The organism is Amphritea atlantica, from assembly GCF_018860855.1.
In the GTDB taxonomy this organism is placed as follows: domain Bacteria; phylum Pseudomonadota; class Gammaproteobacteria; order Pseudomonadales; family Balneatricaceae; genus Amphritea; species Amphritea atlantica_A.
On the sequence record NZ_JAHKQE010000031.1, the window covers coordinates 1 to 51,893 of the forward strand.

45 protein-coding genes and 4 pseudogenes are annotated in these 51,893 nt (G+C 44.6%); 20 read left to right on the top strand and 29 right to left on the bottom strand.

The window, feature by feature from the left end; translation table 11 throughout:
- Nucleotides 1-134 precede the first annotated feature (134 nt).
- A complete protein-coding gene (locus tag KO512_RS14865; protein ID WP_215953144.1) occupies nt 135-380 on the bottom strand; it encodes a helix-turn-helix domain-containing protein in 246 nt (81 codons plus the stop codon).
- Between the two features lie 75 nt (nt 381-455).
- Between KO512_RS14865 and KO512_RS14870 the strand changes: the two genes are divergently transcribed.
- Together KO512_RS14870 and KO512_RS14875 are read left to right on the top strand one after the other, a co-directional pair.
- Nucleotides 456-890, top strand: a complete 435-nt coding sequence (locus KO512_RS14870; protein WP_215953145.1) for a DUF6957 family protein — start codon at nt 456-458, stop codon at nt 888-890.
- Nucleotides 891-1,033: 143 nt separating this feature from the next.
- On the top strand, nt 1,034-1,984 hold the full coding sequence (locus tag KO512_RS14875) for a hypothetical protein (RefSeq protein WP_215953146.1): 951 nt from the start codon (nt 1,034-1,036) through the stop codon (nt 1,982-1,984).
- Nucleotides 1,985-2,121: 137 nt separating this feature from the next.
- On the opposite strand, the gene KO512_RS14880 is transcribed toward KO512_RS14875, so the two are convergent.
- A complete protein-coding gene (locus KO512_RS14880; RefSeq protein ID WP_215953147.1) occupies nt 2,122-2,400 on the bottom strand; it encodes a hypothetical protein in 279 nt (92 codons plus the stop codon).
- A gap of 102 nt (nt 2,401-2,502) precedes the next feature.
- On the opposite strand from KO512_RS14880, the gene KO512_RS14885 reads away from it, so the two are divergent.
- Nucleotides 2,503-3,423: a LysR family transcriptional regulator gene (locus KO512_RS14885; RefSeq protein WP_215953148.1), complete on the top strand. Its 921-nt coding sequence runs from the start codon at nt 2,503-2,505 to the stop codon at nt 3,421-3,423.
- A 1,306-nt stretch (nt 3,424-4,729) separates the two neighbouring features.
- Here KO512_RS14885 and KO512_RS14890 read toward each other — a convergent pair.
- Both KO512_RS14890 and KO512_RS14895 read right to left on the bottom strand, forming a co-directional pair.
- Nucleotides 4,730-6,124 carry an aldehyde dehydrogenase family protein gene (locus KO512_RS14890; protein WP_215953149.1) on the bottom strand — a complete coding sequence of 465 codons (1,395 nt, stop codon included), beginning with the start codon at nt 6,122-6,124 and terminating at the stop codon, nt 4,730-4,732.
- 33 nt (nt 6,125-6,157) lie between these two features.
- Nucleotides 6,158-7,246, bottom strand: a complete 1,089-nt coding sequence (locus KO512_RS14895; RefSeq protein ID WP_215953150.1) for a TauD/TfdA family dioxygenase — start codon at nt 7,244-7,246, stop codon at nt 6,158-6,160.
- A 334-nt stretch (nt 7,247-7,580) separates the two neighbouring features.
- Here KO512_RS14895 and KO512_RS20525 point away from each other — a divergent pair, with 334 nt between their 5' ends.
- Nucleotides 7,581-8,087 (top strand): aldehyde dehydrogenase family protein, encoded by a 507-nt coding sequence (locus tag KO512_RS20525; protein WP_354667750.1) that lies wholly within the window; start codon nt 7,581-7,583, stop codon nt 8,085-8,087.
- Between the two features lie 37 nt (nt 8,088-8,124).
- Nucleotides 8,125-8,922 (top strand): annotated as a pseudogene (locus KO512_RS20530) (aldehyde dehydrogenase family protein).
- Nucleotides 8,923-9,342: 420 nt separating this feature from the next.
- Here KO512_RS20530 and KO512_RS20535 read toward each other — a convergent pair.
- Both KO512_RS20535 and KO512_RS14905 read right to left on the bottom strand, forming a co-directional pair.
- Nucleotides 9,343-9,576 (bottom strand): transposase, encoded by a 234-nt coding sequence (locus KO512_RS20535; protein ID WP_303492909.1) that lies wholly within the window; start codon nt 9,574-9,576, stop codon nt 9,343-9,345.
- Nucleotides 9,546-10,331 (bottom strand): IS5 family transposase, encoded by a 786-nt coding sequence (locus tag KO512_RS14905; RefSeq protein ID WP_252735056.1) that lies wholly within the window; start codon nt 10,329-10,331, stop codon nt 9,546-9,548. The genes KO512_RS20535 and KO512_RS14905 overlap by 31 nt, the downstream gene beginning before the upstream one ends.
- Nucleotides 10,332-10,708: 377 nt before the next feature.
- Between KO512_RS14905 and KO512_RS14910 the strand changes: the two genes are divergently transcribed.
- The 4 genes from KO512_RS14910 (at nt 10,709) to KO512_RS14925 (ending at nt 16,339) form a co-directional block, all read left to right on the top strand.
- Nucleotides 10,709-11,185 (top strand): universal stress protein, encoded by a 477-nt coding sequence (locus KO512_RS14910; RefSeq protein ID WP_215953151.1) that lies wholly within the window; start codon nt 10,709-10,711, stop codon nt 11,183-11,185.
- 64 nt (nt 11,186-11,249) lie between these two features.
- The gene (locus tag KO512_RS14915; protein WP_215953152.1) at nt 11,250-12,224 is read left to right on the top strand and encodes a TAXI family TRAP transporter solute-binding subunit; all 975 of its coding nucleotides are present in this window, start codon (nt 11,250-11,252) and stop codon (nt 12,222-12,224) included.
- A 78-nt stretch (nt 12,225-12,302) separates the two neighbouring features.
- The gene (locus KO512_RS14920; protein WP_215953153.1) at nt 12,303-14,948 is read left to right on the top strand and encodes a TRAP transporter permease; all 2,646 of its coding nucleotides are present in this window, start codon (nt 12,303-12,305) and stop codon (nt 14,946-14,948) included.
- A gap of 188 nt (nt 14,949-15,136) precedes the next feature.
- A complete protein-coding gene (locus tag KO512_RS14925) occupies nt 15,137-16,339 on the top strand; it encodes a pyridoxal phosphate-dependent aminotransferase (protein ID WP_215953154.1) in 1,203 nt (400 codons plus the stop codon).
- Nucleotides 16,340-16,580: 241 nt separating this feature from the next.
- Here KO512_RS14925 and KO512_RS14930 read toward each other — a convergent pair.
- From KO512_RS14930 to KO512_RS15005, 17 genes and pseudogenes are all read right to left on the bottom strand, one after another.
- Nucleotides 16,581-17,072, bottom strand: a pseudogene (locus tag KO512_RS14930) (transposase); the annotation flags it as partial.
- Nucleotides 17,073-17,191: 119 nt separating this feature from the next.
- A complete protein-coding gene (locus KO512_RS14935) occupies nt 17,192-17,905 on the bottom strand; it encodes an alpha/beta hydrolase (protein WP_215953155.1) in 714 nt (237 codons plus the stop codon).
- A 472-nt stretch (nt 17,906-18,377) separates the two neighbouring features.
- Nucleotides 18,378-18,476, bottom strand: a pseudogene (locus tag KO512_RS20630) (IS5/IS1182 family transposase); the annotation flags it as partial.
- An 80-nt stretch (nt 18,477-18,556) separates the two neighbouring features.
- Nucleotides 18,557-19,597 (bottom strand): YeiH family protein, encoded by a 1,041-nt coding sequence (locus KO512_RS14940; protein ID WP_215953156.1) that lies wholly within the window; start codon nt 19,595-19,597, stop codon nt 18,557-18,559.
- A 94-nt stretch (nt 19,598-19,691) separates the two neighbouring features.
- Nucleotides 19,692-20,018, bottom strand: a complete 327-nt coding sequence (locus KO512_RS14945; protein ID WP_215953157.1) for an NIPSNAP family protein — start codon at nt 20,016-20,018, stop codon at nt 19,692-19,694.
- Nucleotides 20,019-20,262: 244 nt separating this feature from the next.
- Complete coding sequence (locus KO512_RS14950; RefSeq protein WP_215953158.1) at nt 20,263-21,753, bottom strand: CoA-acylating methylmalonate-semialdehyde dehydrogenase; 1,491 nt, start codon at nt 21,751-21,753, stop codon at nt 20,263-20,265.
- Complete coding sequence (locus KO512_RS14955; RefSeq protein ID WP_215953159.1) at nt 21,753-22,484, bottom strand: fumarate hydratase C-terminal domain-containing protein; 732 nt, start codon at nt 22,482-22,484, stop codon at nt 21,753-21,755. The genes KO512_RS14950 and KO512_RS14955 overlap by 1 nt, the downstream gene beginning before the upstream one ends.
- A complete protein-coding gene (locus tag KO512_RS14960; protein WP_215953160.1) occupies nt 22,481-23,422 on the bottom strand; it encodes a fumarate hydratase in 942 nt (313 codons plus the stop codon). The genes KO512_RS14955 and KO512_RS14960 overlap by 4 nt, the downstream gene beginning before the upstream one ends.
- Nucleotides 23,419-25,167 (bottom strand): L-aspartate oxidase, encoded by a 1,749-nt coding sequence (locus KO512_RS14965; protein ID WP_215953161.1) that lies wholly within the window; start codon nt 25,165-25,167, stop codon nt 23,419-23,421. The genes KO512_RS14960 and KO512_RS14965 overlap by 4 nt, the downstream gene beginning before the upstream one ends.
- Before the next feature lie 46 nt (nt 25,168-25,213).
- Nucleotides 25,214-25,552: a hypothetical protein gene (locus KO512_RS14970; RefSeq protein ID WP_215953162.1), complete on the bottom strand. Its 339-nt coding sequence runs from the start codon at nt 25,550-25,552 to the stop codon at nt 25,214-25,216.
- On the bottom strand, nt 25,549-25,887 hold the full coding sequence (locus tag KO512_RS14975; RefSeq protein ID WP_215953163.1) for a hypothetical protein: 339 nt from the start codon (nt 25,885-25,887) through the stop codon (nt 25,549-25,551). The genes KO512_RS14970 and KO512_RS14975 overlap by 4 nt, the downstream gene beginning before the upstream one ends.
- Nucleotides 25,884-26,609 (bottom strand): succinate dehydrogenase/fumarate reductase iron-sulfur subunit, encoded by a 726-nt coding sequence (locus KO512_RS14980; RefSeq protein WP_215953164.1) that lies wholly within the window; start codon nt 26,607-26,609, stop codon nt 25,884-25,886. Before KO512_RS14980 ends, KO512_RS14975 begins: the two co-directional genes overlap by 4 nt.
- Before the next feature lie 434 nt (nt 26,610-27,043).
- Nucleotides 27,044-27,520: a Crp/Fnr family transcriptional regulator gene (locus KO512_RS14985; RefSeq protein ID WP_215953165.1), complete on the bottom strand. Its 477-nt coding sequence runs from the start codon at nt 27,518-27,520 to the stop codon at nt 27,044-27,046.
- Between the two features lie 252 nt (nt 27,521-27,772).
- The gene (locus tag KO512_RS14990) at nt 27,773-28,549 is read right to left on the bottom strand and encodes a sulfite exporter TauE/SafE family protein (protein ID WP_215953166.1); all 777 of its coding nucleotides are present in this window, start codon (nt 28,547-28,549) and stop codon (nt 27,773-27,775) included.
- Nucleotides 28,550-28,793: 244 nt separating this feature from the next.
- A complete protein-coding gene (locus tag KO512_RS14995; protein WP_215953167.1) occupies nt 28,794-30,320 on the bottom strand; it encodes a tripartite tricarboxylate transporter permease in 1,527 nt (508 codons plus the stop codon).
- Entirely contained in the window at nt 30,317-30,799 is a 483-nt protein-coding gene (locus KO512_RS15000; protein ID WP_215953168.1) for a tripartite tricarboxylate transporter TctB family protein, read from the bottom strand. The genes KO512_RS14995 and KO512_RS15000 overlap by 4 nt, the downstream gene beginning before the upstream one ends.
- Nucleotides 30,800-30,865: 66 nt before the next feature.
- Nucleotides 30,866-31,876, bottom strand: coding sequence for a Bug family tripartite tricarboxylate transporter substrate binding protein (locus KO512_RS15005; RefSeq protein WP_215953169.1), 1,011 nt, complete (start codon nt 31,874-31,876; stop codon nt 30,866-30,868).
- A gap of 600 nt (nt 31,877-32,476) precedes the next feature.
- Between KO512_RS15005 and KO512_RS15010 the strand changes: the two genes are divergently transcribed.
- Both KO512_RS15010 and KO512_RS15015 read left to right on the top strand, forming a co-directional pair.
- The gene (locus KO512_RS15010; RefSeq protein ID WP_215953170.1) at nt 32,477-33,358 is read left to right on the top strand and encodes a LysR family transcriptional regulator; all 882 of its coding nucleotides are present in this window, start codon (nt 32,477-32,479) and stop codon (nt 33,356-33,358) included.
- 205 nt (nt 33,359-33,563) lie between these two features.
- Nucleotides 33,564-34,414: pseudogene (locus tag KO512_RS15015) on the top strand (IS5 family transposase).
- A 69-nt stretch (nt 34,415-34,483) separates the two neighbouring features.
- Here the strand turns inward: KO512_RS15015 and KO512_RS15020 are convergent.
- A complete protein-coding gene (locus tag KO512_RS15020; protein WP_215953171.1) occupies nt 34,484-35,389 on the bottom strand; it encodes a LysR family transcriptional regulator in 906 nt (301 codons plus the stop codon).
- 367 nt (nt 35,390-35,756) lie between these two features.
- Here KO512_RS15020 and KO512_RS15025 point away from each other — a divergent pair, with 367 nt between their 5' ends.
- The 5 genes from KO512_RS15025 (at nt 35,757) to KO512_RS15045 (ending at nt 41,809) form a co-directional block, all read left to right on the top strand.
- On the top strand, nt 35,757-37,052 hold the full coding sequence (locus tag KO512_RS15025; RefSeq protein WP_215953172.1) for an aminotransferase class V-fold PLP-dependent enzyme: 1,296 nt from the start codon (nt 35,757-35,759) through the stop codon (nt 37,050-37,052).
- 38 nt (nt 37,053-37,090) lie between these two features.
- The gene (locus KO512_RS15030; protein WP_215953173.1) at nt 37,091-38,080 is read left to right on the top strand and encodes a TAXI family TRAP transporter solute-binding subunit; all 990 of its coding nucleotides are present in this window, start codon (nt 37,091-37,093) and stop codon (nt 38,078-38,080) included.
- Between the two features lie 72 nt (nt 38,081-38,152).
- Nucleotides 38,153-40,789, top strand: coding sequence for a TRAP transporter permease (locus KO512_RS15035; RefSeq protein ID WP_215953174.1), 2,637 nt, complete (start codon nt 38,153-38,155; stop codon nt 40,787-40,789).
- A gap of 80 nt (nt 40,790-40,869) precedes the next feature.
- Nucleotides 40,870-41,301, top strand: a complete 432-nt coding sequence (locus KO512_RS15040; RefSeq protein ID WP_215953175.1) for a universal stress protein — start codon at nt 40,870-40,872, stop codon at nt 41,299-41,301.
- A 151-nt stretch (nt 41,302-41,452) separates the two neighbouring features.
- Nucleotides 41,453-41,809: a cupin domain-containing protein gene (locus KO512_RS15045; RefSeq protein WP_215953176.1), complete on the top strand. Its 357-nt coding sequence runs from the start codon at nt 41,453-41,455 to the stop codon at nt 41,807-41,809.
- Nucleotides 41,810-41,832: 23 nt separating this feature from the next.
- On the opposite strand, the gene KO512_RS15050 is transcribed toward KO512_RS15045, so the two are convergent.
- The 5 genes from KO512_RS15050 to KO512_RS15070 form a co-directional block, all read right to left on the bottom strand.
- A complete protein-coding gene (locus KO512_RS15050; RefSeq protein WP_215953184.1) occupies nt 41,833-42,993 on the bottom strand; it encodes an IS256 family transposase in 1,161 nt (386 codons plus the stop codon).
- 268 nt (nt 42,994-43,261) lie between these two features.
- Nucleotides 43,262-44,278 (bottom strand): AbrB family transcriptional regulator, encoded by a 1,017-nt coding sequence (locus KO512_RS15055; protein WP_215953177.1) that lies wholly within the window; start codon nt 44,276-44,278, stop codon nt 43,262-43,264.
- Between the two features lie 91 nt (nt 44,279-44,369).
- Nucleotides 44,370-45,893: a tripartite tricarboxylate transporter permease gene (locus KO512_RS15060; protein WP_215953178.1), complete on the bottom strand. Its 1,524-nt coding sequence runs from the start codon at nt 45,891-45,893 to the stop codon at nt 44,370-44,372.
- A gap of 11 nt (nt 45,894-45,904) precedes the next feature.
- Entirely contained in the window at nt 45,905-46,357 is a 453-nt protein-coding gene (locus KO512_RS15065; RefSeq protein ID WP_303492897.1) for a tripartite tricarboxylate transporter TctB family protein, read from the bottom strand.
- Entirely contained in the window at nt 46,354-47,331 is a 978-nt protein-coding gene (locus KO512_RS15070) for a Bug family tripartite tricarboxylate transporter substrate binding protein (protein ID WP_215953179.1), read from the bottom strand. Before KO512_RS15070 ends, KO512_RS15065 begins: the two co-directional genes overlap by 4 nt.
- Before the next feature lie 159 nt (nt 47,332-47,490).
- Between KO512_RS15070 and KO512_RS15075 the strand changes: the two genes are divergently transcribed.
- The 4 genes from KO512_RS15075 (at nt 47,491) to KO512_RS15090 (ending at nt 51,731) form a co-directional block, all read left to right on the top strand.
- Complete coding sequence (locus tag KO512_RS15075) at nt 47,491-48,159, top strand: response regulator transcription factor (protein WP_215953180.1); 669 nt, start codon at nt 47,491-47,493, stop codon at nt 48,157-48,159.
- Nucleotides 48,152-49,534 carry a sensor histidine kinase gene (locus KO512_RS15080; RefSeq protein ID WP_215953181.1) on the top strand — a complete coding sequence of 461 codons (1,383 nt, stop codon included), beginning with the start codon at nt 48,152-48,154 and terminating at the stop codon, nt 49,532-49,534. The genes KO512_RS15075 and KO512_RS15080 overlap by 8 nt, the downstream gene beginning before the upstream one ends.
- Nucleotides 49,531-50,595 carry an ABC transporter substrate-binding protein gene (locus tag KO512_RS15085; RefSeq protein ID WP_215953182.1) on the top strand — a complete coding sequence of 355 codons (1,065 nt, stop codon included), beginning with the start codon at nt 49,531-49,533 and terminating at the stop codon, nt 50,593-50,595. Before KO512_RS15080 ends, KO512_RS15085 begins: the two co-directional genes overlap by 4 nt.
- A gap of 464 nt (nt 50,596-51,059) precedes the next feature.
- Nucleotides 51,060-51,731: a TorF family putative porin gene (locus tag KO512_RS15090; RefSeq protein ID WP_215953183.1), complete on the top strand. Its 672-nt coding sequence runs from the start codon at nt 51,060-51,062 to the stop codon at nt 51,729-51,731.
- Nucleotides 51,732-51,893 lie beyond the last annotated feature (162 nt).

Here is a 51,893-nt window from a genome sequence, read left to right on the forward strand (position 1 = left end):
AGCACCCCGATCCCGCAGCCGAAGCAGCACACATTATGACTATTAAAATCTCCCTCTCTTCGCACCTTCAATGCAGCTGAAGCAAGCCCATCAACAATGGTCATTCAAAAATTAAACATAAGGCTAAAAACCTATCAGGTCTGACTTTTTTGTAAGTATTTCTTGATACCTTCGCTTGGATCGATCTTCAGTACATCGCAATACTGAACATATTCATAGACATCTAGCTTTCGTTCAAGCGTCTCTACCTTCTGTATAAAGCTGTGTGGCTCGCCTAATAACTGCGCCATAGCGCGCATACTCAGCCCTTGGTGCTGACGAGCAGATTTTAACCAAGTGACTAATTCGAAATAACGCTTACTTGAAATTGTTTTGTTCATTGTACCGATTATGGGTACAATCCTTCTTGTACCCAATTTAGGTACAGCCTAAACCTCAAATATTTTGGAGATAAGATGAAGACAACCAAAGAAGCGCTTAAAGACATGAAACAAATCATAGATATACTTGAAGACAAAGGAGAACCCTTTGATTCTGGCTGCTCAGAAGACGAGTCCGTCACTATGATTGAAAGGGCGCGACGTAAGAGCCCACAAAAGCCTATACGTATCGTTAGCGACTGGATCTGGTGGCAGATTGAATACCCGTTAGCGGACTTAAGTCGTTTAGCTGAACGTCACCTGCAACCAGTAAAAATCAGAGCAGATCAAATACTACTAGATGAAACCAATACATATGGAGGTGAACAAACACTTATCTCAACCCATTTAGTCGACATTCGTTATGACTGCGTATTTGAAAGTGAAGACATTACTTATATTTTATGTGGCCTAGGGACACGTAAGAACGTCACCCCAGAACAACTAGCATTCTTTATCGGTCTATCCTAGGCAACGAATGGCCTCAGCTAAGCCGTAAAACTTCATTTAATTAATTTTCATCAAAAAAAACACAAGGCATTGAAAAATAAGCACTATACTCTTTTGTAGCGACAAGGATTGTCGTCAAAAACACAATGATATGGAGTGTCATCATGAATGAAAACACAAAGGAAGAATACAGAAGACTAGCAAAGCATTTCTATACTAAACACGGAATAGTGAAGCCTACAGCCAAAACCGTTTGCGATGCGCTTAAGGACTGTGCAACCGACTACCGTCCGGATTACTGGAGACGCTTACGCACGGCTCTAGCTTTAATGGCTGAAGAAAGCGGTTTTTACAAAGCTGCAAATAAGATTAAAGCAACAATTAACCCTATCACTGCCGACCGCAACAAACGCAGCCAAATAAAGCCTAAGCAAAAAAGACAGAAAACCGTTAATACCGCCGATCAAAAGCAACTTCTAGATTATTTAGTAGATAAAAAAGAAAGAACGGTTTTTGCCGGAGTGGAGCTCGTTAGTCACCTTGGTTGTCGCCCAGCTGAGCTCAGAAACCTCCAGTTCGTAGGGAGCTGCTATATAGCAATCTCTTCCGCTAAAAAAACCGAGGATGGTACAAGAGGGCTTGATCGCATCCTTGAGATAAAAGACAACTCAATTTTTAACAGTCTCAAAGAATGTCATGAGATGCTAATAAACGCGCCCTACTCAGACCCCATTCGCTATGTGCAAAAACGACTAGACACGTTGACCCAACGATTATGGCCTAAACGCAAAGTACGCCCGTCACTATATTCATGGCGACATCAAATGGGCGCTGATTTGAAAGCCAGTGACCTCCCCTCAGAAGAAATTGCTGCGATTATGGGACATCAATCTATAAACAGCGTACAAGTCTATGGAAACCCTCGTAGCGCTCAGCACTCAAGAAATTATTTGAAGCCCGATAAAGGTATTGTTAGGCAAGTTCAAAAACGTAACCAACATCGTCTGACGAAGCATAAAGATGAACCCATCACGCTCAACAATATAAGTCGATGGATCAAGCAAAACCATCATGCAGCAAGAGGCCGGCCAAGGCCTGACATAGAACCGCATTGATAAATGATTCAGTACAGAAGATCTAAATTTAAGTCGTTAGACCGGCTCTCAGAGCTTCTCTTCGATAAATAAAATGATTCGTTCGTGCAGAACAGCTTTGTGGATAGATTACGAGGTAACCCTACTTCTGAGCGCCGTTATTTTTCGGGGGGATTACCCCCTCCTCTGGGCGAAAAAACTATCTCTTTGAAAGCAGCATTACCATTTGCAACCTTTAGAATAAGATTGAGATCATTAGTCCGTTTCGGATATAACACACATTGAGGAAAAACTTGATAAACACTATTGTCAGTTGAATATGTAACACGATCAGCGTATTGATCTCCCAAATCCCCAGAAAAACCAGCTCTTTTAAGGGCTTTAAGGTAGCTATTTATCACCTTAGTTGAAACCAGTGACTGCTGAAAAGTCGGCATATACTCTCCCGAACACAATGAATTTTCTTATATTAATTTCTTTCTATTACATCACCGTATATAATTTATGTAAATTTAATTATATGAATGAATTATTAATATATGACTAACAATATAAACATTCGTCACCTTCGCGCATTCATTGAAGTAGCTAGAGAATCAAGCTACAGAAGAGCTTCAGAAACGCTTTGCCTGACTCAAGCCTCCTTAAGCACAACAATCAATCAACTTGAACAACATTTAGGTGTTAAGTTATTTAACCGTACAACTCGCAAAGTCTCATTAACAAATGAAGGAGAGCTTTTCCTGATAAATGCTAAACGAACTCTCTCAGAGTTTGACTTCTCTTTATCCGATATGCAGTCGAGAGCAAAGCATAAAAAAGGCCATGTAACTATTGCTGCGGCCCCTGCAGCACTCGCATATCTGCTACCTAATGTTATTGATCAGTTTATTCAGCTCTACCCACAAATAAACTTAACAGTTAGAGAGGAAACTGCTGACAACGTTGAATACTTACTCCGGAGTAAAAAAATTGATTTTGGACTACAGGGAAAGCACAATCATAACAGCAACTTTCAGTATGAACTGGTACATCAGGATTATTACGGCATCATTTCAGCAGACGAACAAGCTCAAGAATCTGGATCAATTGAGACCACTGATAAAGTCAGCTGGGAAGTAATTAAAGATCACAATTTACTATGCATGACAGAAAACACGTCCATACAAAGCCAACTTAACGCGCTTAAACACTATAAGACACACTCTGAAAATCGAATTATTGAGTCCAATAAACCCGGATTCATTGTTGACATGGTGGAGCGAGGGGTAGGTATTGCAGTGCTGCCTTTACTCACAATATCCAGCCTCATGCATAAAAACATTAAATTTCAGCGTTTGGAGAAGCCTGAAGTTTACCGCGATTTTTTCCTCATAAAAGATAAAGATAGAACATTATCACCTACCTCATCATGCCTGTATGAGATGATCATCGATAGCCTTAAATTTGAAAGTCTATGATAAAACCGGGCTATAGCAACACACTTTATAAAGTGACCTCGTGCTCTGCCTCAAACTAAAAACCTACGCATAAGCCATTTCCGCCTTAGCATGTCCCCAGGGTAACTGGATTTATGAAATACAAGGAAATAAGGGCTTATCCGGAGGACATGCTATTTACAGGCATACCGCTTGTACGCTGAAAATTTCTAATGTTAGATCTAGTCTTCGTGTAAGCACCGAAGAGCGACCTCTAGAGTTCCAGCTCTGTTTTTGTAAAGGGTCTTCAAACAGGTAAAAAGGATGCGTCATTTTACTTCTCTTTCTTTTCAGCTCTAGCGAAGAACAATCTGACCACTCCATAGCCCGCAGAGAGCACATTTTGGCTTGTTCTCTAACTTTCTAGATGAGGATAGAATTAAAGATTTCAACAACATTCCCGTCAAATCCTTGTGAACGCACTCTGGGGCAGAGGGCTCTATTGTACGGAATCTTGATGATCTTTCAGCCCGTGGGAGATCATAATACTTAGCTGTTTGAAGTTCAGATATATAGACTTCGCATGCCTGACACTAGCGCAGTTTGGGCCTTTTACCCAGAGCTAAACTCGAATCCACGTGCTGCCTTTCTGTTTATGATAATGGTACATAGCTGCCACAGCATGTATGTCTGCGGTAAGTAACCACATGAACCGAAAATATCGTGAATTTCTGTCATTAAATTTTTGATAGCTTTACTTTCGCCCACTAGCGGTAGAAGTTCAAAGCTAAAGAAGTAAATGGGGCTGCCTGCAGTACCGAGAAGCATCCACTCCACTAGAGGAGTAATGTAGTAATCTCTGGTTACACAAAAAGACTCAGTGGAAAATTAGCGCTTTAATATACACAGCCTGATAACTGTTTCTCACCTAAGGAATTACTTCCTTACTCCCCCCCCATTCTTGCGGGAAGAAAGCTGTAATAAATAGCCAAAAACACCGCAAAGCTCCGACAATAGTTACCAACCGTTGATGCAGAATGATAGCTTCCGTTCATTAGAGAGAGCGTAATGAACCAGTAATATTACTGCTATAACGACCCCAACACAGAAAAAACCAAATCATGTTAATTATCATTGTTAGCTTAACCATTAAAGGCAACCTGCGCATTACTGGTGGTAATTATTTAGCTTTCATACACCATCTGTTTCATAACGAGGCGATAAGATCATTTCGATTCAGGTCCAATTTTACTATAGTAGTGACACGAATTTACGAAAAAACACCAAGAATAAGCAGAACAAAGGCCGCACTACATAGTATGCGTCGCACAGCCTCACTCTAAATGTTCTAAGATAAGCAAAGAGCTTTAGTTTGTGTCATTTCAGCCATGGAAAACTTGACGCCTTCGCGACCAATTCCACCAGAGCCAACCCCACCAAATGGCATACCATCAATTCTAAAATCAGTCGAATCATTCACTAGAACCATACTGGCATCTAAGCACCGGTATGCTTTCATTGCTGATTGTAGGTTTGATGTGAAAATAGACTGATGTATAGTCCCTGGAGTTCTGTTACAGCGATCAACGGCCTCATCAAGCGTATCGATTGCATGTAATATAACCACTGGACCGAAAATCTCATTTTTATCAGCCCAGCATTCACTGCTAGCACTAGCCAGTACTGTTGGCTCATAAACAGAGCCTGACCGCTTGTGCCCGTGTAACAGAGTCGCACCCTCTGCAATTAACTGATCAACCTTCTGCTCAACCGCTACAGCTGCCTGCTCAGTTATCATGGGGCCTATGTCAGTCTCTGGAAATTGCGGATCACCGCTAACCAAAGTCGCTGTTTGAAGAACAAATTCCTTACAAAAACTCTCATAAACAGAGCGCTCTATAAACACATTTTGTACACTGATACAGTTTTGACCTGCAGCCGAAAATGCTCCATCTACACATGCTGAGATAGCCTTAATCAAATCAGCATCCGCCATCACTATCGATGAACCAACCCCGCCTAATTCAAGTGAAAGCTTTACCATACCAGACATTTTTGCGATCTTTTTACCGGATTCTACACCACCAGTAAAGGAAATCATCCGGATAGCATCGTGCCTAAATAAGCTATCGCCCAGCTTAGCTCCGTAACCCGTCACAACAGAAATGCACTCTTCAGGAAGACCTGCCTCCAGGAATGCGTCACAAAGCATAATAGCTGATAAGGGAGTCATTTCTGAAGGCTTCAAAATAACACTATTACCAGTCGCAACAGCAGGCCCCAGCTTGTGGGCAACCAAATTCAAAGGGTCATTATATGGAGTGATGGCAAGAATTACTCCGAGCGGCTTGTTCTCATAAAAACCGAGTTTACCCGCTCCAGATTCCATACTATCGAATGGAATTGTTTCACCATTAAACTGTATTGCCTCAGCTGCCGATAGCTGAAGAGTATTAATACAGCGCATCACCTCGCGCTTGGCACTCGAGATTGGCTTACCGGCTTCCCTTGTTATACATTCGGCAAACTCTTTACCGCGCAGCGCTACAAGCTCAGCAGTATTATTTAAAATTTCTGAGCGCTGCCTAGATGTCAACACTGCGGCGAGTGAACGTCCGCGAATTGCTCTTTCAATCGCTCCAGCGGCATTCTGCGAGGTAAATTCAGGCACCTCAGATACCAACTGACCATCAAAGGGGTTATTTACTTTAATCATATTGGTAAAGGGACCAGCTTCTTTCATACAATTCACGGGCGATTTTCCTTGAATTAAAACTTATTCAGCTTCTAGAGGGCAAGTCAACTTCATACCCGGTACCACAATACCTCCGCGATTCTCACCACGTGCTATCGGACCATAACGCTCTTCAAAAACCGGAGGAAGCTCCCACCCATGATTAACAGATAGCCATAAACGTACATTATGACGACGCCGCTCCAACTCTGGAAAATCTTCATAATCGGTACGCGCATGAACAGTTTGGTGATTATTGACATACCCCATGTCGCCCGGAGCCCATTGCAGATCCAGATACATATCCTTGCGGGCAGCTATTTCATCAAAGTAATCAAGCGCTTCAACTTGCATATCAGTTAAAGGCGGAACCTCTTCACGCTCGAGGGCTGCATCAATAAAGCTACGATCGTGCATTGTTAGCATACGGCCTTTATGGTGCATAAATATAGGCATCTCATAGGTTGCTTCTTTACCGGAAGGAATTTCACCTTTACGGTCAAAAGTGAATGGAGCTTCGAGGACGTCCACTAAATCAGGTCGAGTTCGCAGCATCTCATTGTAAATACTATAAGTGCTGGTTATAGAGAAGATACCACCGGATTTACAAGGTTTCAGGCACAGCAAAGAAACAACATCAACACTATCTGTATGGTATGGTTGACGTATTGAAGTCGCATAAATACGGTTCTGCTTATTCTTAGGGTCGGCGCCAATATCTTTTACGTGACCAACAATATGACCCTTATGATTTTGAGAAACCGGATTCCCCATCCAGGCACCTACACCTATATATGCACGGATAACCTCCTCACGAGTGTATTTCGCCTCATCCACTGGCATACCATGCAGCACAGCAAAACCACGACCATGCAGGACTTCATCATAGATACGAGTCATCTCGTAGCCTAAGGTAGGTAAGGGAAAGTTGTCCTGATTAATCTCTGGAATGGTAATTCCCAGCTCAATGGTGTTACGAACTGCCGCTAGAATTTCAGCAACATGCACATCTGTAAGCTGAGTGCGCCAAACGTCAGTAGCTTTTAACTCACTCCCCTTCCAGCTAGCCGGACTTGTAAGATATTTATTGTTCATCATCTCTCCAGAAAAATAATTAATGATTAATAACATTTAACTAATAATAACCAGTATTGATTATTAAAAATTTAACAGTCGACATAACATTTATCAACATATTTTTAAATTTTCATATATTTAATCCAGATCCAACAAGAACAACATAAAATTTTCTTAACCTAATAATAAGAATTATTGCTTTTTAAAATCCTTCCTCTCGCACTAGAATGAATAATCAAAAGCAGTATTTATCGTATATTGGGGAACTAAAATATGACTTTGACAGGCGAGAAGCTGCTCAAGACTAGGGCTTATATCAATGGAGAATGGGTTAACTCCGCTTCTGGATTAATGATAGAAGTAATCAACCCGGCAACGGGTGATTTAGTTGAAAGCGTTCCATCTTTGGATGGCATCTCAAGTAAAACAAGCCATTGTGTCTGCCGATAAAGCTCAAAAGTTATGGGCTGCACGAACAGCACACGAACGAGCGGTCGTTTTACAGAAGTGGAGCCAAATAATTCTTGAGAATATTGAAGAATTAGCCTTAATTCTGACCCTAGAACAGGGTAAACCCTTAGCTGAATCTCGTGTTGAAATCACATCTGGCACAGCATTTATTGACTGGTATGCAGAAGAGTCCAAGAGGATTTATGGAGATATTATTCCTTCCCTCCGTAATGACCTGCAATTTCAGGTAACTAAAGAGCCAATTGGTACAGTTGCTGCCATTACCCCTTGGAATTTCCCATTCTCGATGATTACCCGCAAAGCTGCACCCGCTCTTGCAGCCGGATGCAGTATGGTATTAAAACCGGCAGAAGCGACACCTCTAACAGCACTCGCTTTAGCAGCATTATCCCAAGAAGCTGGCATTCCTCCAGTGGGTTTTTAACGTTGTAACCGGTCAAGCCTCAACCGTTGGCGGAGTACTGACAAGCCATCCCTTAATTAAAAAACTCTCATTCACTGGTTCAACTTATGTCGGCAAGCTATTAATGGAACAGTGCGCTTCAACTGTTAAAAAAATGTCACTGGAGTTAGGCGGTAATGCACCATTAATCGTTTTCGAAGATGCCGACATAGATGCCGCGATAAAGGGAGCAATCGCTTCGAAGTATCGTAATTCAGGTCAAACTTGTATATGTATAAATCGCATGTATATTCATGATGCTGTCTACGATGAGTTTGTTGGAAAACTCGATAAAGCAGTATCACACTTCACTGTAGGCAATGGTAATGACGCCAATGTAGATGTTGGTCCTCTCATCGATACTAGCTCCGCTCAAAGAGTTTCAAAGCTGGTAGAGCGAGCTCAAGAATAATGTGCTACAGTACGTACGGGTGGTAACTATAAGAAAGAGGACGGCGCGTTTTATCCACCAACTATTCTTACAGGCGTTACAGCAATAATGGATATTTGCAATGCAGAAATATTTGGCCCGGTGAGTTCAATCATTCGCTTCTCAAGCGCTGATCAGGCTATTCAATTAGCAAATGACTCGAACTACGGATTAGCTTCATATATATACACTCGTGATCTCAGAACCATTTCAAAAGTTAGTCGCGCTCTTGAATATGGAATGGTTGGAGTAAATGAAACAGCAATATCGAACCATGTCACACCCTTTGGTGGTGTTAAAGAGTCTGGAGTTGGCCGGGAAGGATCTAAGTATGGCATTGATGAATACTTAGAAATGAAATACGTTTGCATTGGAGGACTAAGCTAGCAAACTTGCAATTAAGACGGCTACCCATTCTTAATAGGCGATCCTCAGCTTAAAGTAGTAAAAAACTCGCTAGTTCGTTACTACTTTTTCATGCATGCCAACCTACTGGCATGCAGATGCATTGATCCGATATTTTTATCTTCCGACTTACCCTGACTATATTGACCAATGCAAAAATCGCTGCCAACTTGCTGTCATTTCCCTTATGGACTGCCCAGAATTTCATTAGCACTTTCCAGCCTCAATTTGAGGCTGTCTCAAATACTTCAGGACTCACTCCGCCTAGGGAAACTACGATTAAGAAGTCGCAAAACACTCAACCTCTCTCTTTCGAATAAAAAAGCACAGGATGGTATCTGTTTTGATGTTTTTCACCACTAAACAAGCTTATTTAGCCTTGTTTAGTGGATTTTAAACGGATTAACCCCTTGCCGCCCGTATCATCTGGTCAACCCTAAACACATTGGCTAAGGCAAACAGCATCGCCAACTTGTTATCGTTTTTAGCCAATCCTCGATAGATGGCTTTCCTAAAACCAAACTGACGTTTTATGATCCGAAACGGGTGCTCTACTTTTGCTCGGATACTGGCTTTGAGGTATTCCGTTCGGATAGGTTGCTTGTTTATTCTCGGGTGCTTCTTGAGAAGACACACCTTGCTTGGCCCTTTCTTTTTATAAATAGTTCAATCAGCCAATCCGCCTCGATGTCTTTCAGTTCTTCTCGCTTTTGTGCGCCTCGATAACCAGAATCCGCTGAAATAAAGGTTTCCTCACCATGAAGCAAATTTTCTGTTTCTGTGATGTCATGTACGTTGGCGGCTGTTGTGCTTAGGCTATGCGTCAGGCCGGTTCTCGCGTCCACGCCAATATGAGCTTTTAGACGAAAAAAACCATTGCTTTCCTTTTTGGGTTTGGTGCATCTCGGGATCGCGAGCTTTCGCTTTATTCTTCGTTGAGCTGGCGGCTTCAATGATGGTGGGTCGACAATCGTGCCTTCTTTTAAGCAAATCCCTGCGCTGGACAACCATTTATTGACCTCTTTAAACAGCAGACGGGAGAGCTTATGTTTTTCCAGCAAGTGCCTAAAATTCATAATAGTAGTGTGGTCAGGGATAGCGATGTCCAGCGACAACCCAGCAAAAAGGCGCATCGACGTGATTTCATAAAGCGCATCCTCCATGGCAGGATCACTCATGTTGTACCAATGTTGCATACAGTGAATGCGAAACATGGTGGACAATGGATACGGTCTTCTTCCTTTTCCGGCTTTTGGGTAGAAAGGTTCAATCACCGCTTCAAGCTGATCCCACGGCATCAGTTCGTCCATTCGAGTCAAGAAAATTTCTTTGCGTGTTTTACGACGCTTATTGTTGAATTCACTGTCGGCAAAAGTAAGTTGATGTGACATGGTCAAGCTCGAAGGTTAAAAATTAATTGTCTCATGGGAAGGACTTATTCGCATATTCCTTATATTTACTTAATAGTCATTAGTCTACACCTATCACCCCTTACATGACGACAGTAAAATTATTAAAAAAGTATCCGATAAATCCAACAAAATCAAAAACTTAAAAAACAACTTGAAAAAACAGCATTTTGAAAAAAATCAAATCTAGAACATCTTAATATCGACTTAAATTTAAGTTAAATACGACCATCTTGCTTCTTTAATAAAAGTTCGGGTATGGTTAAGACATGTCTAATTTCGCTTTACCATTGCACATGTTGCATTTGAAAACGATGTTCAACATATAATTTATGTGCTTATTTTTTCACGAGGTGTAAATGTCTCTAACATCTATTAAAACAATACTTTGTACCACTAACCTAGATGATCACACCCGGCCGGTACTCAGAGAAGCGGTTAATCTTGCTTTGTCATTTAAAGCACAACTAATTATGTTACATGTCATGAAGCCAATCGGAGAAATAGGACATAACATTATTATTAATAACTTTTCCAAAGATAAAGCGCTGTCTATCTATCGACACGAACTCAGTGAGATAAGAGACAAAATGATGAAAAGGTCTCTGGACTTCTTCGAAGAGGAATTAGGTGATGATATCGACTATTCATCATTGAATATGAAACAGGTTGTTCTTGATGGGGACAGAGTTAAGAATATTTTAAGAATGGCAAAAAAATCCGATATAGTCGTGATGGGATCACACAGTTACTTTGGATATTCAAGCAATACTACAAGACAGGTTATTAAGAGATCCCCCTGCCCTGTTTTTGTAGTACCCACTAAAGTCAGTTAATTATTGGTTATTTCAGTTTCACGTATTTAATAAATACTAAAATAGGAAAAGGTAGTTTGTGATTATGAAGATGAGTATTTTAACAAGCGCTCTTGCGCTCGGCGTGTTATCTGCAGGTATTGCAACCACGACAGTGGCGGCAACCAAAACCCATGTATCGATCGGCACCGGCGGTCAGACAGGCGTTTACTACGTAGTAGGCCAGTCGATATGCAAGATGGTAAACCGTACCAGCAAGGAACATGGCTTGCGCTGCTCCGCCCCCTCCACTGGCGGATCCATCGCCAACCTGAACTCCATCCGTGATGGTGGCCTGGATATGGGTGTTGCCCAGTCCGACTGGCAATATCATGCTTATAACGGCACTTCTAAGTTCGAGAAAATTGGTGCCAACAAATCCCTGCGGGCGGTGTTCTCGGTCCATGCTGAACCTTTTACTGTCGTCGTCCGAGCAGATTCCGGGATTAAGCACTTTGATGAACTGGAAGGTAAGCGCGTTAACATCGGCAACCCAGGTTCCGGCCAACGTGGCACCATGGAAGTGATGATGGGTCTGAAGGGTTGGGACAAATCCAGCTTTAAGCTGACCGCCGAGCTGAAATCCAGCGAGCACTCTCAAGCTCTGTGTGACAACAAGATCGATGCTTTTGTTCACACTGCCGGTCACCCGGTCGCGAACATCAAGGAAGCCGCCTCAAGCTGTGATGTGCGAATTGTTCCGGTCACCGGCGATTACGTCGACAGGTTGGTCAGCGAACATGCCTACTACTCAGCAGCGCAGATCCCCGCCGGCATGTACAAAGGCACCGACATAGACATCGACACTTTTGGTGTAAGCGCTACCTTTGTGTCATCCGATCAGGTTCCTAGCGAGACCATCTACCAACTGGTGAAGGCCGTCTTTGAGAACTTCGATCGCTTCAAGCGTTTACACCCTGCTTTTGCCAACCTGAAACCTGAAGACATGATCAAAAATGGTCTCTCTGCCCCTCTGCATGACGGGGCTGTGCGATACTACAAAGAACGCGGCTGGATGTAAGCGAATTAAAACAAATATAAAAAGGGCTCTATAGCCCTTTTTTTTAAAACCCTATGCTGTTTCTTTAGGTATAACAATATGGCTAATAAATTACAAATTACTGAAGTCAATGTAGAAGAGCTGGTCGCCGCTGCCGACTCCGGTGGTCGTAAGGCCACCGGATATACAAATTCATTTATCCTTACTGTGGCTTTTATCTGGTCATTATTTCAACTTTGGATATCCTCGCCTCTGCCTTACATGGTTGATATCGAGTGGTTACGAGTCAATGGCAACCAGGCAAGATCTATCCACCTGGCATTCGCCGTTTTACTTGTATTCTTAAGCTATCCCAGATCAAGAACCAGCCCTCACCATTATGTGCCACTCACTGATTGGATTTTAGCCTTTGTTGGTTCTGCAGCGGCTGCGTACTACTACCTGCAATACGAGCAGATATCTGATAGGGTTGGTGCACCTATTTTGATGGACATCGTTGTTGCCTGTATAGGTGTAGCACTCCTGCTTGAAGCAGCCAGACGAAGCTTGGGGCCAGCCTTACTCGTTATTGCTGTGGTCTTTCTGGGTTATTCATTTTATGGCAACTTCATGCCTGAAATCATTCAGCATAAAGGCTACAGCCTATCTGAAGTAGTAAATCACCAGTGGATAACAACTGAAGGCGTATTTGGTGTAGCGCTGGGAGTATCGACTGATTTCGTTTTTCTATTTGTTTTATTTGGTGCGTTACTCGAAAAGGCTGGGGCAGGAAACTACTTTATAAGTCTTGCTTTTTCATTGCTGGGCCATTTTAAAGGTGGGCCAGCTAAAGCTGCAGTGGTCGCTTCAGGATTAACCGGTGTTATCTCTGGCTCATCAATCGCTAACGTCGTTACCACCGGCACATTTACTATACCTATGATGCGCAAAGTTGGCTTTAGCGCAGAGAGAGCGGGCGCCGTAGAAGTAGCTTCATCAGTTAACGGCCAGATCATGCCGCCCGTAATGGGGGCTGCCGCTTTCCTCATGGTTGAGTATGTCGGTATCAGCTATATAGAAGTTATCACGCATGCTTTTCTACCGGCCCTAATCTCTTATATTGCTCTAGTATATATCGTTCACCTTGAGGCGTTAAAATGCAACATGAAGGGCTTAAAAAAGCCCAAAAACTCCAGGGTTTTTTTTCAAAAACTATCCGGGATAGTGTTCGGCTTTCTTGCTGTATCCTCGATTGCGGCGGCAGTTTATTACGGTTTGGGATGGATAAAACCACTTGCAGGTGAGAATAGCGGCTGGGTAGTAACTCTTATTGTTATGGCTGTATATATCCTCCTCATTAAATTTTCTGCAAAACATCCTAACCCCGATACATCCGATGCTGACGACCCTGACTATGTACTCCCTGATCCGGGTGAAGTGTTTAAATCCGGGATCCATTATCTGCTACCCGTGGTTGTATTAGTCTGGGCATTAATGATAGAGCGTCTATCTCCGGGCCTGAGTGCATTTTGGGGCTCAGTTCTATTGATAGTGATCATTCTCACTCAGAAGCCACTGATAGCGTTCTTTCAGGGAGAGTCTTCGCTTGGTAATTATATCATGCAGGGTGTCATGGATCTTTGGGAGGGCTTAGTTGGTGGTGCCCGAAACATGGCAAGTATATCCATAGCCACGGCTACTGCAGGAATTATTGTAGGATCCGTTTCACTGACAAGTGTCGGAGCCGTTCTCGCTGATCTTGTGGAGATCCTGTCATTAGGTAATGTCACTTTAATGCTCGTCCTGATCGCATTTCTTTGCCTGGTGCTTGGAATGGGATTGCCCACAACGGCTAACTACATAGTTGTTTCATCGTTATTAGCAGGTGTTGTCGTCGAGCTAGGTGCTCAGAATGGGCTGATAGTTCCTTTAATAGCAGTTCACCTGTTTGTTTTCTATTTTGGATTGATGGCTGATGTAACCCCTCCGGTGGGTTTGGCATCTTTTGCCGCTGCGGCTGTTTCTGGAGGATCACCAATAAAAACCGGAGTGATTGCTTTTATGTATTCCATGAGAACAGCGATCCTTCCATTTTTATTTATTTATAATACTGACCTTCTTCTCATTGATGTTACCTGGTATGAGGGAGTGCTTATTTTCATAGTAGCCACTATAGCAATGTTGGCATTTACAGCCGCTACACAGGGCTATTTCGTCACTAAGTCCAAGTGGCTAGAGACGGCTTTACTCTTACTGGCGGCCTTCAGCTTATTTAGACCGGGGTTTTGGATCGATCAAGTTTATGAACCTTATCAACAGGTTACGGCCAGCTCTGTTATTTCCACTCTCAACTCTTCTGATGAAGGACTCTATCGACTGAAGTTACTGGGTGAGGATGACAAGGGTAACCCAAGAACCTTTATTGCAGCAATTAATTTGCCTGAAGCTAATACTGCTGAAGAAAAGTTTGCTCAGATAGGCGTTACACTATATCAAACTGAACAGGGTGTGGAAGTGGATAGCGTGGAAATAGGAAGTGCTGGTTCCGACGCTGGCTTACAGCCTTTCCAGGTTATTGTTGGAATGGAATTGCCTAATGAACAACCACCAAAGCAGCTAGTGTATATTCCTGCTCTTCTTATAATCCTGTTTGTGTGGCTTAAGCAGAGAGGCAGAGGTAGAAATGCCAAGATGCCACCTAGTCGTATTAAAACCAGACAGGAAAACGCATGGAACAATCAATATATTAACGATACTTCTGTTTAATTAAAAAGCACTGCCCTGTATTAATTAAGTTATACAGGGCGGTGTGTTGTTTTTAAAAAAATTACAACCCTGCGTCAATACATACTTGTTATATTTTCAATATTAATTTATCGGTCTACAAATAAAATAAGTTCACTATTTCTTTATTGATGCGTGTTTAAAACTCTAATCTATACTTGGATTTAATAATGTCATTTCTTTCTGAAAGAATGCGTACGGTGCAACCCTCCCCTACAATGGAAATATCAACAAAAGCACGGGTATTAAAAGCTGCTGGCGAGGACATCATAGGATTGGGTTTAGGTGAACCAGACTTTGATACTCCAAATCATATAATTGAAGCAGCTACAACAGCAATGCACAACGGAGAGACTCGTTATACCGCTACTAATGGTACTCCACAATTACGCGAAGCGATTCGTGATAAATTCAAACGTGATAATGATCTTGAGTATTCAATTGATCAGATTCATGTGAGTTGTGGTGGAAAGCCCATCATTTTTAATGCAATGATGGCAACTCTCAACCCCGGCGATGAGGTCATTATACCAGCACCTTACTGGGTCAGTTATCCTGACATCACCAGACTATTCGGGGCAGTGCCAGTCATTGTCGATTGCCCCCAAAGCAACGAGTTTAAAATTACTCCTGAGCAACTTGAAGCAGCTATTACAGATAAAACTAAATGGTTCATATTAAATTCTCCATCTAACCCGACTGGCGCCGCTTACTCTAGAGAAGATCTCGAAGCACTCGCTCAGGTTCTACTCAAAAAACCTCATGTATTAATTTTATCCGATGATATATATGAGCATTTAATTTACGATGACTTTAAATTTTATAATATAGTCAATGTTGAACCACGTTTATACAACAGAACATTGACCATGAATGGTGTGTCTAAAGCATACTGTATGACGGGATGGCGATTAGGCTTTGCCGGCGGTCCCGACGAATTGATTCAAGGTATGACAAAAGTCCAATCCCAGAGTATTTCACATACATCATCAATTAGCCAAGCAGCCGCTGTGGCAGCGTTGAATGGAGATCATTCGTTTATTTCTACAAACAATATGGCTTTTAAAGAACGTAGAAACCTGGTAGTTGAAAAATTAAATAACGTAGTTGGTATTTCTTGTGCCATGCCCCAGGGTGCATTCTATGCCTATCCTTCTTGCAAAGCACTAATCGGTAAGCATACACAAGATGGAAAGGAGATTAGAAATGATGAAGACTTTGTCTCTTTTCTTCTTGAAGCTGAAGGAGTATCGGTAATGCACGGTAGTGCTTTTGGGTTGAGTCCACATTTTCGTGTTTCCTATGCAGCATCAACAGAGTTACTAGAAGAAGCCTGTGCACGTATCCACCGGTTTTGTGAAACTCTAGTCTAGGGAGACTGAGATTAAGTTACCAAATGCGGTCTAACTTCGTTTTTTTCTTAAATCCCGAAAAGAAGCTGAAAATTCCTCTGATTTCTCTGTCTGTATGCTGGTTTCCCAGCATACAGACGGATGATCCTGTGCTCTTAACATCTGATCAACTCGTGCAATGCTGGCAAGAGGGAACAACATAGCTAATTTACTATCGTTTTTCATCAAGCCACGATAGCGGGCTTTCACAAAACCAAACTAGCATTTGATAATCCGAAACGGGTGTTCTACTTTCGCTCGGATACTGGGCTTCAATGATGGTGGCATCGACCAATGTACCTTCTTTTAATCAGATCCCAGCATCTGACAGCCACAGATTTACCTCATTGAATAACTTACGAGACAACCCCTTGCGTTCCAAAAGGTGACGGAAGTTCATGGTGGTTGTGTGGCAGGAATTGTTTTGTCTAGAGACAAACCAGCAAATAGGCGCATAGAAGAAATTTCATATAACGCATCTTCCATTGCTGGATCACTCAGACTGTAGCAGTTCTGCATGCAGTGAATATGCAGCATTGTAGAGAGAGGGTATGGGCGACGACTATTCCCTGCCTTGGGGTAATGGGGCTTAATGATTCCCTCCAGACGCTTCCAGCGGGATGAGTTTATCCATACGCCCAAGAAAGATTTCTTTACGGGTTTTTCTGCGTTTCTGAATGAGCTCGCTATCGGCAAAAGTGAGCTGATGATCCATGACTTATCTCGGTGAAAGTTGTTCCGCAGATTGTCTCAAGTTAAGGGACTTATTCGCACTTCCCTAGAACAACCCATCAGTTGAATATAGTGGCTTTAGTTGTTTAAGCCAAATATATTTTAATCCGAGTTAAATGCTTTATTAGCCACACCGTACATATCTAAAATCTTTTGCACTACAGTATCGAAATCTTTGGGGTTTTCCGATAAGTATTTTGCTATCTGATGAGGAGCTCCTGCGACAGTTAAATGCTCGCATCGCCGAGCTCGGGTGGCTGAGGAAATAAGCCTTTCTGGAATTTCCTTGGGGATCACCGTGTCGTTTTCGGACTCTATAACCAATAGTGACCCGGTAAACTTAGAGAGTATCTCCCATGCATCCGATTCGGACCAGCTACGGTCTTGTCGAATGATTCGGGAAAACTCCTTTCCGAAGGGAGTTCTGTACGCCTCAGGCGAGTATATCCCGGGCACGAATAAAATCAGCATATCCACGGAGATCTGCTCTGTGATTTTAATAGCATTGTACGCACCCATACTGCTTCCAATAATTGATATCAGAGATTTTTGATCTTGGGAAGTTATTAGGGCAAGCGCCTGTTCAGTGCGGCTTGCTAAACTCGAATCACTCATCTGACCGCCTGTTTCTCCGTGTCCCAAGAAGTCGAGCGCGGTAGAGGTTATGTTGGATTCGGCTAGACGCTCCCGCAGCGAAAGGAAGCGCCCTCGGGTTGCGCTGCCTGCACCGTGAAGCACAAAGAGCGTACTGGTATTCAACGGACCAATTCGGTCAGCTTGGAGAACATGACCACGGTAATCAATTTTAAAGTCCATGATGTAAGATTCCTAACGCAGACAGGCTAGCTAATTCGCAACCTGTCTCCAGCCTATAAGTTAAAGTTGGTGTCGATTACTTCGTTGGGATCGCCGTGACTCTAGTATAGGCTGAACCGTGTACTCATCAGAGAATCATATCGTTTCTCTGAGCCTACCCGACAGCTATACAGCAACTCGCCTTTGACTACCGAGACCGCTGCTTTTGGTAACTCGATAACGAATTGATCAAGGAGGACTTAAATTATCACATTCCCCCCCTCTTCAACCTGATTTTTTTCACAAATAAGTAATGAAAAGGATCTGTAGCCCTCATTTCATTCGGGCTCTGTGATGTATTAGGGAAGGTACGATCAAGTCGCTTCTTTCCAGTCAGGCAGTCCCATCTGGCTATATCAGCCAGAAAAACCATGGTTTCTGACCATTTACTTCTGCCTGAATACCCATTTCACGGTATTCAGACAAATTTGTCCTACGCACGTAGCATCTGACCTACTCTGACGATATTGGCTAGAGCAAAAAGCGTCGCCAACTTGCTGTCGTTTTTCATCAGCCCACGATATCGCGCCTTGGTGTCCTGTTATATTACATAACAGAACAACGTAGAGCCCTGTGTTACTCAAAGGCTAACACAACCTAATATCGGTTTAATTAGAGACCATCTAATAACAACCAAGTACCCACCAGCGTGGCTAAAAACAGCGTATTAATCACCATCAACAACATAGGACGCCACCCCATCTCAGCCAATTCCTTGAATGAGGCTTTCATGCCCAAACCAACCATGGCAATAATCAGACACCAGCGTGAAATTTCAATCATCGATTCAGTAATAATACCTGGCAAATAGCCAGTACTATTACAAAGTACAACGACAACAAAGGCAATTAGGAATCCCGGCAAGGGCAACCCTGCGCCCTTCATCGGCAGGCTACCTGATTTTTGGCGAGTAACAATGATTGAGATTATTACGACCACTGGTACTAACATCGCGACCCGAAGCAATTTTGAAAAAGTAGCGACATCTCCAACATTATCAGAGACCATATAGCCAGCCCCCACAACTTGGGCGACATCATGAATGGTAGCCCCTAAGAAAATACCACTTTCAGCTTCATCAAACCCCAACACACTAATCATTAAAGGATAAGAAATCATCGCAACGGTGCTTAACGCAGTCACGGTAATCACCGTGAAAATTAAGTGCTTTTCAGAGTTTTTATCTTGAGGTAATACCGCGGATACCGCTAGAGCTGCTGAAGCGCCACAAATGCCGACAGAAGCACCTGATAGAATCCCTTGAGTGCTGCCTAATTTTAGCCATTTTCCACACATAATACTGCAAAAGATCGTGGCTGGAACGCCCACTAGCACAATGGCGATCGGCGTAAATCCTAAACTTAAAAGCTGTTCAATCGTAATTCTCGCCCCTAGCAAGGCGATACCAAAGCGCAGTACCGCTTTAGCAGAAAAAGCAATGCCTGCAACACAGCGACCCTCAGCAGATAGGTAATTAAATGCCATCCCCATCAATACTGCGTAAAGAATTGTAGGGCCACCATAATGGTCAGAGACAAATGCTGCGGCCATACCAACGACAAAACACATTAAGAACCCAGGTAGTATCTCTACGACCTGTGAACGTAAACCTGAAACCTTTGATGTAACCACGTACTCATTTACTGAACCCATTATTCTATCCACTTATATTGTTATCATCAGGAAATAGTTGTTAGTTATCGCAGCAAGCTTGGTCATCAAGCCTGCTTTAACACCAACATCTGGGTTAGCTACCTGTACCGCCAATCGGGCTCCAAGATTCCGGTATCAGTATTTTATTTTCAATACTTTGTACTAGAGGACGCATCTGCAAGGCATATTTCAACCACTCTTCGCTCGCCTGTAACTCTAAGCGCCGCTGATAACGATCATCCAGCGACTCATAACCCCACATATGTACCACTTGATTCAACGGCCCTATATCGGTATGAAAATACCCCACCATATTGCCCAAAATTCTCACTTGGACATCTTTTCCTAGTGTTTCATAGAGTTTAAGAAATTCGCCTAACTTGCCATTTTTTAGCGTATAAATACGTTCATCTACAAACATCTCTATCTCCTAACTATATTTTCAGACAAAAAGAGCTTTTCCAGCGCGAGTAAATACACGCCACCTGATTTATGAGTCAGGTAGTCTTGACTGAAATAAAACGATAAAAATAAAAAAGAAGGGGAGAGCCACACAACGAAATGACCCATCACCCAATTGATCAGAGCGAACTCTGTGCCGGTGAATACCCTAAGACATCCACCGACAGAATCATCTCACCCTCCCCTTCTAGCTTGCTGGGTTGCTACTTCATCGTAGGCATTGAAAACTGTGATTGACTCTTATTGGCCTGCCAGCGCGACGTCACTGTTTTAAGCTTGGTGAAGAAGCGAAGACCTTCCATACCATGCATATGATGATCACCGAACAAAGAACCTTTCCAGCCACCAAAGCTGTGAAATGCCATGGGTACTGGAATCGGCACATTGATACCGACCATACCCGCCTGCACCCTTGTCGCAAATTCACGCGCAGCATGACCTTCCTGGGTGAAAATAGCCGTTCCATTGCCATATTCGTGTGAATTAATCAGCTCCAGCGCCTGTTCATAATTATCAACACGCACGACAGCCAATACAGGACCAAAAATTTCCTTCTGATAGATCCGCATGTCAGGCGTGACATTATCAAACAAACAGCCTCCCATGAAGTAACCATCACCATGATCAGGATGATCTATTTGTCGTCCATCCACGACTAAGTCGGCACCTTCTTTAACACCGCTATCAACAAAGCTACGCACGGTATCGAGGTGTTGTTGGGTAACTAACGGCCCCATGTCTGCTTCAGGGTTAGTGCCGGGCAATACCCGTAGGTCTTTTAGCTTTTCTTTCAGTGCAGCAATCAGTGGATCGGCAACATCGCCAATGGTGACCACGACAGAGATCGCCATACAACGCTCCCCAGCAGAACCATATGCGGCCCCCATCAACGCATTGACGGCGCTATCAATATCGGCATCCGGCATAACAATCGCGTGGTTTTTCGCACCACCTAATGCCTGAACACGTTTGCCATACTCAATGCCTGTTTTCTGTACATAACGTGCAATCGGCGTAGAACCAACAAAGCTAATGGCACTCACCCTTGGGTGTGTCAGCAGCGTATCAACGGCTTCTTTATCACCGTTAACCACGTTAAACACACCGTTTGGCAAACCCGCTTCAGCAAAGAGTTCGGCCAAACGCAGCGTACTGGTTGGGTCTTTTTCAGACGGTTTCATAATGAATGTGTTACCGCAAGCAATTGCGATGGGGAACATCCACAATGGCACCATGACCGGAAAGTTAAAGGGAGAAATACCCGCACACACACCCACCGGTTGACGCACCGACCAACTATCAACTCGGGTGCCTACATCTTCGCTGTATTCACCTTTGAGTAAATGCGGGATACCGCAAGCAAACTCAACGACCTCTATACCTCGGGTAACCTCACCTTTGGCATCATCTAACACCTTACCGTGTTCCTGGGAAATCAGCAGCGCCAGCTCATCAACATTGTCGTTCAATAACTGTAAAAATTTCATCAATACACGGGCACGACGAACAGGAGGTGTTGCGGCCCATGCTGGCAAGGCATCACTAGCGATCTGAATCGCATTTTCAACTTCACTTACACTGGCTAAACTCAGTTGTGCGGTTTGCTCTCCCGTTGCAGGATTATAAATAGCACTATTACGTGAGTTTGATCCGCTAACGGCTTCGCCGTTTATAAAGTGTCCTAACTGATTCATTAATCTTTACTCCGTTCGGTTGGCATCGCATTGACGATTCTAATGGGTTGGGTATCTGGCTCACCGATGACTTCATCGGCGCGACTAGTGGTTTCGCCATAGCGCTTAAGCGCTGGCGGTTTCAAGCCTTCATATAGCTTTTCAAGTTTGGCGTTAACGGCATTCTCATGTTTAACGAACAAGCTATTGCCCTCTCGGTCGTTATCCACGATAAAAGGACCTATTTCATCAACCTCGAAGATCCACATCGCTTGGGCAATACCGTTTTCGGCCAACCAGTGAACGTCCTTCACCTGTTTGATACCGCGTCCGAGTAGTGCGCCGGCGCCGTAACCAACGGTTGAAAGATAGCGAGCACCGTTAGGTACAAAAACATCACGATAGGCCTGCTCTGGCATGCCACCCTTACCGATGATGATTTTGGCACCCGACACTTCAAACCACTGTTTCATCCATTTACCAAAACGGAAACTGGCGGTTGCCGTCACCGCGCCTACGTCATATCCACCCTGTTCATTTGGGCTGGCCGCAGGAGAGCAATGGAAATTGACATTAGAGATCGAACGAATATCAACTGGTAACTTCTCACCACTCTCCAACACCTTTTTATAGACCCCTTCACGAGCCGTATAGATGGTGCCGGTGAGGTAAACAATATCGCCTTGCTCTAACTTATCCACGTCTTCTTGGGACACTGGCACTTTCAACTTAACAACATTCATCTTGCTCATTCGATACCCTCCCTACGGTAGAAATCAGTAAACCACTGTGGATCATCTCTAAACTCAACTCGGCCATCACTGTGGATGCGAGCAGCAGCTCGTCGTGAAGAGTGACAGAATGAATGAATACTCATCGGCATACCGCCGGTATGGGTATAAGCCACCTCAACATGGCAATCAACAACCAGCGTTTTACCTTCAAATCCCATAGGCCCCATGCCGATGTTGTTACCAAGGTCTTTAAGTTCTTGTTCTAGCTTGGCAACGTCTGGATCGGGGTTAACATCACCCACAACACGCAAACAAGCCGCCTCTTTACCGATACGCATACAGGTATCTTTGTTGCCGCCCAAGCCAATCCCAATAATCGCCGGCTGACAGGCCAGACCTCGACGACCAAATGAAGCCATCGTATCGAGGAAGAAACGTTTAATACCGTCGATACCATCACCAGGAAACAACATCCGATAGTCAGTACCAAACAATCCGCCTTTATGTACCGTCACCAAGTCAATCCAGTCACCACCCGGCTCAAAGGTGTATTCAATCTCAGGGGCATGGATGCCTAAGTTATTGTTATTATCTTTACGTGTTAGTGGGTGCACACGATTTGGACGTAATGGAATTTGTTGGGTGCCAATCGCAACGGACTCACGAATAGCATGCTCTAATGCGATAAACCCACCTTCAACAACCGCCTCATTACCCGCTTTAACATAGAAACGAGGTAAGCCTGTATCGGCACACATCGGCCGGCGGTCTTCTTCAGCCACATCGTAGTTATCCAGCATTGTTTTAATAACAAAACAGGATAAGTCTTCGGTTTCTTTACTCGCCGCAGCCTGCAACGCTTTTTTATAATCCGGGGGGATATCGATGGCCGCCCGTGACATTAGCTCAGTTGCCGTTTCCAGCACTAACTGCTGGGGGATAGGTTTTCTACTCATAATGAGGCTCCAGTTTTTTGTTCTATTTCTTCAGGTATCAGGGTCTGCCCAGGCTTCACTCGGGTAAATTCAACAGGAATTTCGGTGACGGCAACATCATCACCTTCCTGCCAAACGCGAACATAGGTGGATGTATCAAGATCGCCTTTTTCAGGATAATCATCGCGGAAATGTGCACCACGTGAGTTTTTGCGCGTCTGGGCAGACTTAATAATGGCCAGACTAACGCTTATTTGAGAGTGGAGGTTTAGCCAGTCATGCCACGTTTGGTTGTACTCTTTGGTTGTATTACCAATACCGGTTTGCATTAACTCTTCACGCAATGCGATAACATCTGTATATGCACGCTCTAAGCCTTCTTCAGTACGAATAATGCCGGCGTCATCCCACATTTTGTCCAATAAACGGTAACGAAGATCTGTTAGATCCGCTGCTTCAGCACGGAAAGGCGTTTCTATAAAGTTGAGCGCCGCATCAATCGCAGACTGATCAGGATTAGCAAAACTCCCTTCACGGCCTACCCATTCAGCCATCACATCCCCTGCGATACCGCCATAGACCGTGGAATTAGCCACACCATTACCGCCCAAACGGTTGCCTCCATGTACCCCCCCAGCATCTTCACCAGCGCAGAACAACCCAGGCAGAGCGGTTTCACAATCAACACTGACCTCGACCCCGCCCATCATGTAATGCGCGGTCGGGACGACTTCAACCAACCCTCCGGCTAGATCAGCACCGACATCCTTACAGCGACTCACCATGCCTTTGAATTTCTGCCGAACATTATCCGGCCCCAAGTGCCCCATACTAATATGAACACCACCACTCTCAGTGGTATGCCCTTTACACATCTCGCGATAAATTGAGCGAGATACAACATCACGGGTTGCGCGTTCACCACGCTCATCGTAATCATGCATAAAGCGCTTACCTTTACCGTTGAGTAGGTGCCCACCCGCACCGCGCAAGCCTTCTTCCAATACGGTACCCGTCAGGCGTGTGCCTTCACCCGCCAACAACCCTGTTGGGTGAAATTGCACCATTTCCATATCTCGCAGGTTAAGTCCCGCACGCAGCGCCATAGCAAGCCCATCACAGGATTTTTCTCCCGATGGGGTGTGATAGCGATACATCGTTGGTCCACCACCAGTGCCTAACATGACCGCTTTCGCTTTAACGAATAATGGTTTACCTGTCCGGATATTCAGCATCAAAATGCCAGAAATACGCTTGCCATCCTCAGAAGGAATAATTTCGATAGCACGGTGATCCTCCAACCGATCAATCGGCTTAGCCCATACCTGTTCAGCCAAACGGTTAATGATTTCAATACCAGTCAAATCACCTTTATGAATAGTCCGGTCAAATGTCTGACCCGCGAATGCTTTACCATGTAAAGAGCCGTCTTCAACACGATCAAAAAAACAACCAACTTCGTTTTCAAGTTCCAATACACGCTTGGGTGCTGTTTCAACAAGACGCCATGCTAATTCTTGATTTGGAATCCAATAGCCGCCATTGATGGTATCCATAAAATGACGTTCGACAGAATCACCTTGGTTGAGTGCTACGTTGTAACCACCCTGCACCATGCGGGTACAACCACACTTGCCAAGCAAACCTTTTACCGCGACAGTGATTTTCAGATCCGGATTACCTTTATAGGCATGTAAAGCTGCAAACAAACCCGCGCCACCTGATCCCAGAATTAGTACATCTGTCTCTTTCTGCTCAATATTCATATAATCTCCTGCGTACCTATGCATCCACCAAGACACAATCAGATACTTAAAATGCTCTCAGTAGAAACAAGCAACCGGTCGCTGTTGCACCAACACCCGCGATGGATATCAAGTACCCTTGCCACTCTTTCCAGGCAAAAAACTCAATCACCAATAAGCGAAAACCACCTAATAAATGCACCGCTAACAGCCCCACAAGACCCGCTTCTGCAAACTTAACTAGTGGCGCATCAGCCCAGTAAAGAAAGCCATCCAATACATGTTCGCCCTGTAAAATGAGACTCAATACCACAAAGTGGAATGGCAGAAACAAAGCGAGCGCAACACCGGACCAACGCTGAACAAAGGATGCCCAATACTCTTTCTTGTCACGATTCGTCTTCATAGAACTAAGCCTCCCACCGCTGAAATGCCCATCGCACATAAAAATAGAAAAAAGATGATCAGGAAAAAATTTGCACTGATACCACTCCAGCCGATCACTTCACGAGCAACGGTTCGTAAACCGATGGTTGAATGAGTCGCCGCCGCAATCGTAAAAAGGGAATAAAATACGCCTAGCGCATAATTACCGCTGGTTCTTTGGAGAATTTCAGCAGAGGACAGACCTCCCTGAATGGCGATAATCATGCCGGCGAGATGTACGACAACAAAGAGCCCTAACGCCATACCGCTGAGGCGGTGCGCCAACCACAATTTAAATTCAATTCGATTACTCATATTTCCCCCTTCAGCGTCGCAAGGGAAACCGCTTTTTTCAGACCCGCAATAGAACGAGTAGGATTAAGCTGTAAAGGACAGCGCGCAACACATTGAGAGTTGGTATGACAATTCTGACAGCCGCCATCACCACTCACCGCCTTAAGACGTTCAGGGTTAGCAAAATCTTTAGCATCGTTGATCAATGACCAAGCACGGTTAAGAGCTGCTGGCCCAAGGTAAGCAGGGTTAGACTCGACAACATCACACGCTGCATAACAACAACCACAATTGATACACTCAATCGCTTCATCCGCTTTTTGGCGCTGCTTATCATCGGGTTTAATAGGGACAAATTCTGTTACTGGAGAATCCGATGGCTCAAATCGCCCCTTGGCCTCCTGCCACTTCTCGAAGAATGGCTCCATATCGACCACAAGATCTTTTACCACCGGCAGGTTCGATAATGGCTCAAGTTTTAACTCATCATTTTGAACCACAGTGCTCACCAACGTACGGCAGGTCCAACGCGGCTTTCCATTTACCCGCATTGCACAAGACCCACACATACCCACACGACAAGCAAAACGATAGGACAAAGAATTATCAATTGTACGTTGCACGTGAGTCAGTAAATCGAGAATAGTTTGATCCTCAACAAAAGGGACCTGGAAGTTCTCAAAGTTACCGTCTTCACCACCTCGCCAGACTGATACCGTTATTTTTTTTTGATTATTTTCCATACACTTTTACGCCTCACCGAATATGAACTACTGCGGTTTCCATCGCAGTTATTTCGTTAAAACATAATACATCTACAGAAGATCTTATTAATAACGATATATATTTAACAATAACTTAAGATCTGATTAAGTTAAGGCTAATTAAAGCGGTAACAAAGCGATTGAGCTACTTTCTAGCCACGATAAAAAAGAGAATTAAAAATATTAATTCACCCAGGCGGGTTCATATAATAAGAGGAGACTCGCTTCTAACGAGCTGTGGAGGTCTTATAACTTGGTAATATCAGATAGACATACACACGTCTTCATATACATGAAGATAACGAAATATGAGGAATAATAAAGATCCGCATGAGCACAGCACAACATCCAGGTACTCGAAATATCGGGTTGAGTTAGGCCTTCAGATTATTATATTAAGCACTTCAATCAGTTTATTTTGGCACAGAAGCCTCTAGCAACGATTCACGCTCTTTCTTTAACCCTCGCGCCATATCTCGAAACATATTCATTAAGAAAATAACAAAATCCTGATGGCTTTGATTATAGAGATCATGAAAAACAGCAGAGCCCACCCCCAATTCCTCACAATCGATGCTCGCTATTCCATCCCCATGCCGTGGATTCAGTGTGATCATCGCAGAAACACCAACCTGATCTCCTGGTAGGTACTCCCTGACGAAGCGATTCTCACCCGAACTGCTCTGGAATAGACGAATGGAAGCCGTAAGCACAATATAAAATTCATTGGCTGAATCGCCACAGTGAAACAGATGGTCACCGGCCTTTAGCTGAATGGCTTTACCATGAGTTACCAAAAACTTGATTGTTTCTTCTGACAGTGCACCAAACGCAGAAATAGTAGACAGTTTAGCCACCTCAATAGAAGAGGAGAGCATATCGCCAGACATATAAACCTCAAATATCAGATTGTTTCATCATACACGGTGTAGCACGCATCCCAGCAGCTTACCGAAGGGATAAACGATAGCATATATCACATAATCATAGGCAAGCCTCATATTCACGCTGAACATAAGATCGAACCGGACTGAGCTCAGCACGAAGCTAGCACGCTATAGCAGCGACAATAGAAGCAAAGCCCTAGACACAGGACGGCATAATTCAAAGCCTCTTAAACGGTTGTCGAATGACCTCAACGCCTACAACGAAAAGCTCCAAGCCAACCGTGCCGCTAATACACACCCGAACAACAACAGAAACAGCCAAATAATTCGCTGAAATGCTGCTGCATCAAATTTACTAGTTAACCTTTGGCCAATGATTGACGCAAGAATAGCAGCGGGTAGCAATAACAGATACAACCCAAATAAACGCTGAGTGATCAGCCCTGCCGCTATATATGTTATTGGGATAAGTACCCCGCTAATAATATAAAACCCACTAATGGTACTTTTAAACTCACTTGCCCCCCAGCCTCTGAGATTGCCATAGATGCTGAACACGATACCCCGTAATGCATAAGCAGAGCCTAGCATCCCGGCAAGACCTCCAAATAAGTAGCTCCAGCCATCTCCTTTTAATCGAAAGTTCGAAGAGGGCAACAGTTGCCAAGCAGCGATAGTGATTAATAGAAAACCAAGCAACCCTTTAGCAATATCTTCATTTCCAAAACTTAATAACAGCACACCTAATGGAATACCTAATATCGCCGAAAATGATGTTCGCTTTAATGAGCCAAGCTGTAAGGCATGCCTATCTTTCCATAAAGTAAAAAATGAAATCGTTGTAGAGAGTAATAAAATTAATGGTACCGCCTCACGCAATTCAATAAATACGGTCAACAATGGCACTGCAAGCAACCCATCACCAAACCCAATGGCCGCCCTCAATAATAGAGCCAAAAACAGTATTAAAAAGATATAGCCAAGACCACCGATATTGAGTGCAAGCCGTAATGACTCTGTAATATATTCCACTCTTATTTCCTTACTGAAAACACACAAAGACAAGAGCCATATAGTAGCCTATGTAAACACGATGGCTCTCTGGAGCAACATGCAGATCTATCCAGTGATATATAAGACCCCTGCCTTATAAATAGGCCTGTAGAAAAATGCATGAGTGCTTCTTAGCTGAACAAAATATCAGAGACCGCCATACCAGCACTTAGAGGCATCAAGGTACAGCAGCCGTTCTGCTCAATAAAAAATCACTTTTTGCTCAGCTTGCTGGTTCAGTCTCCAGCACCCTCTTTTTAGCCGCACTTGTCTTCTTTGTATCCCAGTGACTCTTAATCAAACAGAATAGTGTGATAGCACTCAACGTCCAGAAACCCCAAGTGATCCAGCCTCTGAAGAGGATATCGAGACTACCGTTAGACATTAACATCGACTGACGAAAATTATCTTCGAGCAACGGCCCCAAGATAAAAGCGATGAGAAAAGGTGCCGCAGGCATTTCAAGCCGCATCAGGAAGTAACCTAACCAACCCAAGGCAAACATGACCATGACATCAAACATAGAGTTGTTAATAGCATAACTGCCAAAAACACATAAAATCAGCACTGCCGGTAAGAGAATCGACTTAGGTACATCCGCTATATACTTGAAGATTCTAATGGCAAAACTACCAAAAAACAGCAGGAAAACAGAGCTTAGAATCAACCCCATAAATAACGCGTACACTAAACTCCCATGGTCTTGGAACAACAGCGGTCCAGGTTGAATACCATGCACCATGAATGCACCGATAATGATGGCCGTGACCACATCGCCGGGAATCCCAAGTGCTAATAATGGTATTAATGTCGAACCACATACACCGTTGTTACCCGCTTCCGATGCAGCAACGCCTTCAATTTCACCTTTTCCAAAGTTATCTTTATTAGGCGATTTACGCCGTGCTTCACTGTAAGACAAAAAAGCCGCTGGCGCTGCCCCAATCCCAGGTATAGACCCTAAGACCGCACCAATCACACCTCCTCTAAAAATGGTTCGAAAGCAGCTTTTATACTCTTGAAAGGTAACATGCGTTCCCCCTAGCTGCCGTACTTTCCCATGCTTATCAGAAGGGCTCATAGCAAAGGTAATAATCTCAGGTAATGCAAATAAGCCAATCAGTACAACAATAAAATTGAGCCCACCCATCAGATTAACATTGCCCATAATGAAACGGTCAGTACCGTATACCAAATCAAGCCCAACGGTCGCTAGCAGTAAACCTAAAGCAGCCGAAACTAGACCTTTCATAAGCTGATTACCAGAGATTCCAGCGATAATCATAAGCGAAAAAACCATCAGCGTGAAAAATTCAGGCGGGCCAAAACCCATAGCAAATGAGGCTAACCAACCCGCAAATAAAATCAGTGCTAAATTAGAAATAATATCCGCCGTACAAGAAGCGTATAGCGCCATCCCTAAAGCCTTACCCGCCTGCCCTTTCTCAGCCATCGGGTAACCATCAAGTATCGTTGCACTCGATGCTGGAGTACCGGGCGTTTTAATCAGAATAGCCGGAATCGAACCACCGAAAATCCCCCCCTTGTAAACACCAAGCAACAGAAGAATACCCACCACTGGCTCTAACGCAAAGGTAAAGGGTAGTGTTAGCGCCACAGCCATCGTTGCTGACATGCCAGGAATGGCGCCACAAACAACACCGACAACAACACCAATAGCAAGCGCGAGTATACTGCCTGATTGAGTAACTAAAGAAAGAGCCTCCAATAACGTATCTAAGAAATTCATGGTAACCTCATAAAATCACTTTGGGGTATATCCACACCCGCAATATGATAAAAAAACATATACAGGGCTATGGGCAGCATCAACCCAACACAGACCGCAGCCACTCGATGTTCAGTTCGACAGATCAACAGAGAAAAGATGAGATAAGCTAAACTTCCTCCCCAAATCATCCCTAATTCAGGCAACAGCAGATAGAAAGCGGCTAAAAAAGCAGCAAACACGGCTAAACGTAGCCACTTACCAATAGCGATCCCCGTTGTCGCTTCTCTCTCTTCTCTGTATAAAAAGGCTTTAATCAGCATGCCTCCACCGAGTAATAACAACATCCATGCAATAGCATTAGGCCAGAACTTAGGGGAAAGGACTGCGTGAGCAACATTATTTGGCGTCATTACCGCAAACGGAATGATATAAAACATTAATGCAAGCGCAGCAAAAAAAAGACAGAAGCCAAAAGATAGATCTTTTTTATTCGTCAACATAAAAACCTCTATGCATAAAAATATAAGCATCTATTCAAGATACTTATACAGAATTAAATTCTCTTAGTTTATTTGCATATCTAATTTTTCAACGATTGTTCGAAAATCAAGATACTGACTCTGAATAAAATCAAATGATTCCTCAGGCCCCATATAGACAACCTGAGATCCAAGCTTCGTCATCGTTTCGACAAACCCAGCATCACTTGTCGTTACTTTAAGCCACTTTTCCCATGCATCTACACTTTCATTACTCAACGACTTAGGTCCAGCAATTCCCGTCCAGCCAACTAACTTTTCTAATTCTGGATGGCCTAGCTCAGCAACGGTAGGCGCATCAATACCTTCAACTCTCTCTTTGGTTGCCACCATTAAAGGTGTCATTTGACCATTTTTGATAAACCCTGCCACGCTAGAGGAATTGGCACATTCAAATGTCGCCGTACCATTCAACACAGCCGTTGCCGCGGCACCACCACCATTCATGGGTAAGTGAATAGCCGTTTCCAGTGGATTCTCAACTCCGAAAGCATTTAAGACCATGACCCCAGCTAAATGCTGTAGCGCACCAACACCCGCTGAACTAAAACTCACTGTTTTTGGCTTCGAGTTAACCAAATCAATAAGCTGCTTCATCGTTGTGATACCGCTATTACTGTTGGTAACACAAACTACTGGATTAAGTTCGTAAATACCCACAAATTTAAAATCGGCTAATGTATAAGGCATGTTACTTTTCATTGCCAAACTAACTGATTGTGAGCCTGTACGTGCTGCAAGCATTTTATAACCGTCACCACGGGCATGAGCCACGGTAACAGAGCCAACCGCGCCACCGCCACCCGTTTGGTTCACGATAACAATAGGTTTTGGCACTTTATCTGAGAGTGTTCGAGCTAAAGCCCGAGCAGAAATATCGGTAGGCCCACCTGTACCAAAAGGGATAACCAAAGAAATAGGCCGTTGCGGATAATCAGCCAGAACAGGGCCAGTAAATACTGAACTAATACCCAATATCAGTGCAGTTTTAATCATTGTTTTTTTAATCATTACCTTAGGGCTACTTAATATCATTTTTATTCTCCTTAAGTAAATAGCTATCACTTCTCCCCTCTCAGTATCAAAACTCAGCGGTTAAAATAACAGAGCTTGTTCATTACAAACTTCTGCCGAAAAGCATAAGCACACAAAGTAACATCAACCAGATTAATGTAAATCTACATTTATTTAACAACGACGTAAGATTTATTGAATATATCATTTATAACGATGCTCAATAAATATCGAAGCATGGTGCCTATTGAGAGTCGATATAACACACAGCCAAACTACTAATATCTAGTTATATCAATTCGAGCACTAATAATAGATTCACCCGAGTTCTCCATAGAATCAGGGACCAGCATCTATAGTTAAGGTATTCAGGAGAGATCTCCAACCCGTACAAGTCATACGAGCATGACCGCTAAGGCATGCCTTTCAGGAACATAGATCTGAACTAGCACTAGGGAGCCAGAAGAAGACATGCACCAAGTTATGCTGATGAGCATAGGTTGACCATAAAGACAGAAAATCTAATTATAATTCCCAAAACGATGCGCTTTGTAAATTTTATCTGATGATAGTACCATCCCTAGATAAAAGCTTACGCTCAGCAATAGGAAATAATAAAAAATGTCTATTCGTCACTTAAAAACCCTCGTTGCTATTGCTGACAAAGGATCATTTATTGAAGCCGCAGAAGCTGTCTTTGTTACTCAAGCAGCCGTGAGCATGCAGATGAAGACGCTGGAAACAGACCTCAATATGCAACTCTTTGACAGAACCCGCAGACCCCCAACACTCAATGAAGCAGGGATGGCCATAGTCCCCAAAGCCAGAGAAATTGTTAGGCATTATGAACAGTTTATGGAAACGCCTGCGATGATGGACAAACTGTCTGGCCAGCTGTCTCTAGGCTCGGTTCCTACGATGTTGACGGGAGTATTACCGACAGCACTCGCCAGTCTTCGCAGCTCTTTACCACAGTTACACATCTCTGTTTCTAGCGCCCTTTCTAGCTCATTAATTACTCAGGTTGATCGCGGTGCTATTGATGCGGCGATTATCAGTGAGCCGCCCTCTGAACGTCCAGGACTTCTTTGGAGCCCTTTTGGCATAGAACCATTAATCGTCATAGCACCCATTGACTCACCAAATGAGTCTGCTGAATGGTTATTAGAAAACAACCCATTCATTCGCTATAGCAAAGCAGCATGGGTGGGACAGATGATCGATAAATATTTACAAGAAGCGGGTATCGTCGTGAACGATACGATGGAACTGAATACACTTGAATCAATCGCCACGATGGTTTATCACGGCTTAGGCGTCTCAATTATTCCACAACGTAATATTCAGTATCCAGGTTCTCTTTCATTAAAACGAGTTCCTTTTACAAACAAGGCTCCCCACCGAATACTTGGACTCATTGAAAAAGAAAATGGCAATAAATCTCATCTGACGAAAGAGTTAATTGCTGAACTCGCACTAGCCATGGGCAAAAATCGCCTATAATTTCAAATGGATACCCATCGTATACATGAGGCTATCGAGGATTCATATACGCTGCCTAGGGAACCTGCGAATAAGTCCCTCCGTATGAGACAATACCTGCCATAGTGTCAGCCAGGATCAGCACATGGAAAATCAGCTCAGCTTTGCCGATTGAGAGTATCGACAGAAGCGCTACCAAACCTGGAAGGAAAAGCTCCTGGCACGGATGGAAACGCTGGTTCCTTGGCAACGGACCGAAGCCGTCATTGAACCCTATTATCCCAAACAGGGTAACGGTCGACGGCCTTACCCACTGACGACGATGCTGCGCATTCACTGTCTACAACAGTGGTACAACCTGAGTGATCCGGCAATGGAATATGCCCTTTATGAAATCGCATCGATACGGATATTTACGAGTCTCTCGCTCGATAAACCAATCCCTGATCACACGACGATTATGAACTTCAGGCACCTACTGGAACGCAATGGACTTGGCCGGCAGATCTTCGAGGAAGTAAACACTGGCTGACTGAGGCTGGTGTGCTGGTCAAGGAAGGCACCCTAATGGACGCCACCATTATTGAGGCTCCCAGCTCAACGAAGAACAAGGCGGGTGAGCGTGATCCGGAGATGCACCAAACTAAGAAGGGTAATCTCTGGCATTTCGGCATAAAAACTCACATTGGAGTCGATGCCAGAACAGGTCTGACGCACAGCCTTGAAACCACTGCTGCCAATGAACATGATTTGAACCAAGCAGACCGATTACTGCATGGTGATGAGCAGTTAGTATTCGCTGAGGCGGACTACCGAGGCATCGATAAGCGGGACAACCTAAAAGACAAAGCCGTTGACTGGCATATTGCGGAGCGGCAAGGAAAAGTCAGGGCTCTTAAGAAACACCCGAGAATCAACAAAGTTCCGATAAACATCGAATATATGAAGGCCAGTATTAGAGCCAAGGTCGAGCATCCATTCAGAATCATAAAATGTCAGTTCGGGTTTACCAAGGCGCGATACCGTGGGCTGATGAAAAACGACAGCAAGTTGGCGACGCTTTTTGCTCTAGGGTAATCCCCCCGAAAAATAAGAGTGCTCAAAAGTAGAATTTTCTCGTAATCTATACGCAGGAAGCATGAATAGCTAAAAAACATTTAACAGAAATCGACTGAAATCGCAGGCCTGCTTAGCGTAATCGGCTACATCCGTGTAGAGCCGTGAGTCACGATCAGCACGATAAATTGCAGCATATCGAACCTGAGGGAGTTTAGGGTGGATGTCTAAGGTTCGAAGCTGCCCTTGCTCAATTAATGAGTTCATGGCCTTTAATGGTAAATAGGTAATACCGAAACCGGATAATGTCAGACCAAGCTGTGCAACTAGATTACTGCTAATTAATGCCTGGCTGGCTTGTACTTTATTTTGTGAAAACCACCGATCGTAGATAAGTCCTGTACCAGACCGCGCACCCTGCATAAGCACGTTAAACTGAGCAATATCTTGCAACGCTATTGGCGCCTGAATATCTGTGTAATCAGGTGTACACATCCAAGCATTTTCTACGGATCCGAGTGGTTGCACCTTAAAACGTGCATCCTCATGAATATCAGGGACAATAATAAAGTCTAGTGAATCATCGCTCATCTTATCGAACAACACAGAACTCAGTTCAACTTGCGGCTCAAGAATTAAGCGTGGATAGTTCTCTTCTATCAATTTTACCAGTTTTGGTAACCACGTTAGTGCTGTCAATTCCGTAACACCAATCCGGAAACGCTTATGCAGTACTTGCGGATTAGCCATACGCTCAAGCATTTCGTCTCGCATCTCAATTAGATCTTTTGCCATCAGCAATAGCTCACTACCTTTTTCTGTAAGCCTGGCATTGCGGCGGGAACGATCAAATACTGACATACCGAACGTCGTTTCTAACTCATTGATTCTTTTTGAAATTGCAGACTGCGTCGTATGTAGTTTTTCAGCGGCTGCTGCGAAATTACCCAACTCTGATATCCAGAATAGCGCTTCAATTTGTTTGAATGTAATCATTATCCGATCGCCTTTTTCTCTAAAAACCCCACTGCGCAACGAGGATCAAGACACTGAATATTTTGGTATATGTCTCAATATTATGGAATCTAGCTATAAGTAGCAGTTCTTTTCCCTAAAGAGATACTTAAGGATAAATATATATCACTTTTTTCGATGATTAGTCTAAGGCTAATTGTAAGAGTTATAGGCAAAGGTGATATTACAAAACCAATATATGAAAAAAAAGACTCAAAAAACATTCTAACTATTCGCTTTTTTTTATGCATTAGCTTTTTTAGACTGATTACCAAGGTTATACAGCATTCGGAAAATCTCAGTTGAGTACTTGCTTTATATCCACCATATCAGTCAGCAGGGTTTATCCATGAAAAACATCCACTCGAAAACTAATGAAGAACTTTATACCTCTCCGTTAAACGCCGACCTGCTAGAGCAGATTCGTTCCCAATTCCATTATGTTGATCATTGCCCTTATGCCGGTAAACGAGTCTATTTTGAAAGCGCGGGCGGCTCCTTAACCTTGAAGTCTGTCATTAAACGTACGACTGAGATAGGAGCAGTACCGGATAATGAGCACCGGAACAATGCAGCCTCAAAAGCGATGAGTACTACTGTTGAGGAGGGGCTAGATAACCTTAGAATGCTTTTTGGTGCAAAAAGCGGCGTCGTCTTTGGTGGGGAAACGGGTACAGAGTGTCTATTCCGGTTGATACGAAGTGCAGCAATTGCCGCTGCCGCTGGAGGTTCCATTCTATCCAGTCCGGTCGAGCACCCTTCAACTTATAGTGCGACACAGCTCTGGGCCGAGAATACTTCACGAGAATGGATTGAGGTCCCGTTTGATACACAAACCGGTGTTGTCAGTGCCCAAGACTACGCCTCTTGTGTAAGACCCGATACTCGTGTTGCCACAGTTATCCACACTAACCCGGTAACAGGAGTGGTAATGGATGTTAAGTCTATCATTGAGGCGATTCGAGCCACGGCCCCTGAGTGTTTTGTGATCGTTGATGGTATACAGCATGCTCCCCATGGCTATCTAGATGTGGAAGATTACAACGCTGATGCTTACGTCATATCGCTATACAAAGTGTACTCCAAATTTAATAACGGATATGCGTGGCTCTCCGATCGAATGAGCCACATTCCTCATGATCGGCTGATAGGCAAACCAGATAATGTCTGGGAGCTTGGTAGTCGTGACCCGTCTGCTTTAGCGGCTATTACAGAGGTCGTTAAATATCTATCTTGGTTAGGCAAACAGTTTACCCAATCAACAAATACAAGAGATCAACTTCGTGCTGCGGGTAAAGCAATGCTCCAGCATGAGCATGTACTTATTTCGACGCTTCTGCACGGCAATAAAAAGCACAAAGGTCTTTTAAATATAGAAGGCGTGACGGTCGTTGGCACCACCGATATTAATCAACGTGAAGGGGTTGTTTCATTTGGTGTCGAGGGCTGGGACGCTGTCAGTCTTGTCTCCGCACTGGATAAGTGTGGGATACGTATCCACGCACGATCAAATGATCTCTACTCCGGAAATATTCTGCGGCCCCTAGGCCTAGAGTCTGTAGCTCGATTTTCCATGGCTCACTATAACACCGAAGAGGAGGTAGAGTTTTTTCTAGCACAGCTTCTAGAAATTATAAAAAAATAAAAACACATCTTTTTTTGTTAATAATAAGGATAAATTTCATGACTACAAAAAATAAACTTTCAAAACTAATCATCTCAACCGCTATTAGTTTAACCGCCGCTCTCAGCACTACGACAGCCAACGCTGAGCAGAACTACATGACTATTGGTACGGGTGGTCAGACCGGCGTCTACTATGTTGTTGGTCAATCAATGTGTCGCTTGGTTAACCGAGGCACTGAAGATCATGGAATCAAATGCACAGCTCCATCAACTGGAGGGTCGGTTGCAAATATAAATGCTATCCGTCAAGGCCAACTAGATATGGGGGTAGCCCAATCAGATTGGCAGTTTTATGCCCTTAACGGCACTAAGCATGACTCTTTCATTGAACAAGGAAAGTTCGAAGATCTACGCGCCTTATTCTCTATTCATAGCGAACCATTCACCGTAGTTGCTCGTGCAGACTCCGGTGTTGAAACGTTTGATGATCTGGTAGGCAAGCGAGTTAATCTGAATAACCCAGGATCGGGCACTCGCGGTACGATGGAAGTGATCATGGCGAAAAAAGGCTGGACCCGCGATTCTTTCAAGTTGGCGGCTGAGCTGAAATCATCTGAGCAGTCACAGGCGCTGTGTGATAACAAACTCGACGTCATATTATCAAATGTAGGTCACCCATCCGGTATCATCAAAGAAGCAACAACGTCTTGTGATACAAAACTGATTCCAGTGACGGGGCCGATCATCGATAAACTAATCGCTGAAAATGACTTCTACGCTCCAGCCATAATTAAGGGCGGTCTTTACAGAGGAAATGATGACGATATACAGACCTTTGGCAACGCTGCAACAATGGTTTCTTCAGCAAAGGTTGATCCCGATACTGTTTACCAGATAGTTAAAGCGGTCTTCGATAATTTTGATAAGTTCAAACGCCTTCACCCTGCGTTTGCCAACTTAGATCAGAAACAAATGATAACAAACGGTTTGTCTGCACCTTTACATGAAGGCGCAATTCGTTACTACAAAGAACAAGGCTGGATGTAATTTATAACTAGCCAAAGAAGGGGTTCCGCACCCCTTTTTTCTTGTTCCTGATTCCAACGCTGGGAGATGAATATGACGAATTTGAACAAGCAAAACAGTAATATGCAAACAGCTATTGATGAAACAGAACTGCAAGAAATGGTGGCAGCTAATGATACCGGCGCACGTGTTCCGCACGGCTGGCAGGGTAAAATTCTGTTAGGAACCGCGCTGGCGTGGTCTCTTTTCCAGTTATGGATAGCATCACCACTTTCCTTTTATGATTGGCCATTGATTGGTAGTTTTGGTATTTTCAACGACACAGAAGTCCGTGCCATTCACTTAGGCTTTGCAATATTTTTAGCCTTTACAGCCTACCCGGCCTTCACCCGCTCGCCACATCACCGCGTACCACTCAACGATATGATACTCAGCCTAGTGGCTGCTTTTTGTGCTTCCTATATCTTTCTGTTTTATGATCAGCTCGTTAGCCGCCCAGGCCTTCCGAATACACAAGATTTAGTAATCTCTGTCGCTGGACTTATCTTATTACTCGAAGCTGCACGCAGAACGCTGGGACCACCATTAATGATGGTGGCTGTTGTATTCTTAACCTATTCGCTGGCCGGCCCTTATATGCCGGATATCATTGCTCACAAAGGCGTAACGCTTAAAGAACTTATCAACCACCAATGGCTAACCACTGAAGGCGTTTTTGGTATTGCACTCGGTGTGTCTTCTGGTTTTGTATTTCTGTTTGTTTTGTTTGGCGCACTGTTGGATAAGGCGGGTGCCGGTAACTATTTTATACAGGTAGCATTTTCCTTATTAGGACACATGCGTGGTGGCCCAGCCAAAGCGGCGGTCGTTGCTTCAGGTCTTACTGGCCTTATATCAGGTTCATCCATTGCCAATGTGGTAACCACCGGCACGTTCACCGTTCCGATGATGAAACGTGTTGGATTTTCTGCTGAAAAAGCCGGCGCAGTAGAGGTTGCTTCATCTGTTAACGGACAGATTATGCCTCCGGTCATGGGTGCCGCTGCATTTTTGATGGTTGAGTATGTAGGTATCTCTTATGTAGAGGTTATTACACATGCATTTTTACCAGCACTCATTTCATATATCGCGCTGGTCTATATTGTGCATTTAGAAGCACTAAAATTAGATATGCAGGGTCTACCCCGTCGCAGCGCGATCAAACCTTGGCACCTTCGCGTTATCGGCTTATTAACAGGCTTCATGGTAACGGCCGCCCTCGCCGCTGTCGTATATTATGGCATTGGCTGGATCAAACCAGTCTTTGGTGAAAATGCGGGATGGATAATCGCTGCATTATTAGCGATAACGTACCTTTACTTGATACGCTATGCCGCAAAAGTGCCCAGCCTAAAATTAGATAGCCCTGATTCGCCTATGATTGAGCTCCCAGAAGTGGGGCCGACGGTTAAGTCCGGTCTACATTTTCTACTCCCCGTGGTTGTGCTGGTATGGTGTTTGATGATTGAACGCTTGTCTCCAGGGCTATCTGCTTTCTGGGCAACGGTATTAATGATCCTTATACTCGTGACTCAACGACCTCTCATAGCTTACTTTCGTCAAGAAGGAGCGTTACTTGATCAACTAAGGAAAGGCGGTAACGAACTTGTTGATGGGCTGATCGTAGGGGCTCGCAACATGATTGGTATTGGTATCGCGACAGCAACGGCCGGTATCATTGTGGGAGCCGTATCACAAACCGGCGTTGGTTCTGTGTTGGCCGACTTGGTTGAGATTCTTTCGATGGGTAACTTGTTACTCATGTTGATACTGACCGCAATATTAAGCCTGATTCTCGGGATGGGATTACCCACTACCGCTAACTACATTGTGGTTTCAGCATTATTAGCACCCGTTGTTGTTACCCTAGGTCAAGAGTCTGGTTTAATCGTTCCGTTAATTGCGGTCCATTTGTTTGTGTTTTACTTCGGTATTATGGCGGATGTTACACCGCCAGTCGGCTTGGCCTCATTTGCTGCAGCAGCTGTTTCCGGTGGTGACCCGATTCGTACAGGCTTTGTTGCCTTTAACTACAGTATGCGCACCGCAGTTCTACCTTTCTTATTCATTTTCAACACCGATCTTTTGCTGATCAATGTGACATGGTCTCAAGGAATAATGATCTTTATTGTTGCCACAGCCGCCATGCTGATATTTACCGCAGCCACTCAAGGGTTCTTTCTTGTTCGCAGCCGTTGGTATGAGTCGATGGCGCTAATGTTAGTCGCATTTTCTCTTTTCCGCCCCGGCTTTTGGATGGACCAGATAATACCGCCTCATAAACAAATAGCGCCAACAGAACTTATTCAAGCGGCTAACTCGATGGTAGCAGGCACTGAATTACGGCTATGGGTTCAGGGTGAAGATGACGTGGGGGACAACCGTTTATTTATGGCTAGCATGGCATTAGGTAATGGAATAGATGGCGCAGCACGGATAGAGTCATCCGGATTAGCCTTGCTCACCAATAATGGCAAAACGGTAGTTGATTACGTCGGTTTTGATAGTCCTGCAGAAAAAGCTGGGCTGGTCTTTGACCAAGTCATTACTTCAGTGGATATACCCCAAGTACAGCCTGCTAAAGAGTGGATCTACATACCTGCATTAGCTTTATTTGCATTGATTTTTTTGCTTCAACGTCGCCGTAAAACATCTAGAGTAGTGTTCTCCAATACAGTGAATGCTAACTAAGGTTTAACCATCCTGACAGATAAGAAATCTGATAACCAGCTATCCACGCTAGGTTGTCAGGTTTGTAGGAGATATGAACGATGTTTAAAAAAGTACTCGTTCCCATTGATTTAAATGAACCCGAATTTGCAGAACATGCATTGAGGCTAGCACTACGTGAAGTAACAGAAAACGGATCTGAGCTACACATGCTCACCGTTGTACCCGGCTTTACTAACTCATTTATCGCAGCCTATTTTAGTGAAAAAGATCACATCAACGCAGTTAAAGATATCGCCCGTAAATTACAGGATTATTCGCATAGAGTGATACCAGAAAGTGTTCATCCCGTCCTCCGTGTATACGAGGGCTCTACAGCAGACACTATTATCAATTACATCACAGCTAAAGAGATTAATCTGGCGATTATGGCGGCTCATCATCGCCCAAAAATCGATGACTTTTTCTTGGGCTCGGTATCTGCCAGAGTGACAGAGCGGGCTAAGTGTTCGATCATATTACTTCGAGATTAAAGACAATCAAATGGACTATACAAGGTCTATCAACGTCGTATATACCCTTAAATCCCAATAAATTCGTATGACTATTGTGCTTGGAATCTAGAGCGTATCAATGATGTGAGAAGGATAATCACCTTTAAGTTACTGTTATCCAGGATAAATAATGAAGATCATAAATACTGAAAATGCGGAGCGCTATAAATGGGGAATTAACTCCATTGGCTGGCACTTGCTTAAATCTGATAGTTTAAGTGTAATCGAAGAGGAGGTGCCTCCAAATGAAAAAGAAGAGCGACATTATCATAACGAATCCCAGCAGTTCTTCTACGTGCTTTCGGGCGTAGCCCATATAGAAATATCAGGTAATATTGTCGAGATCAATTCTGGAAGTGGTATTCACGTTCCAGCTCAAGAGCCTCATCAATTAATGAATAATGGTACTGAGAGCTTACGTTTCTTGGTGATATCACAACCCAAAAGCCATGGAGATAGAGTCAATGCAGAACCTCCGACCCTGTAAATAATTCTGTGTAACTGCTAAGTTCAAATATAATCAGTTAAGCGGTCTTCAAATTCAATCATAAATCGATTCAATGCGGGCTTCCAGTTTCTAATGGGCATCGTCCATTTTTTGGAAGCATCCAGAATCGCCAGATAGATCACCTTTCGTGCGGAGTCATCCGTCGGAAACAGCTTCCTCTTCTTGATCGCCTTACGGATAACGCTGTTGAGAGACTCGATCGCGTTGGTCGTATAGATCGCTTTGCGTATGTCCTGAGGGTAATCGAACAAGGTGTTCAGATTTTCCCAGTGTGCACGCCAAGAGCGGCTAATCTGGGGGTATTTTTCGTCCCATCGATCAGCAAACTGCTCCAGTGCCAGCAGGGCCTCCTCTTCCGTGACAGATTGATAGATTTGTTTGAGATCGGAGGTAACGGCTTTATAATCTTTCCATGGGACGTACTTAACCGAGTTGCGAACCATATGAACGATACAGAGCTGAACCTGTGTTTTGGGAAAGACCGTATTGATTGCATCGGGAAACCCCTTCAGGCCGTCGACACAGGCGATTAGTATATCTTTGACGCCTCGGTTCTGGAGCTCCGTGAGCACATTCAGCCAAAACTTGGCACCCTCATTTTCAGAAATCCACAGGCCTAGCAATTCCTTATGGCCCTCCAAATTAACCCCCAAAGCTAGGTAAATAGCCTTGTTGATGACCTGTTTGTCCTGGCGGATTTTAACCACGATACAGTCAAGATAAATAATAGGGTATACCTGATCCAATGGCCGTGACTGCCATTCAATCACCTGTTCTAATACTGCGTTTGTGACCTTTGATATGAGACTGGCAGAGACATCAGCATCGTACATTTCTTTGAAGGTAGCGACGATTTCACGAGTAGTCATGCCTTTGGCGTACAGGCTCAGAATCTTATCGTCCATTGACGTGAAGCGAGTCTGCTGCTTTTTAACTAACTTCGGTTCAAAGCTGCCATCTCGATCCCGTGGAGCATCAATCTCAATCGACCCATCTTCGGTACGTAAGGTCTTGCTGGAATAGCCATTTCGGCTGTTATCTGAGGAACTTTTAGCATACCTGTCGTAACCCAGATGTTCATCTAGTTCGGCATTAAGGGCCGTTTCAACGGTGACTTTGGTTAGCATCTGCCGGAAGTCATTGAGATCACTTTCAGTTTTAATGCTTTTAGCCGCTTCGCGTGCGAAGGCTTCAGTTGCTTTTTATCCATGTTGCCTATCCTTAGCCATTACTGGCTCTATGATAGGCAGTTACTACATCTCAATAGCTGAGGTTAAAGCACTAATATAACCAAACCGCATGCTGGGTGATTTCTGACGGAAAACGGTGACGTTTGTAGTGGCAAGTTAGTTTATTCAGAAGAGGATTGTTACCCGTTGCGCGTAACTTGTCAGTACTGATCCCCCTCCCAGAAACGCCACTAAAGCCTCTTCAGGCTACATCCTTTCGCCTAATGAGAATCATCAGTAGCGGAATCGTCATACTCATGATCAACATTCGGAACAACTGATGGGTGGCAACAAACAATGCATCGACATCCTGATTCATCGCAATGGCGATCATCACTTCCATGCCACCCGGCGCATAGGCCAGCATGGCCTGAGTCCAGGGAATGGCGGCAACATAGTGAAGAATAGCCGCGAATCCTGCAGAGACCATCAAGGTAATAAGCAAGCCGACTGAAGCGGCCTTAATCTCCGCGATTGACTCATGGATATCAATATTATTAAAACGTGACCCAATTGCACAACCAAGAAACACCATTAAGGAAAGCAGAATCATATCAGGGAAACGCCAGTCCCAATCCATACTCTGTCTCAACAGCAAGGTTGCAACAATCCCACCCACCAGCATCGGCGCGGGGAGCTTAATATGCTTCAGAACCCAGCCAATCAAGGTGGCCAGCGCGATAGTGATGAGCATTCTTTCGGGATGCTCAATATGGAACCCCTGCAGGGAGACGCGGCGTTCTGCGACAGGCAAGAACAGCGGTATACAGAACACTAAAAATAATAAGCGTATGCCGTGTATCAGCGAAATACGGCGTACATTGGCATTCATTTCAGCGGCCATGCTTAGCATAATGGCCAGATTTCCAGGCACTGAACAGAACAGCGCCTCATCTCGACGCCAGCCATGCTGAGCCGCATAGAACCGATATAATATCCACAACAACGAAGCCAGCATCAAACACATCAGTAAAATCGAACCGGCCCAGTGTAGCAACTGATCTACCAAACCACTTTCTATATTGAGTGCGACAGAGATCCCTAGAAATAGAGTAATTACCGAGGAGGTTGAGGCGGGCATCACCACCTGAATATTAGTCACCCCGACCAGAACGACTGTCAGTAGAGCGCCAATCAGCCAAGCCGATGGCAGTCCGAGCCAATAGGCGACACAGCCACCTAGGGCACCAATAATTATCGTTCGAATAACGAGCAACATATTGATAACGTCCAAAAAAATGGGGGGGCCGTAGCCACCCCCGAATATTACATGTTTTACCTAACAATCATGCGTAACTCAGCAAGCAGGTTCAATCCTCAACCTCATTAGCTTTTGCCAGCAGTTTACGCATTTTGATTGAACGCATCAGACTCGGTGCAACAACCGCAACGACCGTGGCAATGGCCATGACATAAGTTATCGGCCCATCAAGTAGTACTGACCAGTCTCCGCCTGAAATAGACAGCGCACGACGCAGATTTACCTCCAACACCTCCCCAAGAACTAAGCCCAGAATGACAGGGGCAAGTGAGAAATGAAGCTTACGCAAAAGAAAGCCAACCACGCCCAGCAGCACCATAAAGAACAGGTCAAAACTGTCGCCATGAATGGAGTAGATACCCACAAAAGTCAGCATCGCTATCACGGGTACAAGGTACGCCTGCCGAATTGACAGTAAGCGAACAAATAGTCCGATCATAGGCAGATTCATCACCAGCAACGCGATATTACCGACAAACATCGAAGCGATCAGACCCCAGGCAATGTCAGGCCGCTGCTCGAATAACAACGGTCCCGGTGTGATATTGAACATCATCAGCGCACCCAGCAAAATCGCCGTCGTGCCACTCCCCGGAATCCCCAGTGTCAGCATCGGCACCATCGCCCCCACCGCAGACGCATTATTGGAAGCCTCCGGTGCTGCCAGACCGCGGATATCGCCTTCACCAAAATGTTCGTTTTTACCTTCGGCAAAACGCTTCTCGGTGCCATAAGCAACCGCACTGGCAATCGAAGCCCCCGTACCTGGCAATACGCCAATCAGGAAGCCCATAACCGTAGAACGAAATACCACCCACTTAACCGCCAGCAGATCAGCGACTGTTACAAAGCTTTTACCAAGCGGACGGACACCGAGGTCATTACGAGCCCAAGATTCAAGCAGAACAAAAATTTCACTGATAGCAAACATACCGATAACCACGACTAAAAAGTCGACGCCATCAAAGAAGTTCGGTATCCCCATGGTGAAACGTAACACGCCACTGCCAGAGTCAATGCCAACGGTTGCCAGCACCAAACCGATGAGCACGCCCACAATGGTTTTAGCCGGTCGAGAGCCGACCATCGTGGCAAGACAAGTAAAGGCAAAAATCATAAGCCAGACATATTCTGATGGCCCAAATTGAACCGCAAACTGACTCAGAATCGGCGCGCAAATCACCATCATCAGCAAAGCGCCCATACTACCCGCAAAGGAGCTAATCGCTGACAGCGCAAGTGCACGACCACCTTCCCCTTTACGTGACAGCGGATAACCGTCAAGAGTTGTCATGATTGCCCCAGCGTCACCAGGAACATTAAGCAGAATACTTGAAATACGGCCACCATACTCAGCGCCATAATAGACGCCCGCCAACAGAATCAGTGCAGATTCTGGTGGTAACCCGAGGGCATAAGCCAGCGGCAACAGAATCGCCACACCATTAATTGGACCGATCCCCGGCAGAGAACCAATCAACGTACCAATAAAACATCCCAACAAAACCAGTAACAGGTTAAGCGGGAGGAAGGCAACACTAAATCCGGTTGCCAGATGACTGAAAACATCCATAGATCTACTCCCTAAAAAACGCCGGCCCACCAGGTGCCAGAAGGAACATTAAGCTGTAGCAGCAAGGTCAGCAGAAAATAGCTGATGACGCTCATAATCAGCGCAAATAACGCAGCCCGCTTCGGCGTTTCGCCAAACAACCAGCTAAAGACACTCCCCACCAGAAAAGTGGCCAGAATAAATCCGGCGCCTTCAAATAGCGCAGCATAGACAATCATTAACACCAGCCCGGCCAGCAATTTCTTCATAATGTCGGCGGTCGGATGCCAGCTGTTTTCATCAGGCTTAATGATTAACCGGACGGAGAAAATCGTTAGCAAAATTCCCAGAATAACGGGGAAGGCTTTTGGCCCCAGAGGCTCATATTGGAAGGGTACATCAAACTGAAGGGCTGCCCAGACGATCAGTCCAGACAGCACCAGCAATATACCCGCAAGAATACGGTCATACATTGCAAATCTCACTTAATAAGGCCTGATTCTTTTGCCAGATCACGCATGTAACCGACACGGTTTTTAACGTAGGCGTCGAACTTATCACCAGACATTTTAAAAGGTATCAGTCCTTTTTCATGCACAGTGTCTAGGAACGCTTCGTTTTCATACGCCTTATCAAACTGCCCTGCCCAATAGTTGTAAGCATCGTCAGAGACATCTGGCCCCAGATAAAAGCCACGCAAAATGGTCCATTCAGCATCAAAGCCCTGCTCTTTCGCAGTCGGAATGTCAGCAAACTCGCCTTCCAGTCGTTCAGGCGCCATAATCGCCAGCATTTTCAGCTTACCGGCCTCCATCTGTCCAACCATCTCACCGACATCACCGGGATAGATCTGAATATGATTACCCATCAGCGCAGCAGTCGCCTCACCGCCACCTTCATAAGGCACATAACGCATCGTTTTTGGATCAACGCCGGATGATTTCATCAGAATAGCGGCTTTCATCCAATCCTGACTGCCGACACCTCCGCCCGCACCGAGAACATATTTAGTCGGATCAGCTTTGACTGCAGCCACTAGCTCAGCCAGAGTATTCCAAGGCGCATCGGCTCTCACAATCACGGCACCGTAATCGACACCGGCAGCACCGACCCAACGGGCAGCGTTTTCATCAAGATTTTTACCAAACTTACCTTGAGCGATATTCAGCAAAGAACCGGAGCTAAATGCCACCAGCGCATTGCCATCATCACGACGGTTAGAGTTGATATAGTTGTACGCTACGGCACCAACACCACCCGGCATAAAGGTAACTGCCATCGGCGTACTCAGTAGATCCGCACTTTTGAAACCGTTAGAGATGATACGACAGGTTAAATCAAAACCACCGCCTGGTTTTGCAGGGGCGACACATTCGGGTTTAGATGGTTCAAATGCAGCAGCGTGCATTGCAGTTGCCAAACCAGCAGCCAGTGCTAGTATACGAAGCTTGAACTTCATGGGGCTCTCCAAATCAGATTTTTTGTTATATATTTTTTTAACAGCGCTCCTAAGAGCCAGTGAAATATAGCCCTGTTAACTGACAACGGTCTGACACGAGCAAAAAAAGCACGCAGATAGATTGCTTGTTGTTACCTCCCGACAGAGATTATTAGCGTTATGCGCATACTCCTTATAGAAGATAATGAAGCGCTGGCCGATGCTACTCAGGAATACTTTCGACAGATAGGACACCCCCTTGACTGGACAGTGTCAGTCGAGATGGCAGAACGCACCCTGTCATGGGATGACTTTGATATGTTGATTCTGGATATCAATCTGCCCGGCCGCAGTGGTTATCAGCTATTACAATCGCTACGCCAGAAGGGCCGGACGATTCCTGTATTGATTTTGACGGCCCGTGCTGAAATTGATGATCGGGTCAGTGCCCTCGATCTAGGCGCCGATGACTACCTAGTCAAGCCGGTAGATTTCAGAGAACTGGCCGCCCGCTGCCGGGCTTTATTACGCAGAGAGCGCGGTGCTGCCAGTAATACAATGGTCTGCGGCAATCTGATTTTTAATCTGGCCACCCATCAGATAACGGTCAACAATCAAGCTGTCGAGTTACGCCTGCGGGAACGGCAATTGCTCGAACTGTTTTTGAAAAATCTTGATCGCGTATTAACCAAAGAGGATATTGCTAATAAGTTATATACCTTTGATGAAGCCAATACCCCCAATGCCATCGAGCAAACATTGACCCGACTGAGAAAAAAACTCTCGGAATCATCCCTGCATATAAAAACGATTCGCGGCCTTGGATACCTAGGTCACATCGATGACTAAAGCCGTTTACTCTCTGCAGCAACACCTAATTACCCGCACCGTACTATTAATGATCATTGTATTTTCAGTACTGAGTGCAGGGGTATGGGATTACGCCAGTCGAGCTGCCGATCTTTCTTATAACCGACTCCTTAACAGCGCCAGTTTATCAATTATTGAAAGGATCTCTGTTCAGGAATCGCAGATCGACCTTGATCTGCCGTATGCCGCCTTATCGATGCTGGAGTTAGCCCCTGATGACAAAGTCTATTACGAAGTCATTGATCACACGGGACAACACCTGACCGGCTACCGCAAAACTCCCTCGCCAGTCGATTATCAGCCTCACAGTGATCCTCAGTTTTTTACCGCAAAGTACAAAGGCGAAGTGGTTAGCTGGGTTGTCCAGAGCAAATTGTTGATTGCACCTGCCGCCAATGGCTGGGTGGTGATTAAACTAGGACAAACCCGAAATGCCCGTAACGAGCTATCTGGTGAGATCTTTTTCAGCTCGCTGGCGACACTGTCTGGCATTTTATTGTTAACAACCTTACTGGTGTGGCTGGGTGTCAGGCGGGCTTTACAACCATTGAGTATCATCTCTGAAAACCTGAAAAACCGCTCGCCAAACGACCTACGCCCGCTAAATACCCCTGCCATTAAGGAGGTTGTCCCGTTGGTAGACGCGATCAATAGTTATCAGCAACAACTACTGCACAATCTGGACACGATGAAAGTCTTTATTGCCGATGCCTCCCACCAGATACGCAGCAGTTTAGGCGGTATACAGGGGCAGTTGGATGTAACGCTGCAGGCCTCTGATACTGAGGAGATCAGAAGCCGGTTAATCAACATTCGCCAGCAACACAAAAAGCTGACACGCCTGACTAATCAATTACTGGCGCATGCATTAGTGACTCACCGAAGTGACAGCATTGAGCCTCGTTTGATCTCACTAAACGCGCTTGTCGAAGCGTTATTAACGGAGACGGTCAGAGATCAGGCGCATACTCAGATCGATTTTTCATATACTGCCAAGACTGACGACATCCGCATTCCGGGCGATAAGGTCAGCTTGAAAGAAGCGCTCAAAAACCTACTTGAAAATGCGGTGCGCTATGGCCCTGACATTAATCAGATTGATATCACCCTGAGCCCCTGTGATGGAAACCTAGTCGAAATTATCATTGATGACAGCGGCCCCGGTATTCCGGGTCATCAACGCCGTCAGGCGATACAACGCTTTTCTCGTCTGAGCTCCGATGTCTCCGGTTCAGGTCTTGGCCTCGCCATTGTCGAAACCGTTATTCAGGCGCATCAGGGCACCCTTAAACTTGAACGCAGTCCATCCGGCGGTCTGCGTGTCCTCATTCGCTTACCCGGTGCACCTCTATGAACTTGCTGTTGCAACGCCTTGCCCTGATTATGGCCCTGATTCCCCATGCAATGCTGAGTCATGCAGAGGAAGCGACCGACCAGCCGTCATCACTGGTCATCTTCAGCGCCACTGACACCTCCGCCATGCAACCGATCATTGATGCATTCAAACACATTTCGCCGGCGATAAAGATTCACTACCACGAGTTTCAAACCAACGAACTATTCAATGCGATTCAGCAGTTACCGGAGGACCAGTTACCGGATCTGGTCATCAGCTCAGCGATGGATCTACAGATCAAACTGGTGAATGATGGTTATGCTCAGCCATTTACTGACCCAGTCACCGAAACGCTCCCCCACTGGGCTAACTGGCGAAATGAAGCCTTTGGCTTCACCTATGAACCGGTGGTGATGGTCTATAACAAACCCGCTTTTCAGGGTATACCTCTGCCAAACACCCATGAAAAGCTGGCACTGGCGATTCGCAGCAACAACGATTTTTTCATGAATCGCATCGGCACCTACGACATTCGGTTATCGGGGGTGGGCTATCTGTTTGCCTCACAGGATGAAATCAACTCCAGTATCAGCAGCCGACTGAAAGAAAACTTAGGTCGCGTCGTCACTAACTTACACTGCTGTAGCAGCAACATAATCGAAGAGACCGCATCGGGAAAACTCGTATTTGGTTATAACGTGATCGGATCGTACGCCATAAAGTATGCCCAAACAGACCCGACAATCGGTATTATTTTTCCAGAAGACTACACCCTAGTGATGAGTCGAGTCGCCTTCATCACCCGGCAGGCGCGTCATGCGGAAAACGCTCGGTCATTTCTGCGCTACCTGCTATCACTGGAGGGACAGCAAGTCATCGCAGACAAGAGCGGCCTGATCGCTCTCCACCCCAACGTGAAGGGACCATTGACTTACAGCCATCTGCAACGGGACTATCCGTTGCGCTTTAAGCCCATCCCTTTAGGCCCTGCGCTGATGGTTTATCTGGATCACCTGAAACAACGACGCTTTATCAATGAGTGGAATAATGCGATCTTATATGATGTATTTGTTCCCTAAGAAGCCGTATCAATAATACAAGAAAGGTGCCCGTCATCTTCATAATAATGGGTGATATTGGCTCCCGAACTTAGGTAGAAAAATTAAGTGTGCCACTACACGCTAATACTGATTATGGTGTCTCCCAAACCTATAACTTCTAAAGCTCTTGATAAGAACCTCAATATTCCGCCTACACGATTTTCAAATTTCAACGAGATTACTTCTCTTATTTCTTTCCGGCCTGAGGACAACTCGCGTTTCGCGACTGAGCGCGATTATGAGATTAATGATGATAGAGTTATGCACAAACACACCGACAACCCTTTAATAACAATAACTATTTGTTTTATTAATGACATCTATAAGATAAATATAATTTATCAAAAACAGAACACTCTCTATATTTTAAACATCAGAAAAAACCTGATTGAAACCGGATAAAAATATAAATTCACCTAGGTTCCATATAAAGAGTATTAAAAATGAAATTTAATTGGTTAGCCTCAGCTGCTCTACTTGTTGCCACATCCTCCCTACAAGCTGCTGAAGTATCTGGCACTGTAACCTTCACGAATGATTATCGTTTTAACGGTATATCACAGACGTCTGGAGACCCTGCATTACAAGGAAGTCTTGACCTAGGCTTTGAAAATGGTATCTATGCCGGTATATGGGGAAGTAACATTAACTTTGCTGACAATGACAATACCAATTTAGAAATAGATTATTATATCGGCCGTTACGGCGAGATCACTGATGATCTTTCTTACGACGCAACCCTTTATTACTTCCAGTATCATGGCGAAGATTACGATATCGATTATGCAGAATTGGACCTAAGTCTGTCTTATAAAGATTTCACAGTGCTATATGCATACGCTCCTGATTACATCAACGAGAGTGATGATTATCATTATATTGCTCTAGACTACAGCACCGCTATTACTAATTACGTCAACCTAGATCTACATGGCGGCTACACCTTTGGTGATGCTTATAAACATGCAGAATATTCTGACTATTCCGTCGGGCTTTCAGGCAATGCAGTAGGTTTAGATCTGTCTTTAGCTTACCTTGTCAACGATATTGATGGCTCTACGACTGACGATTATGATGACAACGCAGTTGTCTTCAAAGTATCGCGTACTTTCTGATCTGTCTCCCCTTCAGGACAGACAAGACCGGTCATTTGACCGGTTTTTAGGTTTCACTCTGCAGATAAAGCGCCGTGTACTTACTAAATATTTCTGTCGAAGTAATACTCTAGTCCATCCGATCAGGTGACTGCAGCAGCAATGTAAGCGATCAGTTAACAA

Coding starts and splice junctions, on each gene's coding strand:
- KO512_RS14865 (WP_215953144.1), bottom strand. CDS start 380: ATGAACAAAACAATTTCAAGTAAGCGTTATTTCGAATTAGTCACTTGG.
- KO512_RS14870 (WP_215953145.1), top strand. CDS start 456: ATGAAGACAACCAAAGAAGCGCTTAAAGACATGAAACAAATCATAGAT.
- KO512_RS14875 (WP_215953146.1), top strand. CDS start 1,034: ATGAATGAAAACACAAAGGAAGAATACAGAAGACTAGCAAAGCATTTC.
- KO512_RS14880 (WP_215953147.1), bottom strand. CDS start 2,400: ATGCCGACTTTTCAGCAGTCACTGGTTTCAACTAAGGTGATAAATAGC.
- KO512_RS14885 (WP_215953148.1), top strand. CDS start 2,503: ATGACTAACAATATAAACATTCGTCACCTTCGCGCATTCATTGAAGTA.
- KO512_RS14890 (WP_215953149.1), bottom strand. CDS start 6,124: ATGAAAGAAGCTGGTCCCTTTACCAATATGATTAAAGTAAATAACCCC.
- KO512_RS14895 (WP_215953150.1), bottom strand. CDS start 7,246: ATGTTATTAATCATTAATTATTTTTCTGGAGAGATGATGAACAATAAA.
- KO512_RS14905 (WP_252735056.1), bottom strand. CDS start 10,331: ATGTCACATCAACTTACTTTTGCCGACAGTGAATTCAACAATAAGCGT.
- KO512_RS14910 (WP_215953151.1), top strand. CDS start 10,709: ATGTCTCTAACATCTATTAAAACAATACTTTGTACCACTAACCTAGAT.
- KO512_RS14915 (WP_215953152.1), top strand. CDS start 11,250: ATGAAGATGAGTATTTTAACAAGCGCTCTTGCGCTCGGCGTGTTATCT.
- KO512_RS14920 (WP_215953153.1), top strand. CDS start 12,303: ATGGCTAATAAATTACAAATTACTGAAGTCAATGTAGAAGAGCTGGTC.
- KO512_RS14925 (WP_215953154.1), top strand. CDS start 15,137: ATGTCATTTCTTTCTGAAAGAATGCGTACGGTGCAACCCTCCCCTACA.
- KO512_RS14935 (WP_215953155.1), bottom strand. CDS start 17,905: ATGGACTTTAAAATTGATTACCGTGGTCATGTTCTCCAAGCTGACCGA.
- KO512_RS14940 (WP_215953156.1), bottom strand. CDS start 19,597: ATGGGTTCAGTAAATGAGTACGTGGTTACATCAAAGGTTTCAGGTTTA.
- KO512_RS14945 (WP_215953157.1), bottom strand. CDS start 20,018: ATGTTTGTAGATGAACGTATTTATACGCTAAAAAATGGCAAGTTAGGC.
- KO512_RS14950 (WP_215953158.1), bottom strand. CDS start 21,753: ATGAATCAGTTAGGACACTTTATAAACGGCGAAGCCGTTAGCGGATCA.
- KO512_RS14955 (WP_215953159.1), bottom strand. CDS start 22,484: ATGAGCAAGATGAATGTTGTTAAGTTGAAAGTGCCAGTGTCCCAAGAA.
- KO512_RS14960 (WP_215953160.1), bottom strand. CDS start 23,422: ATGAGTAGAAAACCTATCCCCCAGCAGTTAGTGCTGGAAACGGCAACT.
- KO512_RS14965 (WP_215953161.1), bottom strand. CDS start 25,167: ATGAATATTGAGCAGAAAGAGACAGATGTACTAATTCTGGGATCAGGT.
- KO512_RS14970 (WP_215953162.1), bottom strand. CDS start 25,552: ATGAAGACGAATCGTGACAAGAAAGAGTATTGGGCATCCTTTGTTCAG.
- KO512_RS14975 (WP_215953163.1), bottom strand. CDS start 25,887: ATGAGTAATCGAATTGAATTTAAATTGTGGTTGGCGCACCGCCTCAGC.
- KO512_RS14980 (WP_215953164.1), bottom strand. CDS start 26,609: ATGGAAAATAATCAAAAAAAAATAACGGTATCAGTCTGGCGAGGTGGT.
- KO512_RS14985 (WP_215953165.1), bottom strand. CDS start 27,520: ATGTCTGGCGATATGCTCTCCTCTTCTATTGAGGTGGCTAAACTGTCT.
- KO512_RS14995 (WP_215953167.1), bottom strand. CDS start 30,320: ATGAATTTCTTAGATACGTTATTGGAGGCTCTTTCTTTAGTTACTCAA.
- KO512_RS15005 (WP_215953169.1), bottom strand. CDS start 31,876: ATGATATTAAGTAGCCCTAAGGTAATGATTAAAAAAACAATGATTAAA.
- KO512_RS15010 (WP_215953170.1), top strand. CDS start 32,477: ATGTCTATTCGTCACTTAAAAACCCTCGTTGCTATTGCTGACAAAGGA.
- KO512_RS15020 (WP_215953171.1), bottom strand. CDS start 35,389: ATGATTACATTCAAACAAATTGAAGCGCTATTCTGGATATCAGAGTTG.
- KO512_RS15025 (WP_215953172.1), top strand. CDS start 35,757: ATGAAAAACATCCACTCGAAAACTAATGAAGAACTTTATACCTCTCCG.
- KO512_RS15030 (WP_215953173.1), top strand. CDS start 37,091: ATGACTACAAAAAATAAACTTTCAAAACTAATCATCTCAACCGCTATT.
- KO512_RS15035 (WP_215953174.1), top strand. CDS start 38,153: ATGACGAATTTGAACAAGCAAAACAGTAATATGCAAACAGCTATTGAT.
- KO512_RS15040 (WP_215953175.1), top strand. CDS start 40,870: ATGTTTAAAAAAGTACTCGTTCCCATTGATTTAAATGAACCCGAATTT.
- KO512_RS15045 (WP_215953176.1), top strand. CDS start 41,453: ATGAAGATCATAAATACTGAAAATGCGGAGCGCTATAAATGGGGAATT.
- KO512_RS15055 (WP_215953177.1), bottom strand. CDS start 44,278: ATGTTGCTCGTTATTCGAACGATAATTATTGGTGCCCTAGGTGGCTGT.
- KO512_RS15060 (WP_215953178.1), bottom strand. CDS start 45,893: ATGGATGTTTTCAGTCATCTGGCAACCGGATTTAGTGTTGCCTTCCTC.
- KO512_RS15070 (WP_215953179.1), bottom strand. CDS start 47,331: ATGAAGTTCAAGCTTCGTATACTAGCACTGGCTGCTGGTTTGGCAACT.
- KO512_RS15075 (WP_215953180.1), top strand. CDS start 47,491: ATGCGCATACTCCTTATAGAAGATAATGAAGCGCTGGCCGATGCTACT.
- KO512_RS15080 (WP_215953181.1), top strand. CDS start 48,152: ATGACTAAAGCCGTTTACTCTCTGCAGCAACACCTAATTACCCGCACC.
- KO512_RS15085 (WP_215953182.1), top strand. CDS start 49,531: ATGAACTTGCTGTTGCAACGCCTTGCCCTGATTATGGCCCTGATTCCC.
- KO512_RS15090 (WP_215953183.1), top strand. CDS start 51,060: ATGAAATTTAATTGGTTAGCCTCAGCTGCTCTACTTGTTGCCACATCC.